Genomic DNA, 41,329 nt, shown 5'->3' with positions numbered 1-41,329 from the left:
CCCAGGTAAGAACAGTAACTTTCCCCTCATATACCTGCTATATTTACCCTAAATATCTCCGTACAACTTTGGACTTTAGTTTGTTATGCAACCTTATCCGATATTATTGGGCCTGATATAGTTTCTGTTCGTCAGGTCAAGGGTTTGCCTAGCGCTTCCTTCAGATTCCACCTCACGATGGACACCCTTGCATTTGGCTAACACTTCCCGTTGTAAAGGCGTGTTCGGGACTTGCACCCTAGAGTTACTGTCCATGCTGGGCACACATAAAACAAAAAAGACTAGTAAATTACTAGTCTTTTTTTGTTAAGCAAAAAGATTACTTATTTTTGAAAAAATCGTTTATTGTTGTACAAATAAATTCAATTTGTTCAGTATCTAATTCCGAGTGCATTGGAAGAGCCAATACCTGCTCTACTAGCTCATTGGTCACTGGGAAGTCACTTTCTTTATAACGTGGATCCAAATACGCCTTTTGCTTATGAAGAGCTATTGGGTAATAAATAGCACATGGGATATCTTTACTTTGTAAATGTTGTAATAAAGCATCTCTTTGTCCATTAACTACTCTTAAAACATATTGATGGAAAACGTGAGAATCCTCTTGTTTAGCTATTTGTGGTACAATAAGTTCCTTAGTATCTTTTAAAAGCGCATTATATAACATTGCACTAGAGCGTCTATTATGGTTATAGGTATCTAAATGTGGAAGTTTAGCATCTAAAACAGCAGCTTGAATACTATCCAATCTTGAATTCACTCCAACTACATCATGGTGGTATCTTTGGTACATACCATGATTTACAATACCGCGAATAGTATGAGCTAAGGCATCATCGTTTGTAAAAATTGCACCACCATCCCCATAACAACCTAAGTTCTTACTTGGGAAAAAGCTAGTAGCACTTACATGTCCAATTCCCCCAGTTTTTACTTTACTTCCATCACTAAAACAATAGTTTGCACCAATTCCTTGTGCATTATCCTCTATTACAAATAAGTTGTGCTTTTCGGCGATTGCCATAAGACCTTCCATATTGGCAGCCTGTCCAAATAAATGCACTGGAACAATTGCTTTTGTTTTAGGTGTAATTGCTTTTTCAACCGCATCTAAATCAATATTAAAAGTAATTGGATCTACATCTACTAATACAGGAGTTAACTGTAAAAGAGCAATCACCTCCACAGTAGCCGCAAAAGTAAAGTCTGCAGTAATTACCTCATCCCCTGGTTTTAATCCAAGAGCCATCATTGCCACTTGTAAAGCATCTGTTCCGTTAGCACATGGAATAACGTGTTTTACTCCATTGTAGTTTTCTAAATTCTTTTGAAAACCATGTACATGCGGTCCATTGATATACGTGGAAGTCTCTAAAATATTTTGGATCGATTCGTTAACTTGAGCTTTAATTGTCTCATATTGACTTTGCAGGTCAACCATTTGAATTTTTTTCATTCTTCTATCCTTTATAATATATATTTTAAGGCTAAATTATCCATTAAACTAGCCTGTGTTTTTTGTTGATTTCTCCCTACAAAAATAACAAATTCTACACTTGAAAACCTCTCTATTCCATAAAAGAAACGTAATTTCGCTAAATCAAAGTATTACCTATGTTTTTTCTATACAATACCATTATCCATATTGCTTATTTTTTTATTAAAATCATCGCTTTATTTAATAAAAAGCTTTCCTTATTTGTAAAAGGTAGAGAGGAATCCTTTGCAAAAATAAAACAAAACCTAAGTAAAACGGATAAAGTTTTTTGGGTACACGTAGCCTCCTTAGGTGAATACGAGCAAGGACTTCCCCTTATGGAAGCCCTTATAGAAAAGTATCCTACCCATAAAATCTTATTGACCTTCTTTTCCCCATCGGGTTATGAAGTCAAAAAAAACAACACCCTTGCCCACTGTACCATTTACTTACCAATGGATACTACTGCAAATGCTAAAAAATTACTTGAGTATGTAAATATTGAAAAGGCTTTCTTTATTAAATACGAATATTGGCCAAATTATTTACATCAATTAAAGCAAAATAATATTCCAACTTATCTTATCTCTGGGATTTTCAGGGAAAATCAAATCTTTTTTAAATGGTATGCTGGCTTTTATAGAAAGGCCTTGGATGCATTCACTTACTTTTTTGTCCAAAATCAACAGAGTCTAGAGCTTTTACATCAATTAAACCACTATAATGTAGAAGTAGTTGGAGATACAAGATTTGATAGAGTAAGTCAAATTTTACAAAGGGATAATAATCTAGAATTCTTAGATCGTTTTACCTTAAACAAAACAGCAAAAACCATTGTAATTGGAAGTTCTTGGCCAGATGATGAGAAAATGCTTGCCCAATATATTAATCAAAACACCCAAGAGGATGTCAAATTTATCTTTGCTCCTCATAATATCAAACAGGAACAAATCCAAAACTTACAAAACGCTCTAACGCAAAAATCTGTACTACACACCCAAAGTGAAAACGCAAATCTATCTGAGTGTAAAGTATATATTATAGATGCCTATAGCTTACTAACAAAAGCATATAGTTATGGTGATATAGCTTATGTGGGAGGAGGTTTTACCCATGGTATACATAATATCTTAGAAGCAGCCACTTTTGGAATACCTATTATCATTGGTCCTAAATACCAAAAATTCCAAGAAGCTAAAGATCTTATTGCCTTAAAGGCTACCTTAGTTGTTCATAACCAAGAAGAACTAGATCAAAACTTAGATACTCTTTTACATGATCAAACCAAGCGAGAACAATTAGGTAAAATTGCCTTTGACTTTATAAATAAAAATAAAGATGCTACGGCAAAAATCATGAATAAAATACAATAAAATAAAAAAGGTAAATAACACAATAGTTATTTACCTTTTTATTTGAATTAATAATTAATATATACCTAGGGTATAATTTATTTTCATTTATTAGAAGTCTACTTTATCTGGGTGTAATCCCGAACCTCCAAAGTAGTCCAAATTATCTAAAATAGCAACATCACTCGGATCCAATTCAATATTAAATACATCAAAATTAGATTTAATATAAGCTGGTGTAACGGATTTAGGTAATGGTAAGTGGCCATTATATAAAATCCAAGCCAAACTCAATTGAGCAGTAGTTATTTTATATTTTTTAGCCATGGTCTCTAAAGTCTTATTTTCCATGACATTTCCTTGTCCAAGTGGTGCCCAAGCTTCTACTAAAATATTGTGCTTTTGACAATAGTCCACTACCTCTTTTTGAGTAAATCCTGGATGGTATTCAATTTGGTTTACCATGGGAGTAATAGTTGACATGGATTGTAGAGCCTCTAAGTGATGAGGCATAAAGTTAGAAACTCCAATTGCTCTAACCAATCCTTTGGTATATAAATGCTCTAAAGCCTTCCAACTCTGTGCGTTTAATTCCTTCCAATTCTGGTTCTGACTCTCTGAACAAGGCCAATGTAAAAGGTACATATCTATATAATCTAAACCTAAACGATCCAAAGAATGCTCAAAAGCGCGTATTGCAGGCTCGTATCCACGATCCGTATTCCAAAGTTTAGTAGTTACGAAAATATCATTCCTTTTTACTTTAGACTCATTGATAGCTTTACCTACTGATTTTTCATTGCCATAAACAGCCGCAGTATCAATATGACGATAGCCAACTTCCAAGGCCTCTTCTACCGCTTTTATAGTTGCATTACCTTCAGGAATTTGCCAAGTTCCAAATCCAATTGCTGGAATTAGAATTCCATTTTGTAGTTTATAGTGTTTCACGATCAAATGGTTTTTTATAGTTTTTACTATGTACAATTTACAAACTTTAAAGAGTATTAACAACAAATATTTATATAATTATTACCGTAAAATTCATCCTAGAAAATTTATCGTAAAATTTAACACAATACTTCAATTTGACATATTTACTCACTAAGTCAAAATAATCCCTACTTTAGAAATAATCCATGGGTGTTAAATCCATTTGATAAGCATAAGGTTAGCCTCAAAAATGCTATATTGCCAAGGAATTTAGAATGCTAACTAATACTAACATGAATCAAAACATTAAAAACATTTTTAAAGTAGCACTACTTCTTGTTGCAATGCCTATTTTTAGTCAACAAGGTGGTATGTGGATTCCTTCCTTATTAGAGGGAATGAACCAAGAAGAAATGGCAACATTGGGTATGAAGATGTCCATTTCTGATATCTATGATGTCAATAACTCTAGCTTAAAGGATGCTGTACCTCATTTCAATGGAGGTTGTACCTCTGAGGTGATTTCTCCAAATGGTCTTTTATTAACTAACCACCATTGTGGTTATGGTCAAATACAAGCACATTCCACTATAGAGAATGACTACCTTCAAGATGGATTCTGGGCAAAGGACAAAAGCCAGGAACTTGTTAATGAAAATCTTTCTGTAACTTTTATGGTAAAAATACAAGATGTTACCACAGAAGTAACAAAGGGTATTAAACCAAGTGATAGCGAGAAAGTAAAAAAGGATAAAATCGCTAAAAATATTGAGAAAACTATCAAGACTTTTCCTAAACAAAGATGGCAAGAAAATCGAATCAAAGCCTTTTATGAAGGTAACCAATATATCTTATTTGTTACAGAAACCTTCAAAGACGTTCGCTTAGTAGGAACCCCTCCATCTTCTATAGGTAAATTTGGGTCTGACACAGATAACTGGGTATGGCCAAGACATACAGGAGACTTTGCTTTATTTAGAATTTACGCAGATAAGAATAACAAACCCGCAGAATATTCTCCAGATAACGTGCCTTATACTCCTAAGCATTACTTCCCTATTTCCTTAGATGGTGTTTCACCGGATGATTTCACTATGGTATTTGGTTACCCTGGAAGAACCCAAGAATACCTACCTTCTTTTGCAGTAGAGCAAATCACAGAAAGTCTAAACCCTGCTAGAATTGGAATTAGAGATATTTCTTTGAAAATTACAGATCAATTCATGAGAGAAGATCAAGGAATCAAAATTCAATATGCTTCTAAGTTTGCAGGAACTGCAAACTACTGGAAAAAATGGATTGGAGAGAGCCAAGGTTTAAAAAAATCAAATGCTGTTCAAGCAAAACAAGATTTTGAAAAAGACTTTGTAAAGCGTGCCTCACAAAATACAGCAACCAAACAATATGCTGATTTAATTCCAGCCTTTGAAAAACTTTATGCTCAAATTACTCCTTATGCAGTAAGTAAAGAGTACTATAGTGAAATTGCACTGCGCAACGCAGAAATCTTAAGTATGGCTTCCAGAGTATATGCAATTGAAAAAAGCTTAGACAATGCAAAGAATTTTGAAACTAAGAAACAGGATATTTTAGATAAAGCTCAAAACTTCTACAAAAACTACTCTACTAAAGTAGACAAAGAAGTTTTCCAAGCAATGATCCAAAAATATGCTAAAGACGCTCCTAAAGAGTTCTTACCTAAAAACTTAGTAAATATTAATGCACAAGAACTTACTAATGAGATTTTTGCCGAATCTGCCTTAACTTCTTACCAAGGTTTACAAGAATTATTACAAGGAGATGCAAAACAAGTTTTAGAAAAACTGAATCAAGACAAAGGATATAGTTTTGCAAAAGAAATTTTTCAAAATTACAACCAAAATATCCTTCCTGTATACCAAGACTTAGAACAACAAATAAGCGCTTTACAGCGCGTTTATATGAAAGCTCAATTAGAATTATACCCTGAGGCTAGAATATTCCCAGATGCCAATGGAACTCTAAGAGTTACTTATGGTATTGTGGATGGTTATTCTCCAAGCGATGCAGTATACTATGAACCAATTACCCATTTAGATGGTATTATGGAAAAATATGTACCTGGAGATTATGAGTTTGATGTTCCACAAAAACTAATTGAACTATACCAAAGTAAAGACTACGGAAACTATGCTCAAAAAGATGGGAAGCTACCAGTTAACTTTATTTCTACAGCACATACTACAGGAGGAAATTCAGGCTCACCTGCCTTAGATGCCTATGGTAATTTAGTGGGATTAAACTTTGATAGAGTTTGGGAAGGTACCATGAGCGACATCTATTATGACCCTAGTATTTGTCGTAATATTATGGTAGATGCGCGTTACATTTTATTTATCATCGACAAATTCGCAGGCGCTCATCATCTAATAGAGGAAATGGAATTAGTTTATCCTAAGGATAAATAAATAACTATTTGATTACTAGCGAATTATTCATTGTGAAAAATTAATAAAATATTTTGCAAAAAAATCTTAGCAAATTAAAAAAATCATATATTTGCTCTGAATTAATAATTAACTTTTATAATTAATCAAGATGAAAAAAATCGCATTAAGCATTGCTTTAGTAGCTATGATGGGAGTATCTTTTGTTTCTTGTAACGAAACAGCTAAAGAAGCTCCTGCAACAGAAGAAGAAGTTGTTACAGAAGAAGTTACTCCAGTAGCTGAAGAAACTGTTACTGAAGAAGCTCCTGCAACTGAAGAAACTGCAACTGAAGAAACTGCAACAGAAGAAGAAGTTGTTACAGAAGAAGCAGCTAAGTAATTTTTGATTTTTCAAAAATAGCTTAGGCTAAAAAATAAAACCTCGCATTATTGCGAGGTTTTTCTTTTTTACACGGTTTGCAACTCTTGCATTTTTAAAAGTTGCTCTACTATAGTACGTTCGTTGGACAATCTTGGTATTTTATGTTGCCCTCCCAATTTATCTTGATCTTTCAACCAATCATAAAATAAATTCTTTCTAGCTAAAGTTAACTTTAAAGGATTTAAGGTCATATTATTTGCTCTCTTAGCCTCATAGTCGGAATTTAGCTCTTGTAAGTTTTTATCTAGAACCTTAGCAAATAGTGATGAATCCTGAGGATTTTTCTCAAACTCAATAATCCATTGATGAGCACCATTTTGTTTAGACTCCATAAAAATTGGTCCAACGGTATATTCTAAAACGCTTACTTGAAACTCCGCGCAAGTCTTAGCCAAAGCTCTATCGGTATTTTCAATCATCAGTTCTTCTCCAAACACATTTATAAAATGCTTGGTTCTACCTGTAATTTTAATACGGTAAGGCAAAAGGTTAGTAAATCGCACTGTATCCCCAATTTCATAACGTAATAAACCAGCATTGGTAGTAATAACCATAGCGTAGTTTTTACCCAACTCTACCATAGATAATGGGATTACTCTTTGGTTAGATGTTCCATAGGTATCCATAGGAATAAACTCATAGAAAATACCATAGTCTAACATTAGAAGCAGCTCATTACAATCATTTTGATCTTGTATAGCAAAAAATCCTTCTGAAGCATTATAAATTTCATAGTACTTCATCTTAGGACTTGGAAAAAGTTGTTCGTATTGCTTTCTATAAGGTTCAAAGCTTACTCCTCCATGGAAATACACCTCAGCATTAGGCCATAATTCTAAAAGGTTTTCTTTTTTAGTTTCAGCTATAATACGGTTAAAAAGAACCAGCATCCAAGAAGGTACTCCTGCTATACTAGTAACATTTTGGTGACGTACTTCTTTTATAATGGCATCCATCTTAGTTTCCCATTCACTCATAAGTGAAGTCTTATTTGATGGTGTACTACTGATCTCTGCCCAAAAAGGCATATTATCGATTAAAATGGCAGACAAATCTCCAAAGAAAGTATCATTGTCTTGGTATAACTCTTTACTACCTCCTAAACGCAAACCTTTCCCAGTGAAGAGTTGACTCTCTGGATTATTATTCAAATACAGGCATAATAAATCTTTAGCAGCTTTATAATGACAATCTTCTAAAGCACTTTGGCTTACTGGAATGAATTTACTCTTAGCATTAGTTGTTCCGCTACTTTTAGCAAAAAGACGAATAGGCTCAGACCAAAAAATATTGTTCTCCCCTCTTCTACAACGCTCTATATATGGCTCGAATTCTTCGTATTTAAACAAAGGAACTCTACTAGCGAAGGTTTCGTAATTTTTTATACTAGCATAATCATACTGCTTTCCCAAAAGCGTACTTTGATTTGTTTTCATTAAGCTTAAAAACAGATCCTGTTGTACCTGATGGGGATTTGTTCGAAATACATCAATTTGATGAATTCTCTTTTTTAAAATCCAAGATGCGATTGAATTTATAATTGTAAATGCCATAATAAACCTTCATTTAAAAAATCCTTTACTTTATTACTGGATAAAGCAAATAGTGAGATACGAAATGTTTTCGTATTTTTACCACCTACCCAAAAATAACAATTTATTTATGCTTTACGAAGGAGTTTTAAACAAAATGCAAACAGAGTTTAACAATCCTATTGAATACTTTTTAGTATTGGAGAGTAACTTTATTCATATCAACCAAATATTAGATAGAAGAGTACGAATTAACTTCCTTGACTATCAATGTTTAAACTGTCAGGAACATAAGAAAATATTTCGACAAGGATTTTGTTATGAGTGTTTTTATAGCTCCCCTGCCGTAGGAGATTGGATTATGCGTCCGGAATTAAGTACTGCTCATTTAGGGATTGAGGATAGAGATTTGGCTTATGAACAAAAATGCCAACTACAACCGCATAGTGTTTACTTGGCTTTAGCCAGTGATGTAAAAGTTGGGGTAACTAGAAAATCTCAAATACCAACTAGATGGATTGATCAAGGAGCCTCTAAGGCTATTGAAATTGTAGAGGTGCCTAATAGATACTTAGCAGGTATTACAGAGGTTTCCTTAAAGCAAGAATTCACCGATAAAACCAACTGGAGAAAAATGCTAATCAATGAAATAGGAGATTTCGACATTCAACAAATTAGAGAATCTTTAAAAGATAAGCTTCCCTTAGAAGTACAGCCTTATTTTAATTCTACCCCCAGTTCTTTAATAGAATTAAACTACCCCGTCTTGCAGTACCCAACAAAGATAAAAACTCTTAACCTGGAAAAAACTCCAAGCTACCAAGGGGTTTTAAAAGGCGTAAAAGGACAATACCTTTTATTTGAAGACGGTACCGTTTTCAACGTTAGAAGCAATGAAGGAACAGTGATTTCACTGGAAATCCTCTCCTAATAAAAATAGATACAAAAAAGGGGGTGTCTTCAATTGTGAGACAACCCCTTTTTTTATTATTTATCTTATTCTAATTTATTGAATATTTAGTTCGTAAGGCAAAATGGTTTGGTTACCTTGAAGGTTGGAAAAATAATTTAACCTTTGTAAAAGTTGATAATTCTGTTCTCCAATTTTTTCTAAGATAAGTTGATCTTGGCTTTTGAAAATAGATGAACCAAAATAATTATTTAATAAATCCTCAAAGTTTAATTCATACTCTGGGTATTCCACTACTCTATAATCTTGGACTTCTGTCTTTTCAACAGCATAAGCTATTGCCTGATCTAATCCACCATAAGCATCAATTAATCCATTTTTCAAAGCATCTGCTCCAACCCATACTCTTCCTTGGGCTAATTCATCTACCTGTTGAAAACTCATATTTCTTCCTGTAGCAACACGAGAAACAAAAGTAGTATAGATTTGTTCAATACTTTGGGTTACGGTCTGTTTATATTCTGGTGATAATGGGGCAAAAATACTATAGTTTGCAGCATTTTTATGGGTTTGAACGATTTGAGGATTAACCCCATATTTTTCACTTAATGTACTAACATTAGGTAGCATACCAAATACACCTATACTTCCAGTAATAGTAGCAGGGTCGGCAAAAATATAATCTGCTCCACATGCAATATAATAACCACCAGAGGCTGCAACATCTCCCATAGATACAATTACAGGTTTAACAGCTTTGGTAAGCTCCACTTCTCTCCAAATTAACTCTGAGGTAAGTGCACTACCACCTGGACTATTCACACGTAAAACTACTGCTTTGACTTTATCATTCTCACGAGCTTTCTTTAGAGCTCTATTGATAGATAACTCTCCTACATAACTTACATTCCCCTCTCCACTTAAAATTTGTCCTTGGGCATATACAATCGCGATTTGATCTGCTGATAGTTTTACATTAGAACTAGAAGGAGCTTTAATATAATCTAGAATAGTAATTTTATTATACTCTTTATCTTGTGCAACGTCTACTAAGGATTTTACACTAGCTTCAAATTCATCTTGATAAGCAACACGGTCCACTAATTTATGCTCTAAAGCTCCCAAAGCGGTATTACCATATAAATTACTAGCTGCCTGGTTTATTTGCTCTAAAGAAATCGATCTACTCTTTGCGATATCTGTAGCAATAGTAGTCCAAATAGAATTTAAAAATTCTGTAGTCTGAATGTGATTTGCTTCACTCATTTTATTTTCTAAATAAGGCTCAACAGCACTTTTGTACTTTCCATGACGCAAAACTTCCATTTTAATCCCTGTCTTTTCTTGTAAATCCTTCAAGTACAAGATTTCCACAGACAATCCCTTGAAATCAACCATTCCTACAGGATTTAAAAAAATAGAATCTGCTACTGAATTTAAATAAAAGTCCTTTTGGGTATAGTAATCCGCATAAGCCATTACAAATTTTCCAGAATCTTTAAAGTCCTGTAAAGCTTGGCGCAATTCTCTCATTTGAACAATTCCTAAACCTGAGTGCTGGTTAACTAAAGTAATCCCAGAAATACGTGAATCCTCTGTTGCTCTATTAACTGCGTCTAAAACATTACTCAGACCATTTTTGGGTTGATCCTTGAAGCTAAACTCTTTATAGTTAAACTTACCACTATAGTCGTACTTAACTTTAGATAAATCCAATACAATCACAGAATTATCCTTCACCACTACTGTATCACTACTTCCCATTGCAGCTCCAAGGCCTATTAAAAGGACTAATAAAAGTCCAAAAAACAAACATAGCCCCAATATTGTAGCTAATACATTACCTAAAAATTTCATATCTTATTATTTACTTCTATTAGTTGTATAAAACTACTATTTGTTACACATTTTACAAAACTTTGTGACCATTAACTATAAGCAAAATAGCATAAAATTGAATTTGTTTTAGTTACTTTGCCCCCATGTATACACAAAACAACATCGTTTTATCCATTGGGACCAATATGGGAGATAAGATAGCTAACATTAAAAAGGCTATTGAATTAATTCATAATCAAGTAGGTACGGTTGTGAAAACATCTTCTATATACCAGTATCCTGCTTGGGGATTTCAAAGCGAACCCTTTTACAATTGTGCCATACTACTTCATAGCAAAATAAATGCACAACAAGCAATTTCTAAGGTTTTAGAAATCGAACAAATTTTAGGTAGGGTTCGATCTGACTCTCCAGGTTATATAGCTAGAGTGATTGATATTGATATTATCAGTTTCAACCAACAAATTTATCAAGAGCCCAACCTAACTATTCCGCATCCTTTAATGCAGAAAAGAAAGTTTGTATTAGAGCCTATGATGGAGCTAAATTCATCTTGGGAACATCCTATTTTAAAAAAGGATGTCAAAGTACTATTACAACAATGTCCAGACCAAACAAAAGGTGAATTTATAACCACTTTAGATTCTCCTATAAAAAAATACGATTTTTCGACTATTAATTTTCTAGCCATAGAAGGTAATATTGGAGCAGGTAAAACAACACTAAGCTCTAGAATTAGCCAAGACTTCAATGCTAAGTTAATCTTAGAAGGATTTGCAGACAATCCCTTTTTACCAAAGTTCTACCAGGATGCTGATCGCTATGCCTTTTCCTTAGAAATGTCTTTTTTAGCAGATCGCTATAGTCAGCTATCCGATGACTTAGCTCAATTAGACTTATTTAAAGAGTTTGTCATCTCCGATTACTACGTACATAAATCACTAATTTTTGCTCAAATTACCCTTGAGCCAGATGAATTTAGCTTATATAAGCAGATCTTTGAAATTATGTATAAAGAAACTCCTGAGCCAGATATTTATATCTTTCTCTACCAAAATACCTCTCGTTTATTAGAGAATATACAAAAAAGAGGTAGGTCCTATGAGAGTGAAATTACTGCAAATTACTTAGACAGTGTTACCAAAGGGTATTTCAATTATATTAAAACCCTTGCGCCTAATAAAGTTCTTACTATCGATATTTCAGATATTGACTTTGTAGCTAACCAAAAAGATTACATCCACCTATTGGATCAAATCCAAGAAAAGATAAATCAAAAGAACAGTTAATAAAAAAGCCTTCTATTATAGAAGGCTTTTTTATTAAGATCGCATTTTACTAAATAAATCCCATATTACTATTCCTGCGCTAACGGCAATATTTAAAGAGTGTTTGGTTCCTAATTGAGGAATCTCAATAACCCCATCACTTAAATCCACTATTTTTTGACTTACTCCCTTTACTTCATTTCCAAAAACTAAAGCATACTTTTGATCACTAACAGGGGTAAACTCATTTAGCATAACACTATTTTCTACTTGTTCAATGCTTTGAATATTTACGTTTTTTTGCTTTAAATCCTCAATAACACTAACAATGTCTTTAGCGTATTCCCATTCTACACTTTCAGTAGCTCCTAAGGCTGTTTTGTTAATCTCTTTGTTTGGTGGAGTGGCTGTAATACCACACAAATAAACTTTTTCAATTAAAAATGCATCACAAGTTCTAAAAACAGAACCAATATTGTGTAAGCTTCTAACATCATCCAAAACGATAATTAAAGGAGTTTTCTCCTTTTCCTTAAACTCTTGAACATTTATTCTATCTAGTTCACTATTTGCAAGTTTTCGCATAAAATCTAAATTTTCAGCAAAATTAAGTAATATTTTAATGTACTAGTAGGCTTAATGGTCAAAATATATAAAAGTTATTCTTACTTTTCACTTTGACCCAACTAATCTAATACCAAGAGAGTTAGATAGTTAATTATACGAGAACTTTTATATTTTTAACAAACCTTTCCTCTTATATTTAACAAAATCCTATAGGATAAATATTGATTAACGACAATAAGGGTGGTAAATTTGCAGGCTAAAATTAAAAATCAAAATGTTTAATAGATTTATTAGATACATCATTACCACTCCAGTTATCATCTACTCTGTACGTTGTACACTTGCATTGATAATTGGCCACATACTACTACAAAAGTTACCCGATTACCAAATGATGTGGACATTGATTTCTATTATCTTAGTAATATCCCCTGAGGGTCAAAACTCGAAAAAGCTTTCTATTGAACGATTTAAATCTAACTTAGTAGGATCTATAGCAGGATTAGTATGTTTAGAAATCGAACCTTCTCCAGATTTTTGGATGTGTTTGTTCGGGTTCTTTTTGACTATTATTACCTGTTTTATTTTTAATATTCTAAACATGGCTAGGGTAGCTCTTGTTGCCTTAATCATTATTTTAATTCAACCTCAACCTAGTCAAGAAGCTAGTAAGATTGTAGAGGCTACTCCGTTAATTAGAGCCTTATCTGTAACACTTGGTTGTTTTATAGGTTTAGCAATTACAGTAAGTACTAGTGTTATTATCCGAGCTTTAAAAAAGAAACACAATATTCCTTTAAATAAAACTTTAACCTAAGAGATAGTAGAGTTTGACTACATGGTTTTATGCAATCCAAATACTTAGAGTATATTTGTGATATCCAATTTAAATATTCCAATATGACTGTTAAGTCTTCCGATAAAAAGCAGACTCCATTAATGAAACAATACAACGATATAAAAAGAAAGTATCCAGATGCTTGTCTTTTATTTCGTGTAGGAGATTTTTATGAAACCTTTGGGCAAGACGCTGTTAGAACAGCTAAAATTCTAGGTATCACTTTAACAAAAAGAAGTCCAGGGACAGCTAGTGAAATAGAATTAGCGGGATTTCCTCATCATTCGGTAAATGTTTATCTTCCAAAATTAGTTAAAGCAGGTTTACGCGTGGCTATTTGTGATCAATTAGAAGATCCTAAAACAACAAAAACACTTGTAAAAAGAGGAGTTACTGAATTAGTCACTCCAGGAGTTGCTTTCAATGATGAAGTACTTCAATCTACTTCCAACAACTTCCTTTGTGCTTTACATTTTAATAAAAAATATATAGGTATTTCTTTCTTAGATATTTCCACAGGAGAGTTCTTAACCTCTCAAGGAGACCAAGATTATATCGATAAATTATTGCAGAATTTTTCTCCAAGTGAAATCCTTATTCAAAAGCACCACAAATTAGAATTTTTAGAACAATTTGCAGACCAGTACAATCTTTTCTTCTTAGATGATTGGATCTTTAAAAAAGATTATGCTTTTGAATCCTTAACGGCTCATTTTAAAACTAATTCTCTACAAGGTTTTGGTATAGCAGATTTAGATTTAGGAATTATAGCTAGCGGGGCTATTTTATATTATTTAGGAGAAACCCAACACACAGAAATACAACATATTTCAAGCATTCAACCCATAGCACAAGATGCATATGTATGGATGGACCGCTTTACAATAAGAAACTTAGAACTTTACCAAAGTACCAATTTTAACGCTATTACTCTTTTGGATGTAATCGATAAAACGATTTCTCCAATGGGAGGACGCCTTTTGAAAAGATGGCTAGCCCTGCCTCTAAAGGACTTAGAGCAAATACAGCAAAGACATCAAATAGTTGAGCAGTTATGTAAAGAAACAACACTTTTAGACAGCTTTATACAACAAATTAAACAAATATCTGACCTAGAGAGACTATCCTCTAAGATTGCCACCAATAAAATCTCTCCTAGAGAGCTAATTGTATTAATGGAATCTTTACAAGCTATATTACCAGTAAAAAAGCTTGGACAAAGTTCAAACAACGCCTCTTTAAAGGCTATGGCATCTACCTTAAAGGATTGTGAAGTATTTATTGAGCAAATAAGGAAAACTATTTCTGAGCATGCTCCTGTTTCTATTACAAAAGGAAATGCAATCGCAAAGGGAGTAAATGCAGAGCTTGATGAATTAAGAGCAATTTCATCCACTGGTAAATCCTTCTTAGACGAATTAGAACAAAGGGAAATCGAACAAACAGGAATTCCCTCTTTAAAGGTAGCTTTTAATAATGTTTTCGGTTATTATATAGAGGTAAGAAATACACATAAAGACAAAGTTCCTTCCTCTTGGATCAGAAAGCAAACTCTGGTAAATGCAGAGCGTTATATAACGGAAGAGCTTAAGCAATATGAAAGTAAAATACTAGGTGCAGAGGAAAAGATTTACCAACTAGAAACACAATTATACCAAGATTTTGTTCAGTGGTGTACCTCTTATATTACACCAATACAGCAAAACGCAAAGGTAATTGCACAAATCGACTGTTTATGTGGATTTGCGCAACTAGCCCTATCTAATAATTATGTCAAACCTATTTTAAATGATGGATTTGATTTAGATATTAAAGATGGAAGACACCCAGTGATTGAAAAGCAATTACCCATGGATGTTCCCTATATTGCCAATGATGTATACCTAGATAAAGAATCCCAGCAAATCATCATGATAACTGGACCTAATATGTCTGGTAAAAGTGCAATATTAAGACAAACAGCTTTAATTGTCTTACTAGCACAGATTGGAAGTTTTGTACCTGCTTCTAAAGTAGAGATGGGTATTGTGGACAAAATTTTCACAAGAGTAGGGGCCTCGGATAACATCTCTATGGGAGAATCTACTTTTATGGTAGAGATGAATGAGACAGCCTCTATTCTAAATAACCTTACTCCAAGGAGTTTAATTCTATTGGATGAGATTGGTAGAGGAACAAGTACCTATGATGGTATTTCAATTGCTTGGGCAATTGCTCAATACATCGTAGAGCACTCTACAAAGGCCAAAACACTATTTGCAACGCATTACCATGAACTAAACGACATGAGTAAGTACTACGACAGCATAAAGAATTTTAATGTTTCTGTGAAAGAATTAAAAGACAATGTACTCTTTATTCGTAAACTTGTACCTGGTGGAAGCGCACACAGCTTTGGAATTCATGTAGCCAAAATGGCTGGTATGCCAAAAATGGTACTAGAAAATGCCCAGAAAATGCTACTGCAATTAGAAAGTAAAGTAGCACCTGAGGCTAAAATCACCCTTAAGCCAATTGAAAAAGATGTACAATTGAGCTTTTTTAATTTAGAAGACCCACTATTGGAACAGCTAAAAAAGGATATTTTAGGTATAGACATTAACTCTCTTACCCCAGTAGAGGCACTAATGAAGCTTAATGAAATACAAAAAAAGATAAAATAACAAAAAGCACTCTCCCCTTTAGAGAGTGCTTTTTGTTATTATTTAAATAAAAAGACAAAAAAAAATCTTTAGCTCCACATTGCAAATCAAATAGTTATAAAAAACTTTAAAATTATTTACAGATAAAGTTTGTAGAATATAAAAAACCTCCTATATTTGCACTCGCAATACAGAAGTAATGCACGTTCTTAAAAAAACAAAATGCGAAAATAGCTCAGTTGGTAGAGCGCAACCTTGCCAAGGTTGAGGTCGCGGGTTCGAACCCCGTTTTTCGCTCAAATCCAATTGCTCGGGTGGTGGAATTGGTAGACACGCTGGACTTAAAATCCAGTGAACAGTAATGTTCGTGCGGGTTCAATTCCCGCTCCGAGTACCAAAAAATCCTAAACATTTTGTTTAGGATTTTTTTTTGCTATAAACTTACCCTACTTTAGCTTAATTCTATTTTATATTAACTCTTATTTATACCCTATTTGCTATGAGCGCTTTTGTAATAAGTGTAAAAGAGAATGAAAAATTCAAATACACTTTTGAACACTCTAGAGGTCGTACTTTATTAACTAGTGTTGAGTATCCCAGTAAAGAAGCTATTTATGCCACAATAGGCTTTTTACAAGAAAACTTTGAGCTAATTACCATCTTAAGGTATAAAACAACTAGTGCTAAGTTCTATTTCAAATTATCCATAGATCAAAACATCTATGCTACTTCTAGAAAATTCAACACAGCCATTCGTTTTACTAATGCAATTGAAGAAGTCGAAAAAAGCTTTACAAAGGCAGAAATTCTTGATTTTAGTATAAATATATTCGAAGATATACCGCAAGAAATGGAATAACCTCATCTAAATCCATTTAATGTTACTTTTGTTCTCTTAACTATAAAAAGATAAATAATTGTTTTTTAAGCAAATAGTTCATTGCAAGATAAAAACAGGAAAAAAAATATTTTTTTTCACCAAAATACTCTTGTGTAATAATATTTTTACTCTATATTTGCACTCGCAATCCACAAGGAAAGCCCACAGGCTCGGGTGGTGGAATTGGTAGACACGCTGGACTTAAAATCCAGTGAACAGTAATGTTCGTGCGGGTTCAATTCCCGCTCCGAGTACCACAAAGGAGATTTGTTTTACAAGTCTCCTTTTTTTTGCTTTAAACTCAACGGCTATTGGTAAACTATCCAACTAGAATTTGGACTTCTACTAATTTTTACCTCATCCCCTTCTTACCAAAACTAATGATTACTGATATTTAAAAAAAACCTACTCCTTACTAAAACCTACCTCTTATGCCTTTAATTAAAGCTCAAGAATTAGTTTCACTTAAAATGCAAAAAAAAATATTAAAATACCAACTTTAAATTACTGCTTACTAACTAGATAAAACAACTAACAAAAAAAAATAAAAAAACTTTCTAAATAAGCCTTGTCAGATATAATAATTGCCCTATATTTGCACTCGCAATCCACAAGGAAAGCCCACAGGCTCGGGTGGTGGAATTGGTAGACACGCTGGACTTAAAATCCAGTGAACAGTAATGTTCGTGCGGGTTCAATTCCCGCTCCGAGTACCATAAAGGAGATTTGTTTTACAAGTCTCCTTTTTTTTATTCTCTTTATTCAGCTAAGAGCTCCCTTTAGTATCCTATTTCCTTTTTTTAAGGCTTTAAAAGACCATTACAGCCACAAAAATCTTTTCAGAACACAAAACCTTGATTGGGGGTAATCTAGCTTTAAAAACCTTCTATAGCAACATAATCCCTTTTTACCTAGATAGACCTCTGCTAGGATTGACATGCCTTTAAAAAGCCTTTTATAACAGCGGAGCCTTACTTTTACACTATATACGCCATGATAAGTATTAATATAGTTTTAAAAGCATCTACAAGCAATTATTGCCTCACGAAAGAGATCTTAAAGTAATAAAATTATTATCTGACTTTTTTATAACGACTAAATAACTAATTACCAATAACATATAGACATGCAGCAATAAAAATGATTTATTTTCAACAAAAAGGCTTGTTTCAAAAGATTTTTGTTCTATATTTGCACTCGCAATCCACAAGGAAAGCCCACAGGCTCGGGTGGTGGAATTGGTAGACACGCTGGACTTAAAATCCAGTGAACAGTAATGTTCGTGCGGGTTCAATTCCCGCTCCGAGTACCATAAAGGAGATTTGTTTTACAAGTCTCCTTTTTTTATTCTCTTTTTTAAAATAAAAAGACAAAAAAAAGACGTATTACAATGTAATACGTCTTTTTTTTAGTTTTGACTTACTGACTCTAAACGTTGCAGTAAATTTTTATTTAATGCATTTTTAGCATATTGCTCATCTACTATTAATTCATGAACGTCTTTTTGACTTGGAAGCTCATACATTGCATCAGTTAAAATTGCCTCACACAATGATCTAAGTCCACGAGCACCTAATTTATATTCCAAAGCTTTATCTACAATATAGTCTAAAGCTTCATCTGTAATCCTAAGTTCAATATCATCCATTGCAAACAACATTTCATATTGTTTAATAAGAGCGTTTTTAGGCTCTGTTAAGATCAAACGCAATGTTTCTTTATCCAAAGGATCCATGTGCGTTAAAACAGGTAAACGCCCTATTATTTCAGGGATTAATCCAAAGTCCTTAATATCACGAGGAATAATGTATTGCATCAAATTAGTACGATCTACTTGATCACCTTCTTTTAACGACCCATATCCTACAGCTTGGAAGTTTAAACGCTTAGAAATAATACGTTCAATACCATCGAAAGCTCCTCCTGCAATAAAAAGAATGTTTTTAGTATTCACCTCAACAAACTTTTGATTTGGATGCTTACGTCCTCCCTCTGGCGGAACATTTACAATACTTCCTTCTAATAATTTTAACAACGCTTGTTGAACTCCTTCTCCTGAAACATCTCTGGTAATAGAAGGATTATCACTTTTACGAGCAATTTTATCAATCTCATCAATAAAGATTATTCCTCTTTGAGCTTTTTCAACGTCGTAATCTGCTGCTTGCAACAATTTACTTAAAATCCCCTCTACATCTTCTCCAACGTAACCAGCCTCGGTTAAAACAGTAGCATCTACAATTGCCAAAGGTACATTTAGCATTCTTGCAATTGTTTTGGCAACTAAGGTTTTTCCTGTTCCTGTTTGCCCAACCATTATAACGTTACTCTTCTCTATTTCCACTTCTTGATCTGTGGACTTTGATTCTTGTAGTAAGCGTTTATAGTGGTTGTAAACCGCCACAGACATTACTTTTTTAGTTTGGTCTTGACCAATTACATATTGATCTAAAAACGCGCGAATTTCCATCGGCTTTTTTAAAAGCAATTCTTGGTTCAATTCATCTTCTTCTTCTTGTGTGGTGTCTTCTAAAACAATTCCATAAGCCTGATCTACACATTTATCACAAATATGAGCATCCATACCTGCTATTAAGATATTTGTTTCTGATTCGGGTCTACCACAAAAAGAACACTTCATCTGCTGCTTTGCCATAAATTTTTATTCTCTAATTAACACCTCATCAATCATACCGTACTCTTTGGCTTGTTGAGCGATCATCCAATAATCACGATCACTATCGTGGTGAACTTTCTCCATACTTTGCCCAGAGTGGCTAGAAATGATTTGGTATAATTCTTCTTTTAACTTTAAGATTTCTCTTGCCGTAATTTCAATATCAGAAGCTTGTCCTTGTGCCCCACCAAGTGGTTGGTGAATCATTACACGAGAGTGAGGTAAAGCAGAACGCTTTCCTTTAGCTCCTGCACATAAAAGAACAGCTCCCATAGAAGCAGCCATTCCAGTACAAATAGTTGCTACATCAGGTTTAATAAATTGCATTGTATCGTAAATTCCCAAACCTGCATATACTCCACCTCCAGGTGAATTCACATAAATACTAATATCCTTATCATTGTCTACACTAGCTAAGAATAATAACTGTGCTTGAATAATATTGGCAACATAATCATCGATAGCAGTACCTAAAAAGATAATCCTATCCATCATTAAACGAGAAAATACATCCATTGAAGCAACATTCATTTGTCTCTCTTCAATAATGTAAGGGGTCATACTACTAACAATTTTGTCGTAGTACATGCTATTTATACCATGATGCTTTGTAGCAAATTTTTGAAATTCCTTACCGTAGTCCATATATATTCCTTTTTTATTCTAAAAAATAAGCGCCTCCCCATTTTGGGAAGACGCTCAAATATACTTATTTTTTTCTTGGAAAATTATTCTCCGTACATTTCTTTAACGAAATCTTTGTAAGAAACTTCCTTAGCTTCAGCTTTCACTTTATCATTAAATAAAGCTAATACTTTTTCGCTCATTACTTGCTCAGAAATACGTTTAACCTCTTCTTGGTTAGACATAACTCTAGCAACGATATCTTCTACTGTTTTTTCATCTGGTTCAGCTTGACCGAATTGAGCTAACTGATCTTTGATTAATTTTACAGTGTGTTCTTTAATCTCTTCGAAGTTTAACTGTAAGTCGTATTGAGCCATTAATTTTCCCTCGATTAATTGGAAACGCAATCCTCTTTCACTCTTATTGTACTCTTCTTCTGCTTGTTCTGGAGTTAAAGTAGTTTCTCCTGCAGTTTGTAACCATTTCTTTAAGAATTCAGCTGGTAAATCAAAAGAAGTAGACTCTACTAAGCTTTCGTAAACGTCGCTTAAGAATTTTTGATCAGCTTGACCTTTGAATTGTCTCTCAGCGTCTTCTTTGATCTTCTCTTTTAATTGCTCCACAGAAGTTACAACACCTTCTCCGAATAATTTATCGAATAACTCTTGGTTTAATTCCGCTTTTTGTGTTTCGTTGATTTCTTTGATAGTAACTACCACATCAATTTCTACTACTTCTTGTAAACCTAAGAATTGCATTAACTTTTGGTCATCCTCAAACAATCCTTTTGTAGAGATAGTAACTTGATCACCTACTTTTTTGTTTAAGAATTTCTTTTGGTTAGTTTTTGTTCTAATATCAGCAATAGCTAATTTAGTTTCATTCTCTACTCCAGCTTCTTCATTTTGAACAGTAACTAATAACTCAGAATTTTCTTCAACAGCCTCTTGAGAAACTAATTTACCGTATTGGTTTTGGATGTACTCAACTTGCTCATCAAGCATTGCCTCATCAGCAACGATTTGGTATTTTACTAGATTAGCAACATCTTCTAAAGCTACATTGAACTCAGGAGTTAAACCTAATTCGAAATCAAATTTTAATACATCAGCATCCCAGTCAAACTCTTCGTTTAATACAGGAAGTGGATTTCCTAAAATATCCATTTTCTCCTCTGTAAGGTAATTGTTTAATTTGTCTTGTAAGATTTTGTTAACTTCTTCGAACAAAACTGCTTTACCATATTGTTTAAGGATTAAACTCATTGGTACAGCTCCTTTTCTAAATCCAGGAACACTAGCACTTTTTTTATAGTTAGCTAAAACCTTATCTACATTACCTTGGTAATCTTCTTTTGCAAGCTCTATTGTTACAATTGCATTAAGAGCATCTACATTATTCTTTGTAATATTCATTTTTTGATGTATTTACATAATAAATTTGGGTTGCAAAAATAAATTATTTTTACAACCCATCCAAGTTTTTAACTGATTGTATTTCAATCATTAATTTTTTTATTGATTTTCCAGGTTGTCTTTTTGAACAATACCGTTGGTAATGGATTGGCAAAAAGTCAATACTATACTAAATAAGACAGCATACCAGAATCCGTCTACTACAAATCCACTAACAAAATAAGCGCAAAGTAGAATAATCAAAGCGTTGATTACAAGTAAAAACAATCCCATGGTTATTATAGTTGCTGGTAGGGTCAAAAAGATCAATACTGGTCGTAGGAACATATTTAACAACCCCATTACAACAGCTACCCATAAGGCAGATGTCCATCCTTCTACGTATACTCCTGGGAGTAACCAGCAAAGGAAAACAACTATTGCAGTTGTTACTAATAATCGAATAATTAATGCCATATTTTTTTTATAAAAATAATCAAAAATTAATTACTAGGCAACAAAGTTGGCCCTGGATATTTTGCAGGATTAACTAATGGAATATTTGCTTTATAGTGTTGGTTAATCACCTTTAGAATCTCTGAAGAAGCAAAGGCATACCCTCTTGGATTTAAGTGAACCCCATCTAAAGAAAACATGACTGTATTTAAATTACCCATTCCTTGGAAGTAATCTGCTGTATAAATTTGTCCATCTTCTACTCTTAAACCGCTCACAGCTTGATTTAAAATAGCGTTCATATCCACTAATGCTAAATTGTGCTTAACAGCTTCTGCTTTAATAATAGCATTAAAACTATCGGTAGCTAACTTAACTTTCTTTTGCTCCACTGGATTTAAAACAAAAGAATCACTCATGGGATAAGACACTCCATTTACTAATAATGCATCCAATGTAGGGTTTCCAGTACCTCCTCCCATTGGAAGTCCAATTTGACTTTTACTTGTTAGGATAAACAAATCTTTAGATGTCGCATGTCTTGCTTGTCCATAAACCATAGACAACATAGCTATTTGCTGATCTGTTAACACAAATAAGCCCGCATCAGAAGCTTGCTTTAATCCAAGTTTTAAAAGCCCAGACATATCTGCTAGAGTTTTATCTTGAATTAAAAGTGCGTTAGCTTTGTCTTTAGAGAAAAACTCTAAGCGATCTGCCTGCCCACCTTTAGCTAAAATTTCTTTTAGCATACCAACAAAGGTATTTAGAGCATCTATCTTTTCAACTCCAATTAATTCCGGAGTCAATGGATTATAAGGCACTGTTGTAAAATAAGGAATCGCCGTTACATCAGGAATCGTAGCAATAGCTCCTTTAGCTCCATTTTGAACTAATGCTTGGGTAATTGTTTGGTAAACATTTTGAAAAACCCCTACATGAGTAATATCGTTTGGACCATACAAAGAAGGGTCTAACCCATTTAATTCGTTTTGATCCACTCCATCTCCTCCAGAACTAGCATATCCCAATACATCATTTGAACCAATCCAATTAGTAAAGAAAGTCGGATTCAAACTCAATACATCTTCTATAACACTAGCATTTTCTGAGGTAGCTGTACGCACAAAATAAGGGTTAGCTGTACCATTGGCTACACCAGCTAAACTTCCATACCCTTTTGCAAGTAGATGAAAACTCTTAGCCCCTGGTACTCCGGCATTATGAAAAGCTTTCTTTTGCTGATTGGAGACCTCAATAGTTATAGTTCCTTTGATATTTTCAGGTGAACTTGTACTCATGTTCATGATTAAACGAGTTGGCGCAATAACTTGTCCACCTAACAATAACCCTCCTACATTGTTAACGTCATCTTCAAAAGAAGGCTGGGTAAATTCTTTTCCCCCAACTACTTTGAATTGCCCCGCTAAGATGTTTGGAAAGGAATATTGCTGACCACTTCTAAATACAGTTCCATCCATATATCCGGCAGTTAAGCTATTTCCTATAGCTACATAGGTGGAAAAATCTGCTTCCCCTGCATAATAGGTTCCCCCATCAATACCATCCTTAATATCTGGTTCACAACTCGCAAGAAGTGCTAAAGCTGGTAGTATAAATAAATATCTTTTTTTCATAATTTATAGTTTTTGTTGGCTGGTTGTTGGTCTACGTCTTAGAAGCTATAGCTAATTCCTACACTTCCACTTGTAACTGCACTTTTATATACTCCACCGAAAGAAACATAATTACCATCTTCTAGATAATAGTCATAAGAGTTCTTTATACTACTGAAGTTCATAAAATTGGCAGCAACATCGATACCAATACCATTTTTAAATTTATAAGTAAATCCTCCTGTATATGCCCTAGAGTCATTTCTAGGAGTTTCTGGTGCGAAATAACCATCTTGTACTGGACTTTCATCGTAATACCATCCTGCACGTACACTCCATGCATCATTAACTGTATATTGTACTCCGACACGGTAGGTACTAGAGTCTTTATAATTTCTAGGATTAACAGAAGTACCAATAGCTGGACTATCTACAAAATCAATGGTCAAGGCTTTATATACATTCCAAAAAGCTCTATTGTAATCAAAAGCAAATAACCATTTATTCCATTCATAAGAAGCTCCCACAGTTAACTCTGCTGGCAAAGGCATCTCTGCAGTAATTTTACCATCTTTAAAAAGTGCCTGTGCAAAACTTGGTACATCATAAAAAGTAGCAGTACCATTTTTAGCTTTCATTTTTATTTCAGAACGATAATTCATTCCTATACGCAAATGATCATCTACATTTAGCAAATAACCTGCTGTCCATCCCCAAGCTGTTACATTATGAGATTTCACAGTAACATTAGTGTAGTTACCTTGCTCATCAGCTAAGCTTCTGGATACATTTCGATTAAAAGTTACCCCTCCTGTAACAAAGATAGGTCCTCCTGAGAAACTAAAGCGTTCATTTACTTTTACAGCAACAGTTGGCTGAACATAAAAGGATTTTAAATCGATATTATTTACAAGGTGAGCACCTTGCCAACCTTTGTCCCATTCTACTTTACTACCATAAGGAGTATAAATAGCCAATCCTAAACTCAGCCACTCCATTGGCTTATAAACAGCATAAGCATACATAGGTGTTCCAGGATTGCGGGTCTCATCTTTCCAATCGTAGGTTTTGTTCTCAAACTTAGTGTCGGCTACTAAGTAACTCACCCCAGCTGAAAAAGTCCACTTATCTTTCAAAAAAACCGAAGCTGCAGGATTGAAGAACAAAGTCTCCGCACCACTAATAACAGCTACCCCTGTGTGTCCCATTGCAAGTTGTTTGTTTCCTTGCATACTAACTCGATATCCTCCTGCAAAAGCAGAGAAAGAAATCAAAGACAACAGGGACAATGATATTAATTTTCTAATCATAATCGTTTTTTATTTAAATTTCGTCATTATTCAAATATAACTGATTACAATAATTTTACAAATTTTTAATTCTTATTTTAACATTTAAAGAATGATAAATACATTATTATCAATAATAACACATACTATGCAAGCATAATAATTGATTTTATCTAAATATTACGAAATTATACAAAACACAGTGCGCTTAAATTTTTCTAAACAAAAAGCCATTATTGTAAAAAAATTAAGACTATAATCTCACAATACCATCACATACTACAAAATCCACCCAGTAAATTGCCTAAAAAATGCAGATTTACTTTTTTTACAAAAAAAAATCAGCCGAATCATCTAAACGATTATTCGGCTGATTTATAGTTTTTTAATCTTAAAAACACCTCTTTTTTATGTCAGAAAGCACATTTTTATATTATTGTAAAAATTCTTCTACAAATTCAAAAAACATTTGAGGTTCTTGTGCATGTAACCAGTGTCCTGCATTTGGAATAGTTTTCACAACTGCTAATGGGAAATGCACATGAAGTAATTCAAAGTCTTCTTCTTGGATATAATCTGAGGATCCACCTCTAATAAAAAGGGTTGGTCCATTATAGATATTTTCCTCAGGTAAAGCCTGTCCGACTACTTTTGGATTATTATTGAATACCTCTAGGTTAAAACGAAAACCTAACTGCTCTGGCTCTACCCAATACAAACTCTTTAATAAAAACATCTTAGTAGAGGCATCACTTAAATGAGAAGATATAATTTCATCCACCTTAGCTCTAGAGGGCTTAAGGCTAAAATCTACTGCATTTAAAGCCTTGAAAATACTCTGATGATGTTCTGGGTAGAATTTTGGGGATATATCGGCCACGATTAAACGCTCCACTTTCTCTGGAAACTCAGTAGCCAAAAGCATAGCTACTTTACCCCCCATAGAATGACCTAATACCATAGCTTTGGCTATATTATGATGATCCATGTAATTTACCACATCTTGCACCATATCTTCATAGGACCATACTTTACTATGGAAACTTCTACCGTGATTTCTCAAATCCAAAGCATGAACTTCATAGCCAATATTGGCCATTTGTCTGGCAAAGCTCTTCCAGTTATCACTCATACCTAAGTAGCCGTGCATAACTATAAAAGGAATACCTCCTTCACCTTGAATATTAGAATGTAATATATTTTGCATTATTGTAATTTTCTAACATACATATTAACAACATTTTCTAATCCTAAATACAAAGATTCAGCAATTAGAGCATGTCCAATAGACACCTCTAGTAGTCCTGGAATATTTTGCTTGAAAAAAGCAATATTATCTAAGCTAAGGTCGTGTCCCGCATTAACTCCTAATCCCAATTCATTTGCTAACTCCGCACATTTAATATAAGGCTCAATTGCCTTTAAATTACCAAGACCATATTGAGTAGCGAATTCTTCGGTATATAATTCGATACGGTCTGTACCAACTAAAGCAGCACCCTCAATCATGGATAACTCTGGGTCTACAAAAATAGAAGTACGAATACCTTTTGCTTTACATTCCTGTATAACCTCACTTAAAAAAGATTTATTTTTTATCGTATCCCAACCAGCATTGCTAGTAAGTTGACCTACCGTATCTGGTACTAATGTAACTTGAGTTGGTTTACATTCGAATACAAGATTTAAAAAATTATCCATAGGATTCCCTTCAATATTATATTCTGTATGAACAACATCTACTAAATCTCTAGCATCTTGATAACGGATATGTCTTTCATCAGGTCTTGGGTGAATAGTCACTCCTTGGGCACCAAATTTTTGAACATCACGAGCCACTTGTAATAAATCAGGCACATTCCCACCTCTTGAATTCCTAAGAGTGGCAATTTTATTAATATTAACAGATAATTTAGTCATAATTAAAAAAAATTTAATCACAAAAATACAAAGTATAATTAACCTTAATTGATTAATTTTTGATTATTTTGCAGTTGATAATAAACTGGTAGTATAATGTTTGACTTTAAATCGGAATTAATTCATCCAATTCCTGCTTTTACCCCAGAAAGTAGTATTGCGCAAGCTTTGGCCTTTTTAAAGGAAAATAACCTTTCGCATTTGCCATTGAGTAATGCTCAAGGTCTATTTTTAGGATGTTTATACCATCAAGATTTCCAAGAGGAAAATGCCAATGATTCCATTAAAGAAATCATCTATGACTTAGAGCATTTTTATCTTCAAAGCCCTACAATTCTGAACATCTTTGAGATATATGATATTTTAATAAACAACGATGCTAATGTACTGGCTGTAATAGACCAAAACAGACAACTGCTTGGAATTGTAAAAAAACAAAGCCTTCTGAATTTTTGGCCCTCTACCCTATTTTTGGATGAAGTTGGCACAACTTTAGTTGTTAGTCATCATATACTGCAATATAGTATTTCTACCATTAGCCAAATTGTAGAAAGCAATAATGCTAAATTATATGGCATTGTTACCTTACAAACTCTAGAGGACCAAATGCACATCCTTTTAAAGAAAAACAAACACAATACTAAGATCATCTTAGATGAATTAAGGCGCCATGGTTATCAAATTATAACCCATCACATAGAAGATGACTACCTAAACGATTTACAAGAGAGATCTCAATACATCAATAAATTTCTAAACATATAATAATGAAGATTGCAATCTACGGACAAACAAGTAAGCCCATAGTTCAAAATATTATCCTAAGGCTTTTAAATGTTTTTAAAGAATATGAGGTTGAAATTATATTTGAAGCCCACTTTTACCATTTACTAAAACAAAATAATATACTCTCTAAAGAATATACTACTTTCGGAGAAGAGAACCGATTAAGTGATAATATTGATTTCTTTATAGGTATTGGAGGTGATGGTACCATGTTAAGAGCTGCAAACTTTATAAAAAGCATGAATATTCCTATTGTGGGTATTAATGCAGGTCGCCTTGGATTCTTAGCTAACGTACAACAAGATGACATAGAAATTTTATTGCCGCATATCTTCGAGAACACCTATACTCTATCAAAAAGAACACTTTTATCTTTACAATGTAATCCTGCAAAAAACAACGATTTTGATATTCAATATGCTTTAAATGAGGTGACAGTTTCTAGAAAAAACACTACATCGATGATTACTGTAGATACTTATTTGAACAATGAGTATTTGGCTACTTATTGGGCAGATGGACTTATTATTTCTACCCCATCAGGCTCAACTGGATATTCTCTGAGCTGTGGAGGTCCAATTATTGAACCAGAGACAAATTGCTTTGTGATTACCCCTTTGGCTCCTCATAATTTAAATGTAAGACCCTTAGTAATTCCAGACAATTTAGATATAAAGCTAAAAGTAAGTAGCCGTGAAAGTCAATTTTTAGTTTCTTTAGACACTACCACTAAAGCAATAGATAACGAGACAGAACTTACCATTTCAAAAGCTTCATTTACAATAGATTTAGTAGAATTCCCTTCTCAAAGCTTTATAAAAACTTTAAGGACAAAACTACTTTGGGGAGAAGACAAGCGAAACTAACCATAACAAATAACCTTCAACCTATATACTAAAATGCTAGAGGAAGAGTTATAACGGGATAGGGTAATTTACTTCCCTAAAAAATAATTACGTTATTATTTGTCTATATTACTATATTTGTAAATTAATTTAACAGAATGAACAAAATCCTACTGTCATTATTATTGACCTTTAGTCTAACTCTTTGCTATGGGCAAATCCATGAAGTGGGAGTTGGCATTGGAGCAGGAAATTATGTTGGAGATATAGGTTCTACCCAATTTATCAACCCAAAAGACCCAGGATTTTCTGTTTTTTATAGATTAAATCGCAGTCCAAGACACTCTTACCGATTAAGTTACATACAAACTAAAATCAGTGGAGATGACGCCAAATCCGATATGGGTTACAGAAAAGAAAGAGGTTTGAATTTTACAAATACCATTGATCAATTGTCTATTGGTATAGAATTCAACTTTTTTGAATTTGATTTACATGAAGAAGAATTTGGTTTAACACCTTATATGTATTTAGGCTTATCGGCAATCCGCTATACAGATTTATATTATAAGCCAGATGAACCCGAGGATAATATGTATCCTTCTTCGAGAATAGATTTAGTGAAAGGAGATAAGAAAAATTCCATGGCAATACCATTTGCCCTGGGAATAAAATTTAGATTAACTCCAACTTTGAACATAAATGCAGAGGTTGCGGCTAACTATACCTTTACCAATAATTTAGATGGAAGCCACCCAACCCAAGAAATTAGACAACCCTATAGTTTCGGAAAAAACCGAAATGATTGGTTTTTCTTCTCAGGTATTTCATTGAGTTATACCTTTGGAAAAAACCCATGTTATTGTGCAGATTAAATGAATTTAGAACAAGAAATAGACTTAAAAAAATTACCACAACACGTTTCTATCATTATGGATGGTAACGGTAGGTGGGCAAAAAAGCAAGGTTTTTTACGAACAATTGGCCATGAAAATGGGGTTAAATCCGTTCGCTCTACTATTAAAACCTGTGTTGACTTAAAAATCCCCTATTTGACTTTGTATGCTTTTTCAACTGAAAACTGGTCAAGACCAAAATTCGAGATTGATATGCTGATGGATTTAATGGTTAGATCTTTAAAGAAAGAACTTCCTACCTTTATGCAAAACAATGTAATGTTAACTGCAATGGGTAATTTAGATTTATTACCCTCTAAGGTGAGAAAGAACTTAGCTGAAGTTATGGAAACTACAAAATCTAACACAGGATTAACACTTACATTAGCCTTAAGTTACGGTTCTCGCAACGAAATGATCGAAGCAATAAAAAATATTTCGATTAAAGTTAAAAATAACTTAATTTCGCCAAGCGATATTGATGAATCAATTATTAATGAGCATCTTTACACGCGTAGCTTACCTGATGTGGATCTGTTAATTAGAACTAGCGGAGAGCAAAGAATCAGTAATTTCATGCTATGGCAAATCGCCTATGCGGAATTATATTTCACCGAAGTACTTTGGCCAGACTTTAGTGAACAAGAATTTTATAAGGCCCTTCTTACCTACCAAAATAGAGAAAGAAGATTTGGAAAAACTAGTGAACAACTTTAATAAAAAACGTAAATAATGTTTCAAAAAGGTACCTCTCTTTTTGCACTGTTAGTCGCAGGATTCTTCTGCACCCAAACAAAAGCACAAGACAGTATAAACTTTCCTTCTTTTGAATCTCCAAAAATTTATACCCTTGGAGATATCACCGTAACTGGAAAATACAATTATAACCCTCAAACCGTTATAACCTTTACTGGCCTTAACAAAGGGCAAAAAATAGCTGTTCCTGGTGAGGAAATTTCAGACGCACTTAAAAAGTTGTGGAATTTAAATTTCTTCACAGATATTAATATCTATGAAACATCTGTGGTTAATGATACAATCAATTTAGAACTTACTTTAAATGAATTACCGCGTTTAGATAACATACGCGTTAATGGATATAAAAAGACAAAATCAGAAAGTCTTATCAAAGAGGCTAAATTGACAAAAGGACAAATTGTTAATGAAAACTTCCTTTCTACAACAAAGTACTTTTTATTAAATAAATACAAAAAAGACGGTTTCTACAATACTAAAGTTACTCTTCAAACTATTCCTACAGATTCTCTTGGTAGAAGAGTGGATCTAATCATTGGAGTAGATAAGGGTAAAAAAGTAAAGATATCGGATATTCATTTTAACGGAAATGAACAACTAAGTGATAAGGCCTTAAAGAAAGCGATGAAAGATACCAAAGTGCGTAGCCCTTGGAATCCCCTTCGTATTTTTAAAGCCTCTAAGTTTATTTCTACTAAATATGAAGAAGACTTAGCAAATATTGTTGATAAATATAAAGAAAACGGATACCGTGATGCGCGTATTGTAGCAGACACTACAGGTTACGATCCAATAACAAATACAGTTGCTATTGATATTGATGTACAAGAAGGTAATAAATATTACTTTGGAGACATTCGCTTTATCGGAAACACAGTATACAATAATGCATACCTTTCTAGAGTCTTAGGACTTGAAAAAGGAGAAGTGTACAATGGAGTTCTTTTAGATAAAAGAATCCAAGATAACAAGAATCCTGATGCACAAGATTTGACTAACCTTTATCAAAACAATGGATATTTATTCTCAAGTATCCAACCAATTGAGGTAAAGACTGCCAATGATACTATTGATTTTGAGATTAGAGTTTTAGAAGGTCCAATTGCAAGATTCAATAATATTACTGTTAGTGGTAACCAAAACACCAATGACCGTGTAATCCACAGAGAGCTTCGTACTAGACCTGGAGAGACTTGGTCAAAGGCACAGGTTATGGAAACTATGAGAAGATTAGGTCAATTACAGATTTTTGATGCTCAAGCAATTGTTCCAGACATTTTAAATGCAGATGCTCAAGCAGGAACAGTAGATGTTGACTGGCAAGTAGTAGAAAAAGGATCTAGCCAGGTAGAATTACAAGGTGGTTACGGTGGAGGTGGTTTTATCGGAACCTTAGGGCTTTCCTTTAATAACTTCTCTTTGAGAAACATCTTCAATAAAGATGCATATAAGCCATTCCCAATGGGAGACGGTCAGTCTTTAGCACTTCGTTTACAAGGAAGTAGCTACTACCAGACCTATAGTTTAAGCTTCACTGAACCTTGGTTTGGTGGAAGAAAGCCAGTTAGTTTCTTTGGAACTATTGCTTATAGCCAGCAAAATATGTACGATTATTATACGCGTACTACAGATAGAAGTAGAGGATTTAACATTACTACTTTATCTTTTGGATTAGCTAAACAGTTAAATGTACCAGATGATTACTTCGTATTATCTCATACATTGAGCTTCCAATACTACGATATGAAAAACTATAATACTGGTTTATTCACCTTCGGAGATGGAGACTCTAAAAACTTAGCTTACCAAATTGAACTAAGACGTGATAACCGTGGTTTTGACCCAATTTTCCCAACCTTTGGTTCATTCTTTAGCATCAGTGGTAAATTTACCCCTCCATATTCTTTGTTCAACAATGTAAATTATGAAAACTTACAAAATGAACAAGCTTATAAATTAAGAGCTAAAAAAGGAATGACTGACCCATCTACTGGATTACCTCTAGCAGAAGGACAGTACATCAATGCCAAAGGACAAGCAGTTGCTAAATGGCAAGATGCAGCCCCAGATCAAGGTAAAATTGACCAAAAACGTTTCAACTGGTTAGAATACTATAAATTAAAATTCAAAGGAGACTGGTACACTACCCTTACTGGAAAATTCGTACTTAGAACTCTTGGAGAGTTTGGATATATGGGTGCATACAACAAGCACAGAGGTATCGTACCATTTGAAAGATTTTATTTAGGTGGAGACGGTTTGGCTAACTTCTCTTTGGATGGCCGTGAGGTAATTCAATTAAGAGGATACCAAAACCAAACATTAACTCCAATAAATGATAGAGGAGAACAAATTGGAGGTACTATATACAATAAATTTACGTTAGAGTTAAGATATCCAATTACATTAAAACCTAGCGCGTCAGTTTATCTATTATCCTTCGCAGAGGCAGGTAATGCATACGACACTTTTAAAAACTACCAACCGTTTGAATTAAAACGTTCTGCAGGTTTTGGAGTGCGTGTATTTATGCCAATGTTCGGACTTTTAGGTATTGACTTTGGATATGGATTTGATCCAGTTCCAGGTTCAACACAAAAAAGTGGGTGGCAAACGCATTTTATCCTAGGACAATCATTTTAATGTAGTTTATACTTAAAATCGATATAATGAGAGTTGTTTTAGCTTCTATAATTTGTATATTTACATTATCTTTCTCCAAGGCAATAGCCCAAGGAGGTAGTGCGAGGGTGGCATTTATTGATATGGAATATATCCTTAGTAAAACCCCAGAATACATAGAAGCTACAGCTGCTATCGATTCTAGAGCCGACCAGTGGAAAGCCCAAGGCGATAAAAAGCAAGCAGAGATTCAAGCCTTGAAGCAGGCATTGTCCAATGAAAGAATTCTATTAACTCGAGAACTAATAGAGGAAAAAGAACAAGAAATTTCCATTTTAGAACAAGAGTTATATGAATACCAACAAAAAAGATTTGGTACCAAGGGAGATTTAATTACTCAAAAAGTAATGCTATCTAAGCCCATTCAAGACCAAGTATTTTCTGTAGTAGAGGATATCGCCCAGGCAAGAAAATTTGATTATGTCTTGGATAAGAATACAGAGTCGACTATGGTTCTAGCAAGTGCTCGCTATGATATAAGTGAACTTGTTTTAAAAAGAATGAACAGTGCAAGGCGTAAGCAAAACATGACTAAAAAACAGGTTGCTGAGCTAGAGGAGGAAGAAAAACAAGAAGATCAAATGGCTCTTAGACAATCGCGTCGTGAAGAGCAACAAAGAAGAAAAGCAGAAGCAGATCGTATCTTACGTCAACAAGAGAAAGAACGTTTAGCTCAACAAGCCAACGATCCTCAGTACCAAAAAGAACAAGCTGCTATTGCTAAAAGAGAAGAATTACAAAGACAACGAGAAGCTAAATTAGAAGCACAAGAAAAAGCTAGGTTAGAGAAAATAGCCCAACAGGAAAAACTCTACGAGCAAAAGCAAGCAGAAATGCAAGAACAAAGGCTCAAAAACCAGCAGGCTAAAATGGACGCTTTAGAAGAAAGGAAGCTTTTAATCGAACAACAAAAAAGAGAAATCGAAGAGCAAAAAAGGCAAAGAGATTTACTCCTTGAGCAAGAAAGACAAAAGCGTATAGAGTTGAACCAAGCAAGACAAAGCAATAAACCAACCTTGGATATTGAAGCTCTACGTGAACAAAGACGCATTGAACAAGAGAAAAAGCAAGAGCAAGCTCGAATAAATAGAGAGCAAGCCATTGAGAGAAGAAACAAAGAAATAGAGCAAGTTAGACAACAGGCTCAAGAAAGAAGAGAGAAAGCTCTCAAAGAACAACAAGAAAGAAAAGAAAGAATTGCCAAGGAAATCCAAGATAAAAAGGATCAATTAAAAAAGGACCAAGAGGCAAAAAAATAGAAAAATAATTATATACAATAAATCAAAAAATCGAGTAACAATGAAAAAAATGAAATCTTTATTAATTGCAGCTGTGATGTTTTTCGGCGTAGGTACTACAGCTGTAATGGCGCAATCTAAAATAGCTCATATTGATGTGCAAGTTTTAATGAGTGAACTTCCTGCAATGAAAACAGCAGAAGCTCAATTAAAAAAGCTTGGTGAAGACTACGATAAAAACTTCACAACAATGATGACGGAGTACCAAACTAAGATTCAAAAATACCAATCAGAAGCTGCTACAGTTGGTGATGCAACTAACGAAGAGCGTGCTTTAGAAATTGAAAACTTACAACAAAGAATTCAACAATTCCGTACAACAGCTGAACAAGATTTACAGAAAAAACAATACGAGTTATCTCAACCAATTTTAGAGAAAACTTTAGCTGCAATCCAAAAGGTTGGTAAAGCACAAGGTTTTAACTACGTATTAGATTCTTCAATGGGATCTGGAGTATTATTAGCAGATGGGGACAACCTATTAGCGGCAGTTAAAAAAGAATTAGGAGTTAACTAATTTTCCTAATAATTAATATATAATCCACTCTAAAATTAGAGTGGATTTTTTTTTATATTTGCCTATGCAAAATACAGATCCTATAGGTTTATTTGATTCGGGAATTGGTGGTACCACAATTTGGAGGGAATTAATTACATTATTACCCTGTGAAGACACTATATTCTTAGCCGATCAAAAAAATGCACCATATGGGGTTAAGTCCAAACAAGTTATCGTAGATCTTTGTATGAAAAATATAGATTATCTACTTTCTAAAAATGCTAAAATAATTGTTATAGCTTGTAATACAGCAACCACAAATGCTGTAAAAGAACTAAGAAATCATTACCAGGTTCCAATCATTGGTATAGAGCCGGCAATTAAACCTGCAACAATACTTACTAAAACATCTAAGATCGGCGTTTTAGCCACTAAAGGAACCATTACAAGCGATTTATTTACCTCAACTATAAAGCTATACCCCCAGGTAGAAATAATAGAGCAAATAGGCTATGATTTAGTCACACTGATAGAAAGTGGTCAAATCAATTCCCCTCAAATGACTATTCTCTTACAACAATACCTGCAACCTATGGTAGAAAAAGGAATAGATACATTAGTATTAGGATGTACGCATTATCCTTATTTGAAACAGCAAATTCAAAAGGTTATTCCAAATAATATTACAATCATAGATTCTGGACAAGCCGTTGCAAAACAAACCAAAAAAATACTGTTAGACAATGGGCTTTTACATCCATTAACACGAATCGGTGAACATACTTTACTTACCAATACGGACCCTACTATATTAAAAAGTTTCGTAAAAGAGAATGCAACAATCCGCTATGAAGATTTTTAAAAAAAAGGGGTTGTCTCACAATTGAAGACAGCCCCTTTTTTACTTAATAAATATCGTGCTTTACTTAGTATAATTCAATTATTTTATCTGAAATATAAATTATACCTAATAATTTACTCCTGAATGACAGCTAGGTAACCTTTATGAGATAGCCCCTTTTTTTAAAGGCTTATTTTTGCTCTTGTGTATACCAAGAAGAATACATGACATAGTTTTGAGCAATACGCTCTATTTCTCCTTGAAAATCAGATGCGCTAATATCTTTTACTTTTTTTGCAGGAACACCTGCATAAATAGCTCCTGATTCTACTATTGTATTTTGAGTTACAACAGCTCCTGCAGCTATAATTGTATTACTATGTACTACACAATTATCCATCACAATAGCTCCCATTCCAATTAAAACATTATCGTGAATATGACATCCATGTACCATTGCATTATGTCCTATAGATACATTATTACCAATTAGGGTTGGGTGCTTTAAATAGGTACAGTGAATAATTGCTCCATCTTGGATGTTTACTTTATCACCAATACTAATAGAGTTAACATCACCGCGTATTACGGCATTAAACCAAACACTACACTGTTTGCCAAGGGTAACATCACCAATAATGGTAGCATTCTGAGCCACAAAACAATCTTCAGGAATTTGAGGAGTTTTACCTCTTAGGGATAGTATATTCATAACGGGGTTAAATTAATAATCCCGATAAATATCGGGATTATTTTTTATTATTAATCTTGCACATGAGGGCAATTACAATCTAAACTACTTCTTTTAGCAAATAAATTTATACCAAAAGTAAATACGTGAGTTCCGGAATTGGAAATTTTCAGATCCCCTAATCCTTCTACGTAAGAATAAGTAAAGGATACGTTTTTATAATTACCTCCTATTAAAGGAGCAATATACTGCATACGTTGTGTTTTTACTTTTCCTTGAGTAATATACTCGGCCCCATCGGTATATTGTCTGTAGGATAGTCCAGCATAAATTCTACCAAAATCCAATTGACGATACACCTTCATGTTTACATCCACAGTCCACTGTTCTAATTCTTCCGTATACTGCACTAAAGTAGATGGTTCATATATCCATCCTTGCCCATATTTAGTATTACCAAAAGCATATCCAGCACCAAGTAAATACTTTCTGAAATTATTGTCCTGTGCATCACTATAGAGCTTATTTTTAGAACTAATCAAATTTTGAATAGTAAACATAGTAAATAAGTTTTCATAGTTATAAGCAGCTCCTACATCCACTATAAAGTTAGAGCTTTTTGTTACAATAGTACCATTAATACTAGGGTCAAATCCACCAAACTCTGTCTCATCTAAACTAGTTCGATCAAAACCTGCACTAATACCAAAGGACAATAAGTTTAAATCATAGCGTGATTCACTAAAGGTGATAAAGTGTGAATAGGTAGCTTTAAAGCCGCTTCGTTTATGGTATCCGTTTTTATCATCATAGGCAATTACTCCTACTCCAGATCGCTCTGCAACTCTAGTACTTCCAGCAAAAGTTAATAAACTAGGTGCGTCCTCTACTCCACTCCATTGCTGACGAGTGGATAATCGGAATTGAGCACTATTTTTAATCCCAGCCAAAGCAGGGTGCAAAAGATAATAGTTATCTGCTAAATACTCCGTGTACACTGCAAAACCATCTTGGGCAAACCCCAATTGAGCAAAAGCTAATGCTAAAACAAGGTATCCTTTTTTTAATATTCTTTTCATAACTTAATTATCTTTTTAAAGAGAAGTGTCCTGTATATTTTACTGAACGTCCATTTAATTCATCATTACCAGGTAAATCATTAGTAAACTCTACTGTAAACCAATAATCTGTGGAAGGTAATTGGCGACCATTATAAAGCCCATCCCATCCTTGCATATTGTTAGGACTCATTTGTTTTAATAACTTTCCATTACGGTCAAATATATTAATTCTAGCCTCAGGGTGTCCACTCAGCCCAGGTATATTCCATGTATCATTGTATCCATCTCCATTTGGTGTAAAATACTTAGGATATCCAAATACTGAAAACACTGTCATAACTGCACAGTTACTGTACTTACTTCTTACCCATGCAACATGATCTCCAATAGGAATATTATCAAAGCGATTATAATTTTGGAACGCCCCATTATCAATAGCGTATTCAAAATCATCCACCTCATCGGTAGATACTCCGATTTCTACAAATGCACGACCATTTTGATCAATATCTAAAGAGTTTACCATATTGGTAGCATCCGCATTTAAAATAAATACGTTAAATACTGGTTTTACTTGCCAATTATGAGAGCGCAATGAACAAGGGGTAGAATCTGGATAAGGATTTTGTGCATAAGTCACTTGAAGGAAATACGTACCATCCTGTGTAATTTCCATTTCTAATTCTTCTTTACTACTTCCTATCTTTGTTGCAACAGCAATTGCTGTATTATTCTCTACTACTTTGAAAAGAGTAACTCTATAAACTTGTTGGTCATTTGGCTCGAACCAAACATTACTACCAATAGTCCCTTGGTCTTGTCCATTATTACATAATTGTAAAGAATTTTGTTCAGGTCCAAAACTTCCGCTCACACTTAAATTGCTACTAATAGTATAGGTTTTATAATCATCGCTTTGACAAGCAAATCCCTCTACCATCTTAACTCTAGAATACAATTGCTTTTTCTGACCAATACCAAGAGGATAATTCTGAGCTTGCTCTCTAGTTAAAGCATTGGTATTGTTTTGTGCATCGATTTCATTTTCAAAAAACAATACATCTAATTGATCATAATTTGGATAAAACTCTTTATCAGGTCGTTCTATAACGGTAGCACCTTTCACACCATTTGCACCAGCGTAAAGATTAGCTGTATTTTGCTGTACATCGTTATAGCAATAGTTTATAGCATAATTATAAGTGGTTATCTTGCTGTATCCTAAAGAAGCAGTAAAGCTTTTATGATTAAAATTTCCAGTTTCTACATCAGTTAACCTAACCCATAAGGTGCGAATTTCATTTAAGCTAACATCTAAACTATTAGAGATAGCATTTTCATTCTTTATAGCATCTTGCTCGTTGTCAAAATAAGCTACAGTATATCCGGTTGTTCCATCTTCCGATACTTCTGGATAACTTCCTAAAATGTCTTTGTTTAAAACAAGTAAATCAAAATTCCACTGTGTTTTATTATCTGTACACATGGTTAGATTATCAAATGCACCAATAACTGGTTTAGCTATAATAGACAGTGTAATCGAAGCACTTTTAACCACAACAGGGTTAGCATGAAAAAGTGGATTACTTATTCTAGCATATACTACTGTACCATCTAAAGCAGTGAATTCAGTTGGGTTTTCAATGATCTTGGTAAAATTGTGATCCGAATAATAGCTAATAGATAAATAAGGTGTCATTACACCATTGCCGATCTGGCTTTGAGCTTGTGTTAGGTCAAAAATTCCTTCTCGTTTATCTTCTTGGGTTTCTTCGTTACTTTGTTGAGCAGAAAGTGCAGCAGTAGCATTAGTGTCTAAAAACTCTGTATACAAAGTAAAACGCTTATGTCCTTTAGCATTAGAAGGATTCTTCACATCGCTCACCTGTATCTCAATCACAGTATTGTTAGAGGCTAGATAATTATCCCAATTATTATCTACATCTAAAATCTCTTGACCTCTTACACCTTGGACTACTTCAAAAAGCTGTACTTTATATAAAGTAACATTACCTAAAAAGGCTTCATTAGCATTTACTCCCAAATTAAAGCTTGCTTTATCATTTGGCGAGTCAACACTTTTATATAAGTCCGCTACAGATACAATCATATCTGCTATGGTACAATCCTCTTGTTTTACAACAAGATCAAATCCCCATACCTTATACTGATCTGGATCCTGTACCGAATAAACTCTAACATAATAACTAACAGGAGCGCTATCTTTTGGTAAACTAATCCAAAGATTTCTACTGCTTATTTTCTCGCGTTGAATTTCCGCATCACTTTGACTTTTATAAAAGTCATATGAAAAACCAAAAGGAACAATAGCTACTCCATCTTGATCTTTTCCATTTGCCTGATCTCCAATTCCTCTTACTGCATCTGGTAAATAGAAAGTTGCTGGATCTTGTAAAGCAGGTCCAGCGCATTGGGTCAAATTATATGGCTTACCGTACTTTATTTCAGGCTGCTGTTCTTGCAAAAATCCCATGCTATGTTCTGTTTCTAAAAGCGCCTTTGCTTCAAAATCGCTATTACCACCTTTTCCATAATTGGGAGTGGTGAAAAACAAGTACATAAAGACAGATAATAAAAGCCCTATTGTTTTGCTCATGTTAATTGTTACTTTAAATTATTAATGCTTACTATATGTTAATTAATTGTTTAAAAAGATTATATCTTTGATTGTTCCATTTATTCTTTGTTAATTTTGAAAAAACTAAAATGTAATATGTCAAAAATACAAATTCAAAATACGTCAAATCCTACAATTATAAAATTTGTTTTACCAGATTTTATAGTAAAAGGTGAAAATCACGAATTTAAAAACATAGATGAGACTGCTAACTCTCCTCTTGCTCGTGAACTTTTCTATCTTCCTTTTGTTAAAACGATTTATATCTCAAATAATTTCATTGCAGTGGAAAAATTTTCAATTGTAGAGTGGGATGATGTAAAAGAATCCCTTGCTCAGCAGATTGAAACATTCTTGGATAAAGGTAATAAAATACTACTGGAAACTAAAACAGAAAATAAAAAGCAACCAGTAACTATCTATGCAGAATCTACGCCTAACCCGGCAGTAATTAAATTTGTTGCCAATAAGCTATTAACAAAGAAAGCATTAGAACTTAAAAATATTGATGAAGCTCAATCTTCTTTATTAGCACAAGAACTGTTCAAACAATCCTTTGTAAAAGAAATTTTTATTGATGAGAACTATGTATCTATTTCTAAGTACGATGCATATGATTGGAATGAGTATATCCAAAGCACAAGAACTTTTATCAAAGAGTTTTTAGAACAAGGAAACCTTGCAGTAGATGAGTCTTTAATTACAGATACAAAGGAGTTAGAAAAGCAAGAAGAAACTCATTTTGATTCCTTAGACGAGAAATCTCAAAGAATCATTAATATTTTAGAGGAGTATGTTAAACCTGCAGTACAAGCAGATGGAGGTAATATTGCTTTCAAACAATATACCCCATCTAATAATACGGTAGAGGTAGTTTTACAAGGTGCTTGTAGTGGATGTCCATCTTCTACTTTTACATTGAAAAATGGAATTGAGAATATGTTACGACAAATGCTGGAAGACAATGCAATTATTGTAGAGGCATACAACGGATAAAACACTTACCTAATAGTGGTAATTTAAGGATAAAAGGGTTTATTGCCAATGCAATAAACCCTTTTTATATTACAGCTTAGATCATAAAAGTAATCTTGAGCAATATCTCTTATTCGTCACATAAGGAACTATATTATTTTTAAGCCAATCGAGTAGGAGGCTGAAGATTATTTCTTCAGCCGACCTCTCACACCACCTGGCATACGGATCCGTACCAAGGCGGTTCTTAACTTTACGATACTTTTAAGTAGATGTCATGTATAGAAGTATAGC

Annotated in this window: 33 protein-coding genes and 5 tRNA genes; 22 read left to right on the top strand and 16 right to left on the bottom strand. The window is 33.7% G+C overall.

The features are described from left to right. Nucleotides 1-319: 319 nt before the first annotated feature. Complete coding sequence (locus ACYSNX_RS07765) at nucleotides 320-1,456, bottom strand: DegT/DnrJ/EryC1/StrS family aminotransferase (protein WP_461754112.1); 1,137 nt, start codon at nucleotides 1,454-1,456, stop codon at nucleotides 320-322. A 158-nt stretch (nucleotides 1,457-1,614) separates the two neighbouring features. On the opposite strand from ACYSNX_RS07765, the gene ACYSNX_RS07760 reads away from it, so the two are divergent. Further along, nucleotides 1,615-2,850, top strand: a complete 1,236-nt coding sequence (locus ACYSNX_RS07760; RefSeq protein ID WP_461754111.1) for a 3-deoxy-D-manno-octulosonic acid transferase — start codon at nucleotides 1,615-1,617, stop codon at nucleotides 2,848-2,850. A gap of 90 nt (nucleotides 2,851-2,940) precedes the next feature. On the opposite strand, the gene ACYSNX_RS07755 is transcribed toward ACYSNX_RS07760, so the two are convergent. Next, nucleotides 2,941-3,780: an aldo/keto reductase gene (locus tag ACYSNX_RS07755; protein ID WP_461754110.1), complete on the bottom strand. Its 840-nt coding sequence runs from the start codon at nucleotides 3,778-3,780 to the stop codon at nucleotides 2,941-2,943. A 275-nt stretch (nucleotides 3,781-4,055) separates the two neighbouring features. Here ACYSNX_RS07755 and ACYSNX_RS07750 point away from each other — a divergent pair, with 275 nt between their 5' ends. Then, the gene (locus ACYSNX_RS07750; protein ID WP_461754109.1) at nucleotides 4,056-6,209 is read left to right on the top strand and encodes a S46 family peptidase; all 2,154 of its coding nucleotides are present in this window, start codon (nucleotides 4,056-4,058) and stop codon (nucleotides 6,207-6,209) included. 130 nt (nucleotides 6,210-6,339) lie between these two features. After that, nucleotides 6,340-6,570, top strand: coding sequence for a hypothetical protein (locus ACYSNX_RS07745; protein ID WP_461754108.1), 231 nt, complete (start codon nucleotides 6,340-6,342; stop codon nucleotides 6,568-6,570). Between the two features lie 68 nt (nucleotides 6,571-6,638). Here ACYSNX_RS07745 and ACYSNX_RS07740 read toward each other — a convergent pair whose 3' ends face one another. Further along, complete coding sequence (locus tag ACYSNX_RS07740) at nucleotides 6,639-8,165, bottom strand: GH3 auxin-responsive promoter family protein (RefSeq protein WP_461754107.1); 1,527 nt, start codon at nucleotides 8,163-8,165, stop codon at nucleotides 6,639-6,641. Between the two features lie 109 nt (nucleotides 8,166-8,274). Here ACYSNX_RS07740 and ACYSNX_RS07735 point away from each other — a divergent pair, with 109 nt between their 5' ends. Then, the gene (locus tag ACYSNX_RS07735) at nucleotides 8,275-9,075 is read left to right on the top strand and encodes a DUF2797 domain-containing protein (protein ID WP_461754106.1); all 801 of its coding nucleotides are present in this window, start codon (nucleotides 8,275-8,277) and stop codon (nucleotides 9,073-9,075) included. Nucleotides 9,076-9,150: 75 nt separating this feature from the next. On the opposite strand, the gene sppA is transcribed toward ACYSNX_RS07735, so the two are convergent. Beyond that, entirely contained in the window at nucleotides 9,151-10,911 is a 1,761-nt protein-coding gene (gene sppA, locus ACYSNX_RS07730) for a signal peptide peptidase SppA (protein ID WP_461754105.1), read from the bottom strand. Between the two features lie 125 nt (nucleotides 10,912-11,036). Here sppA and folK point away from each other — a divergent pair, with 125 nt between their 5' ends. Further along, nucleotides 11,037-12,182 carry a 2-amino-4-hydroxy-6-hydroxymethyldihydropteridine diphosphokinase gene (folK, locus tag ACYSNX_RS07725; RefSeq protein WP_461754104.1) on the top strand — a complete coding sequence of 382 codons (1,146 nt, stop codon included), beginning with the start codon at nucleotides 11,037-11,039 and terminating at the stop codon, nucleotides 12,180-12,182. Between the two features lie 33 nt (nucleotides 12,183-12,215). On the opposite strand, the gene ACYSNX_RS07720 is transcribed toward folK, so the two are convergent. Further along, nucleotides 12,216-12,746, bottom strand: coding sequence for an RNA methyltransferase (locus ACYSNX_RS07720; protein WP_461754103.1), 531 nt, complete (start codon nucleotides 12,744-12,746; stop codon nucleotides 12,216-12,218). 256 nt (nucleotides 12,747-13,002) lie between these two features. On the opposite strand from ACYSNX_RS07720, the gene ACYSNX_RS07715 reads away from it, so the two are divergent. The 8 genes from ACYSNX_RS07715 (at nucleotide 13,003) to ACYSNX_RS07680 (ending at nucleotide 18,400) form a co-directional block, all read left to right on the top strand. Next, nucleotides 13,003-13,545, top strand: a complete 543-nt coding sequence (locus tag ACYSNX_RS07715; protein WP_461754102.1) for an FUSC family protein — start codon at nucleotides 13,003-13,005, stop codon at nucleotides 13,543-13,545. Nucleotides 13,546-13,628: 83 nt separating this feature from the next. Further along, nucleotides 13,629-16,229 carry a DNA mismatch repair protein MutS gene (mutS, locus tag ACYSNX_RS07710; RefSeq protein WP_461754101.1) on the top strand — a complete coding sequence of 867 codons (2,601 nt, stop codon included), beginning with the start codon at nucleotides 13,629-13,631 and terminating at the stop codon, nucleotides 16,227-16,229. A 203-nt stretch (nucleotides 16,230-16,432) separates the two neighbouring features. Then, nucleotides 16,433-16,505 (top strand) — tRNA-Gly (locus ACYSNX_RS07705). An 11-nt stretch (nucleotides 16,506-16,516) separates the two neighbouring features. Further along, nucleotides 16,517-16,605: transfer RNA gene (locus ACYSNX_RS07700), tRNA-Leu, on the top strand. 102 nt (nucleotides 16,606-16,707) lie between these two features. Next, nucleotides 16,708-17,067 carry a hypothetical protein gene (locus tag ACYSNX_RS07695; RefSeq protein ID WP_461754100.1) on the top strand — a complete coding sequence of 120 codons (360 nt, stop codon included), beginning with the start codon at nucleotides 16,708-16,710 and terminating at the stop codon, nucleotides 17,065-17,067. A 189-nt stretch (nucleotides 17,068-17,256) separates the two neighbouring features. Next, nucleotides 17,257-17,345, top strand: a tRNA-Leu gene (locus ACYSNX_RS07690). A gap of 370 nt (nucleotides 17,346-17,715) precedes the next feature. Continuing rightward, nucleotides 17,716-17,804 (top strand) — tRNA-Leu (locus tag ACYSNX_RS07685). Between the two features lie 507 nt (nucleotides 17,805-18,311). Next, nucleotides 18,312-18,400, top strand: a tRNA-Leu gene (locus ACYSNX_RS07680). A gap of 96 nt (nucleotides 18,401-18,496) precedes the next feature. On the opposite strand, the gene clpX is transcribed toward ACYSNX_RS07680, so the two are convergent. The 8 genes from clpX to ACYSNX_RS07640 form a co-directional block, all read right to left on the bottom strand. Beyond that, nucleotides 18,497-19,744, bottom strand: coding sequence for an ATP-dependent Clp protease ATP-binding subunit ClpX (clpX, locus tag ACYSNX_RS07675; protein ID WP_461754099.1), 1,248 nt, complete (start codon nucleotides 19,742-19,744; stop codon nucleotides 18,497-18,499). A gap of 6 nt (nucleotides 19,745-19,750) precedes the next feature. Continuing rightward, the gene (clpP, locus tag ACYSNX_RS07670; RefSeq protein ID WP_461754098.1) at nucleotides 19,751-20,410 is read right to left on the bottom strand and encodes an ATP-dependent Clp endopeptidase proteolytic subunit ClpP; all 660 of its coding nucleotides are present in this window, start codon (nucleotides 20,408-20,410) and stop codon (nucleotides 19,751-19,753) included. 83 nt (nucleotides 20,411-20,493) lie between these two features. Further along, nucleotides 20,494-21,807, bottom strand: a complete 1,314-nt coding sequence (locus ACYSNX_RS07665; protein WP_461754097.1) for a trigger factor — start codon at nucleotides 21,805-21,807, stop codon at nucleotides 20,494-20,496. 99 nt (nucleotides 21,808-21,906) lie between these two features. Further along, nucleotides 21,907-22,263, bottom strand: a complete 357-nt coding sequence (locus ACYSNX_RS07660; RefSeq protein WP_461754096.1) for a phage holin family protein — start codon at nucleotides 22,261-22,263, stop codon at nucleotides 21,907-21,909. 26 nt (nucleotides 22,264-22,289) lie between these two features. Then, nucleotides 22,290-23,879, bottom strand: coding sequence for a hypothetical protein (locus tag ACYSNX_RS07655; RefSeq protein ID WP_461754095.1), 1,590 nt, complete (start codon nucleotides 23,877-23,879; stop codon nucleotides 22,290-22,292). A 38-nt stretch (nucleotides 23,880-23,917) separates the two neighbouring features. Further along, a complete protein-coding gene (locus ACYSNX_RS07650) occupies nucleotides 23,918-25,168 on the bottom strand; it encodes an OmpP1/FadL family transporter (protein ID WP_461754094.1) in 1,251 nt (416 codons plus the stop codon). Nucleotides 25,169-25,580: 412 nt separating this feature from the next. Continuing rightward, nucleotides 25,581-26,354, bottom strand: coding sequence for an alpha/beta fold hydrolase (locus ACYSNX_RS07645; RefSeq protein WP_461754093.1), 774 nt, complete (start codon nucleotides 26,352-26,354; stop codon nucleotides 25,581-25,583). Beyond that, complete coding sequence (locus ACYSNX_RS07640; protein WP_461754092.1) at nucleotides 26,354-27,067, bottom strand: pyridoxine 5'-phosphate synthase; 714 nt, start codon at nucleotides 27,065-27,067, stop codon at nucleotides 26,354-26,356. Before ACYSNX_RS07640 ends, ACYSNX_RS07645 begins: the two co-directional genes overlap by 1 nt. A 96-nt stretch (nucleotides 27,068-27,163) precedes the next feature. Between ACYSNX_RS07640 and ACYSNX_RS07635 the strand changes: the two genes are divergently transcribed. The 8 genes from ACYSNX_RS07635 to murI all read left to right on the top strand — a co-directional run bounded on the left by ACYSNX_RS07635 (nucleotide 27,164) and on the right by murI (nucleotide 35,691). Continuing rightward, nucleotides 27,164-27,832, top strand: coding sequence for a hypothetical protein (locus tag ACYSNX_RS07635; protein WP_461754091.1), 669 nt, complete (start codon nucleotides 27,164-27,166; stop codon nucleotides 27,830-27,832). A gap of 2 nt (nucleotides 27,833-27,834) precedes the next feature. Next, nucleotides 27,835-28,719 (top strand): NAD kinase, encoded by an 885-nt coding sequence (locus ACYSNX_RS07630; protein WP_461754090.1) that lies wholly within the window; start codon nucleotides 27,835-27,837, stop codon nucleotides 28,717-28,719. 137 nt (nucleotides 28,720-28,856) lie between these two features. Then, on the top strand, nucleotides 28,857-29,573 hold the full coding sequence (gene porG, locus ACYSNX_RS07625; RefSeq protein WP_461754089.1) for a type IX secretion system protein PorG: 717 nt from the start codon (nucleotides 28,857-28,859) through the stop codon (nucleotides 29,571-29,573). Continuing rightward, the gene (locus tag ACYSNX_RS07620; protein WP_461754088.1) at nucleotides 29,574-30,311 is read left to right on the top strand and encodes an isoprenyl transferase; all 738 of its coding nucleotides are present in this window, start codon (nucleotides 29,574-29,576) and stop codon (nucleotides 30,309-30,311) included. It abuts the gene before it with no gap. A gap of 15 nt (nucleotides 30,312-30,326) precedes the next feature. Further along, nucleotides 30,327-32,993 (top strand): BamA/OMP85 family outer membrane protein, encoded by a 2,667-nt coding sequence (locus ACYSNX_RS07615; RefSeq protein WP_461754087.1) that lies wholly within the window; start codon nucleotides 30,327-30,329, stop codon nucleotides 32,991-32,993. Between the two features lie 26 nt (nucleotides 32,994-33,019). Further along, nucleotides 33,020-34,291 (top strand): OmpH/Skp family outer membrane protein, encoded by a 1,272-nt coding sequence (locus ACYSNX_RS07610; protein ID WP_461754086.1) that lies wholly within the window; start codon nucleotides 33,020-33,022, stop codon nucleotides 34,289-34,291. Between the two features lie 40 nt (nucleotides 34,292-34,331). Further along, complete coding sequence (locus ACYSNX_RS07605; protein WP_461754085.1) at nucleotides 34,332-34,847, top strand: OmpH/Skp family outer membrane protein; 516 nt, start codon at nucleotides 34,332-34,334, stop codon at nucleotides 34,845-34,847. A gap of 64 nt (nucleotides 34,848-34,911) precedes the next feature. Beyond that, entirely contained in the window at nucleotides 34,912-35,691 is a 780-nt protein-coding gene (gene murI, locus ACYSNX_RS07600) for a glutamate racemase (protein WP_461754084.1), read from the top strand. Between the two features lie 169 nt (nucleotides 35,692-35,860). On the opposite strand, the gene ACYSNX_RS07595 is transcribed toward murI, so the two are convergent. The 3 genes from ACYSNX_RS07595 to ACYSNX_RS07585 are packed head-to-tail and all read right to left on the bottom strand — an operon-like array spanning nucleotide 35,861 to nucleotide 40,039. After that, nucleotides 35,861-36,382, bottom strand: coding sequence for a gamma carbonic anhydrase family protein (locus ACYSNX_RS07595; protein WP_461754083.1), 522 nt, complete (start codon nucleotides 36,380-36,382; stop codon nucleotides 35,861-35,863). A 50-nt stretch (nucleotides 36,383-36,432) separates the two neighbouring features. Then, nucleotides 36,433-37,440, bottom strand: a complete 1,008-nt coding sequence (locus ACYSNX_RS07590) for a PorP/SprF family type IX secretion system membrane protein (RefSeq protein WP_461754082.1) — start codon at nucleotides 37,438-37,440, stop codon at nucleotides 36,433-36,435. Nucleotides 37,441-37,447: 7 nt separating this feature from the next. Next, the gene (locus tag ACYSNX_RS07585) at nucleotides 37,448-40,039 is read right to left on the bottom strand and encodes a T9SS type B sorting domain-containing protein (RefSeq protein WP_461754081.1); all 2,592 of its coding nucleotides are present in this window, start codon (nucleotides 40,037-40,039) and stop codon (nucleotides 37,448-37,450) included. 117 nt (nucleotides 40,040-40,156) lie between these two features. Here ACYSNX_RS07585 and ACYSNX_RS07580 point away from each other — a divergent pair, with 117 nt between their 5' ends. Next, complete coding sequence (locus tag ACYSNX_RS07580; protein ID WP_461754080.1) at nucleotides 40,157-41,056, top strand: NifU family protein; 900 nt, start codon at nucleotides 40,157-40,159, stop codon at nucleotides 41,054-41,056. Nucleotides 41,057-41,329: the final 273 nt, after the last annotated feature.

It is taken from the genome of Myroides sp. LJL115 (assembly GCF_054871665.1).
This window is presented reverse-complemented; position numbering and strand designations above follow the sequence as displayed.

Excerpts from the sequence above, each read along its gene's own strand:
- ACYSNX_RS07610 (WP_461754086.1), top strand. The coding sequence starts at position 33,020 with ATGAGAGTTGTTTTAGCTTCTATAATTTGTATATTTACATTATCTTTC.
- mutS (WP_461754101.1), top strand. The coding sequence starts at position 13,629 with ATGACTGTTAAGTCTTCCGATAAAAAGCAGACTCCATTAATGAAACAA.
- ACYSNX_RS07605 (WP_461754085.1), top strand. The coding sequence starts at position 34,332 with ATGAAAAAAATGAAATCTTTATTAATTGCAGCTGTGATGTTTTTCGGC.
- porG (WP_461754089.1), top strand. The coding sequence starts at position 28,857 with ATGAACAAAATCCTACTGTCATTATTATTGACCTTTAGTCTAACTCTT.
- ACYSNX_RS07650 (WP_461754094.1), bottom strand. The coding sequence starts at position 25,168 with ATGATTAGAAAATTAATATCATTGTCCCTGTTGTCTTTGATTTCTTTC.
- ACYSNX_RS07720 (WP_461754103.1), bottom strand. The coding sequence starts at position 12,746 with ATGCGAAAACTTGCAAATAGTGAACTAGATAGAATAAATGTTCAAGAG.
- ACYSNX_RS07615 (WP_461754087.1), top strand. The coding sequence starts at position 30,327 with ATGTTTCAAAAAGGTACCTCTCTTTTTGCACTGTTAGTCGCAGGATTC.
- ACYSNX_RS07660 (WP_461754096.1), bottom strand. The coding sequence starts at position 22,263 with ATGGCATTAATTATTCGATTATTAGTAACAACTGCAATAGTTGTTTTC.
- sppA (WP_461754105.1), bottom strand. The coding sequence starts at position 10,911 with ATGAAATTTTTAGGTAATGTATTAGCTACAATATTGGGGCTATGTTTG.
- murI (WP_461754084.1), top strand. The coding sequence starts at position 34,912 with ATGCAAAATACAGATCCTATAGGTTTATTTGATTCGGGAATTGGTGGT.
- ACYSNX_RS07585 (WP_461754081.1), bottom strand. The coding sequence starts at position 40,039 with ATGAGCAAAACAATAGGGCTTTTATTATCTGTCTTTATGTACTTGTTT.
- ACYSNX_RS07745 (WP_461754108.1), top strand. The coding sequence starts at position 6,340 with ATGAAAAAAATCGCATTAAGCATTGCTTTAGTAGCTATGATGGGAGTA.
- folK (WP_461754104.1), top strand. The coding sequence starts at position 11,037 with ATGTATACACAAAACAACATCGTTTTATCCATTGGGACCAATATGGGA.
- clpX (WP_461754099.1), bottom strand. The coding sequence starts at position 19,744 with ATGGCAAAGCAGCAGATGAAGTGTTCTTTTTGTGGTAGACCCGAATCA.
- ACYSNX_RS07635 (WP_461754091.1), top strand. The coding sequence starts at position 27,164 with ATGTTTGACTTTAAATCGGAATTAATTCATCCAATTCCTGCTTTTACC.
- ACYSNX_RS07645 (WP_461754093.1), bottom strand. The coding sequence starts at position 26,354 with ATGCAAAATATATTACATTCTAATATTCAAGGTGAAGGAGGTATTCCT.
- ACYSNX_RS07665 (WP_461754097.1), bottom strand. The coding sequence starts at position 21,807 with ATGAATATTACAAAGAATAATGTAGATGCTCTTAATGCAATTGTAACA.
- ACYSNX_RS07590 (WP_461754082.1), bottom strand. The coding sequence starts at position 37,440 with ATGAAAAGAATATTAAAAAAAGGATACCTTGTTTTAGCATTAGCTTTT.
- ACYSNX_RS07695 (WP_461754100.1), top strand. The coding sequence starts at position 16,708 with ATGAGCGCTTTTGTAATAAGTGTAAAAGAGAATGAAAAATTCAAATAC.
- ACYSNX_RS07630 (WP_461754090.1), top strand. The coding sequence starts at position 27,835 with ATGAAGATTGCAATCTACGGACAAACAAGTAAGCCCATAGTTCAAAAT.
- clpP (WP_461754098.1), bottom strand. The coding sequence starts at position 20,410 with ATGGACTACGGTAAGGAATTTCAAAAATTTGCTACAAAGCATCATGGT.
- ACYSNX_RS07750 (WP_461754109.1), top strand. The coding sequence starts at position 4,056 with ATGAATCAAAACATTAAAAACATTTTTAAAGTAGCACTACTTCTTGTT.
- ACYSNX_RS07760 (WP_461754111.1), top strand. The coding sequence starts at position 1,615 with ATGTTTTTTCTATACAATACCATTATCCATATTGCTTATTTTTTTATT.
- ACYSNX_RS07640 (WP_461754092.1), bottom strand. The coding sequence starts at position 27,067 with ATGACTAAATTATCTGTTAATATTAATAAAATTGCCACTCTTAGGAAT.
- ACYSNX_RS07655 (WP_461754095.1), bottom strand. The coding sequence starts at position 23,879 with ATGAAAAAAAGATATTTATTTATACTACCAGCTTTAGCACTTCTTGCG.
- ACYSNX_RS07595 (WP_461754083.1), bottom strand. The coding sequence starts at position 36,382 with ATGAATATACTATCCCTAAGAGGTAAAACTCCTCAAATTCCTGAAGAT.
- ACYSNX_RS07765 (WP_461754112.1), bottom strand. The coding sequence starts at position 1,456 with ATGAAAAAAATTCAAATGGTTGACCTGCAAAGTCAATATGAGACAATT.
- ACYSNX_RS07735 (WP_461754106.1), top strand. The coding sequence starts at position 8,275 with ATGCTTTACGAAGGAGTTTTAAACAAAATGCAAACAGAGTTTAACAAT.
- ACYSNX_RS07620 (WP_461754088.1), top strand. The coding sequence starts at position 29,574 with ATGAATTTAGAACAAGAAATAGACTTAAAAAAATTACCACAACACGTT.
- ACYSNX_RS07715 (WP_461754102.1), top strand. The coding sequence starts at position 13,003 with ATGTTTAATAGATTTATTAGATACATCATTACCACTCCAGTTATCATC.
- ACYSNX_RS07580 (WP_461754080.1), top strand. The coding sequence starts at position 40,157 with ATGTCAAAAATACAAATTCAAAATACGTCAAATCCTACAATTATAAAA.
- ACYSNX_RS07740 (WP_461754107.1), bottom strand. The coding sequence starts at position 8,165 with ATGGCATTTACAATTATAAATTCAATCGCATCTTGGATTTTAAAAAAG.